This is a genomic window from Acinetobacter sp. 1000160 (assembly GCF_000588715.1).
Lineage (GTDB): Bacteria > Pseudomonadota > Gammaproteobacteria > Pseudomonadales > Moraxellaceae > Acinetobacter > Acinetobacter courvalinii.
In genome coordinates this window covers 57,672-115,342 of sequence record NZ_JFWP02000005.1, presented here as the reverse complement: position 1 = coordinate 115,342, position 57,671 = coordinate 57,672, and the positions used below count along the sequence as shown (strand labels likewise).

The window sequence follows — 57,671 nt, the reverse complement described above, 5'->3', positions numbered from 1 at the left end:
CCACAGCAAATACGTGGATTGTGCAGGCACTTACACCAATCGAACATTTCAACACTATTTTAAATGCAGATTTTTCTGACGATGAAGTTGAAACTATGGGCGGTTTACTGCTGCAAGAAATTGGTTTAGTCAGCGATTTACAAGGTCAAACCATTGAACTTGGCGATTGGCAATTTACCATTATTGAAGCAGATGCACGCACTATTCATCTGATTCGAGCTGTCCGTCAATGAGAACCTATTTTGAGAAGCTGTTAAATTCGTCTCAACCACAAAAACAGCTCCCTTTTATTTTTCCACTGTTGATTGCACTCATTTCGGGTGCAATCTTTAGTTTGGCGCTCGCCCCTTACTATTTCTGGTGGCTGGCAATTTTATCGCCTGCATTACTGTATGCCGTATTGCGCCAGCGGACTCCCCGTCAGGCCTTTGCGCTCGGTTGGGCCTATGGCTTTGGTTTATGGTTTGTCGGCGCATTCTGGCTCTATACCTCCATCCATATCTATGGCGATACCAATGCCTTTTTAAGCGTGTTGATGATTGCCTTTATGGCGGCAGCAATGGGCTTGTTTACAGCCTTTCAAACCTGGCTGTATCGTCGCTTTTTCCCCGAAACACCGCTTACATTTGCACCACTATGGGTGCTGTTTGAGTGGGCCAAGACCTGGGTGTTCACTGGCTTCCCGTGGTTATTCGCTGGTTATGCCTTTACTGAACGTCTATTAGATGGTTATGCACCACTGTTTGGTGTGTATGCAGTTTCTTTCGTGGTGATTGTACTGGCCTGTGCCCTGGTGGAGATCTTAAATCGTCGCTGGTTTTGGGCGGTGCCTTCCGCAGTTCTAGTTTTAGGTGCATGGGGTGCTGGATTGATTCAGTTCGTGCAACCCAAAGCCGCTAAGCCCCTGAGTGTGTCTTTAATTCAGGGCAATATTCCTCAAGACCTGAAATGGTTGACTGAATATCAGATCAAGACGTTAGAAATTTATGCCAACCTGACCCGCGCTGAATGGGGCCGTGACCTGATTGTCTGGCCAGAATCCTCCATTCCAATGTTCCAGACCGATATTCCGGAATTTCTGGATGCGATGGCTGCTCAAGCCAAGAAAACAGACAGCGCCTGGGTAACGGGCATCCCCTATTGGGATATGGCCAAGTCACAGCAGGTCGGTGAGCCGTTGTATTACAACAGTATTATGGCCTCAGGCAGCGATTCGCATGGTCTGTATAAAAAGCAGCGTCTGGTACCGTTTGGCGAATATATTCCACTATCTGGCATGCTGAAATGGGTTCTGCCTGCAATGCAGAACGATGTCAGCATGAGCGGTTTTACTCGTGGTGAAGCCAATCAGAAGCCCTTAGCCGTTAAAGGCCATGCACTGGCAGCCGCCATTTGCTATGAGGTGGCTTATCCCAACCTGACCCGCCGTAATGCATCGGATAGTGACTTTCTCATCACGGTATCGAATGATGCCTGGTTTACAGGCACTGCTGGGCCTTGGCAACATTTACAAATGGTACAAATGCGTGCCAAAGAAAATGGCCGCTGGTTTATTCGTGCCACCAATACCGGTGTGACAGCATTTATCGACCAGAATGGTCATATTGTAAAACAGGCACCAATGGATGAGGAAGCTGTGCTTCGAGGTGAACTGCCTGCCATGCAGGGACAAACCTTGTATAACCGCTTAAGTGATTATCCAATCCTGATTTTCTCAGTACTGTTATTGATCATTGGCTGGATTTACCGTCCACGTAAAGTCGATATTTCGTTCAAATCGCGTCGATAATCACAACAACTTTGTGCCCAGAGGAACCTCAAACTCTGGGACGCAAAGTGCCACCTCTCCTGCCGCATTATGAAAACCTGTGACCAGACATTCTGATTGAATCGGACCAATCTGTTTCTTCGGAAAGTTCACCACAGCCACCACCAGTTTTCCAATCAAGTCTTCAGGCTGATAAAGTTTGGTAATTTGTGCACTGGATTTCCGGACGCCTAATTCTTCACCAAAATCGACCTGTAAGATATAGGCGGGGTTTCGTGCCTGTTTAAATACCTCAGCCTGTATAATCCGGCCGACCCGTAATTCTACTTTAGTAAAATCATTCCATTCAATTTGTTGCATCTAGTTATTCTCTGCGGTTTTCCAAGTTATATGGAATATAGAGGATCTCTATTTTTAAATAAAGATGCTTATTTTTTACCCACCATTTTAACCCTGCCTATTTAATGAATTTTACTCTTTATAAAGCCGTATAGGTTTAGGTCAATTAATGTGCCAAGATCTCTTCAACAATGCTTAGAACTATTTAATCAGGCATTGGCGTTGGTCGCTTTAGAAAGTAAAAAATACCAAATTTCAAAAAGTCTTCTTTTGGTTTTTAACAGATTCCAAATTATTATGCCGTAGTTGTTTTAGCTTTGTTTCTATCGGTCAGCATAACCTTGAGGGTGTCGCGCATGAGTACGATACATCGCATGGGATTAGAATAATTTTTGCTGATATCTGGTTTTCTGTCTAGGGAATTTTCTTGCTGATTGCTTTTCCTGTTCTGCTGCTGGTCTTGCCCATCCTACGCAAAATTAGCTTTCTGTTTGTTTAGGCTGGCTAAATTCAGACAATAAAAAACGTAGATTTAAAATCTACGTTTTTAACGCTTCAGTTTCAAATGATTTAAAAGCTGATCGAGAATTGCAGGCTTAAATAGGCCACCAGACTGGATAAAAATAGCATCGGAATATAACGATAAGCCTTAAATAAAAATTGCTCATATTTAGAAATCAGGTCAGCCCGATGCCAGAGCGTGGTTTTTAAAGCACTTAAAAAGCACAGCACCAACCACGCACTGAACATGCTTAATGCAAAGAAACCAATCATAATCTGGCTACTGCCCTCAGTGGCTTGCCATAAGGTCAACGCACCTTCACTCATTGGCAATAACGCTAAAATGAGCAATACAGATTTAAGCATTGCCCAATGAAACTGATTCAGTTCATCCAACATAAAAAATGCTTTCATCTGATTTCTCACACTTGTGTTCAAAGGTCTGATTTATTATGCAAAGCTTTGATCTAAAGAAACAGCCTATTTTGCTGCATAATTTCTTTTTCTTGTAACTATTAAATATGGGAATAATTCTTATTATAACTCTCACATATTCAATATTTTATTCTATTTTTATTTTTCAACAACTTATAAATTAATTATTAATTAAGAAACATTATCACTTCACTCTCGATTTAATAACTCAAAAGTGAAGTGATCTTTTTATCTAACGATTAAGGCTGATAATAAATATCGGCATCGTTGCCTTCGCCACCTTCTTTACCATCCGCACCAAACGAATATAAATCAAATGGACGACCTTCACGACCTGGAATCACATACTGTAAATCATTTTCCCAGCTATCTTTTGGATAACCACCTTTTACATAACCACCGGGTAACCAGTTTTTCGCTGTGGCTGGCTGGTTCACCAACGCATCTAAACCGCCATCTTGCATGGATGGGTAACGGCCATTATCTAACTTATATTGATCCAGTGCACCCGCAACACCTTTTAAGGTAATGCTGGTGGTATCCACTTTAGCCTTTTCACCACGCCCCATCACGTTCGGAACGATCAGTGCAGCGAGAACACCTAAAATTACAATAACAACCATCACTTCAATGAGGGTAAATCCTGAGCGAGGGTTAACAAAGTGGAACTTTGTCCGAGCGCAAGACGAAGAGCTATGCTCTGAGTCACACGATTCCGCAAGACGAGAAACTGTGCTTTGAGTGCAAGGATTCAAGCTTTGTTCAACATTGTGCTTATTCATTGAATTATTCATATTCATCTCTTTCATGTCACTCATCAGATCATATTGTTCATATTAATAATTGGCAACATTACCGCAATCACAATCACCAATACAATTGCTGCCATAAAAATCAGCATCAAGGGTTCAAGCAAGGCTAGTAACGTAGAAATAAAGGTGGTCACCTCACGGTCCTGCATGGTCGATGCACGATCCAACATACGATCCAGTTCACCAGAAGCTTCTCCACTTCGGATCATTTGTACCATCATCGGCGGGAAATAACCGCAACGTTCCAGTTGTGTTGCCAAATTCCCTCCTTCTGTTACACGTTCCATCGCCACTTCAATGGCATCACGAATGACCCAGTTATTACTAACTTCGGCGCCAATGCGTAATGCTTCCACCAAAGGCACGCCTGAGCGGGTTAAAATGGATAAGGTACTGGCAAAACGTGCCGCATTTATACCACGCGAAAGTTTACCAAATAGTGGCAATCTGAGCGTTAATCGGTCAAATGCATAATGTCCTGCATTGGTTCTTAAGAATCGGGTAAATAAAATAATGAATACGACAGCAAGAATGAGCATACCGATCCAGGTATGCCGGATAAAGGCACTGGCCTTCATCAAGGCAACCGTAATCCAAGGCAAAGCTTCTTTACTTTGTTCAAAGGTCTTGACGATTTCAGGCACCACATAGGTCATCAAGCCCATCACAATGCCGAAAGACATCAACATCAGTACGATCGGATAAATCATCGCACCCTGAACTTTCTTCTGCATGGCAAAACGGTTTTCAGTGTAATCCGATAACTGATCCAGAATCAGATCCAGGTGGCCTGAACGTTCGCCTGCCGCCACTGTTGCAATATATAGTTCGGGAAAGCGTCCTGACTGCTGCATCGCTTTTGCCAGTGAATGCCCTTCCAGAACTTTGGAACGGACCGCAATCAGTAGATTGCGGACATGCGCTTTTTCACTTTGTTTACTGACGGCACGCAGGGCTTCTTCCAGCGGAATCCCAGCCGCGACCAATACCGAGAGTTGACGTGTCATCAATGCCAGATCATAGGCACTAAAGCTTTTTTTAAACCACGAACGCTGTTGCTGTTTGTCTTTTTGCTCGACTGCATCGACCGCGATCGGCGTCCAGGCTTTATCGCGTAACTGTTGGCGAATCTGGCGTGCGGAATCCCCTTCCAGCACACCTTTTTGTTGCTTTCCAGAGGCATCAAGAGCAGTAAATTGATAAGCAGGCATGGTTCTGTTCTAATTGTCCCAAAATAGTCGTTGTTAAGTGCATCCGTGTATGGCCTGAGGAACGTGGTTCCACATGAAATTCATCGACATAACGCATAGCACTTTAGCATAATTCTATGAGATGCCGTCATGCCTTATTTAAGTTGTTTTAAGCGATCATACAACTTAAAAGGCTGAAAATATCAACATACACTTTATATGAATGAAGCCGATATGCCGACCCAAAATTCTAGCACTGTTGTTTACCGTATTCGCGTTGCCATACCAGTGTATCTGTATGATACCTTTGATTATACGGTGAGCGCAGCGCAATACGCTCAGGCACAGGTTGGCGCGCGTGTTGCGATTTCATTTGGGCGGCAAAATCTGGTCGGGATCATCACTGAAAAAGTCAATCCGGACGAAGTCTTTACCGGTCAGTTCAAACTTAAAGCCATTACGGAATTACTCGATCAGGAAGCGATTTTAGACCAACAAGTTTTAACTTTGTTGACATGGTCCGCCCAATATTATCAATTTCCGATTGGCGAGGTCATGCAAAGTGCCTTACCGACCTTACTCAGACAAGGTCGTGCCTTAGATATCCTGTTTCATCTATGGAAAATCACACCCCATGATGACCCAGCCTCATTATTAAAACGTTCGCAAAAACAATATGACGCCTATCAGGTGTTAAAACTGCATCCGCATGGCACCACTGAAAATGTCTTAAACCTGAGCGGGGTGGAAACCTCAACCCTGAAAGCGCTGGAAAAGAAAGGCCTGGTTGAGTGCTGTCTGGAGCCGCATGATTTTACCCCGACACCGGTGCAACTGGCGCAAGTTCCGTTAACACCGAATGAAGGCCAGAAAAAAGCCATTCAACAGATTCTCAAGGCACAACATCATTATCAGGCTTTTTTACTCGATGGTTTGACGGGCAGCGGCAAAACTGAAGTTTATCTGCAAGTGATGCATGAGGTATTAAAACAAGGCAAACAAGTACTGGTGCTGGTACCGGAAATTGGCCTCACCCCGCAAACCGTTTCACGTTTTAAGTCACGCTTTCATTGTGATATTGCTTTACTGCATTCAGGGCTGAATGACTCAAAACGGTTACAGGCATGGCAACATGCACAAACTGGCAAAGCCTCGATCATAATTGGGACACGCTCTGCAATTTATACTCCATTGCCCAATCTGGGGCTGATCATTCTGGATGAAGAACATGACCTCTCGTATAAACAGCAAGAAGGCTTCCGTTATCATACCCGTGACGTTGCCTTATATCGCGGACATTTGCAGAACTGTCCGGTGATACTTGGCTCTGCGACGCCAAGTATCGATAGTTATCATCTGGTTGAATCTGGAAAGCTGGAACTGCTTGAACTGAATCAACGTGCAGGTGTGGCGGTTTTACCGAAAATGCATGTGGTGGATTTAAAGATTGCAAAAAAGCAGCATGGTCTCAGCCAGACCTTGATTCAGCAAATCAAGCAGACCTTAGAGCGCAAAGAACAAGTCCTGATCTTTTTAAACCGACGCGGTTATGCGCCGATCCTGATGTGTGAAAGCTGCGGCTGGCAAGCCAACTGTCCTCATTGTGATGCGCACTTTACCCTGCATTCACAGCCTTACCACTATTTGCATTGTCATCATTGCGGAACCATCAACCGTTTGCCAGATCATTGTCCTGCATGCCAGAAACAGAGTTTAAAAACCATAGGGGCAGGAACGGCAAAGCTTGAGGAACATTTACAGGAACTGTTCCCGCACAATGAAGTGATACGGGTTGACCGCGACAGTACCAGCCGGGTCGGTAGCTGGCAGAAAATTTATGACCGGATCCAGCAAAACAAACCAAGTATCTTGCTGGGCACGCAAATGCTGGCGAAAGGCCATCATTTCCCGCATGTGACGCTGGTTGCGATTCTGGATATTGATGCGGGCCTGCTCAGTGTCGATCCGCGCGCGCCTGAACGGACTGCACAATTGATTGTGCAGGTGGCCGGGCGTGCTGGACGTGGTGAGCATAAAGGCAGTGTCTATTTACAAAGCTTACGCCCTGATCATCCAATGCTAACCACGCTGATTGAGCATGATTATCGTACCGTTGCCAAACAAATGCTGGCTGATCGCAAAATTGCCATGCTGCCGCCTTATCGTTATACAGTTCTGGTTCGGGTGGAATCGAAAGATCGCGACTATAGCCAACACTTTCTGGCCGAGATTGCCCAGCAACTTAGAACAATGGCTGGCGATCTGGTCGATATCTGGGGCCCAATCCCTGCACCGATGGAGCGTAAAGCAGGCCGTTATCGTGCGCACATGGTGATTTTATCTACCGATCGGGCAAAACTGCACTTTTATTTGCGTCAATGGTGGCAACAAGTGGTACATTTACCACGACAGCATCAACTCAGGCTTTCCATTGATGTTGATCCACAAGAGTTTAGTTAAGCTAGTTTAGGCGCACCTTATCAAAGCCCCATCACGGATGGGTCTTTTTAAGCTTTACTCATTTGGGTTCGTCTAAACAGAATAGAAAAATTGAGGCATTCGATGTCCTTACTGCTCCCCATTATTTTTTTACTGGCTGCGACTTTAATTTTTGTGCCCTTGGCCAAGCGCTACATGGGCACAACAGTTTTAGGTTATCTCATCACAGGGCTTGTACTCGGTACACATGTTTCTGGGCTGATTGCAGATCCTCAACTGATCCAGTCACTACTTAATCTAGGCATGATGGCGGTCATGCTGTTTCTAGGTCTAAGCTTTCGACCTGTACAACTGTGGCTGGAACGTAAAACTATCCTTAAAAGTACGGGACTACAACTTGCAGTCACCATCCCGCTTTTAGCCGGTGCAGCTTTCCTGCTGTTTCACCAGTTGCAGAGCAGTCTCATTCTTGGCTTTGCACTGGCACTCTCCGCAGTGACTTTAGTGCAGCAACTGTTACAGAACAAACAGCAACTGCATAACCCGTTGGGGCAAGCCTGTTTAGCCACACTGCAATTTCAGATTTTTATTACCGTGATTCTGATTGCGCTGTTTCCTTTGCTGGAAGATACTGCATCGACAAGACACGGGATTGCTTATTTTGCAGCAATCATTGCCACGATTTCAGGTCTGTTTCTCGCCAGTTGCTATCTGGTGCGTCCAGCCTTCCGCTTTTTAGCACAAAAAAACAGTATTCAACTCATCCCTGTGCTGAGTGCCCTGATCATTGTCTCGGTCATTCTGATTATGGATATTTTGAATATTCATGTCTTGATTGGTGCATTTTTGGCAGGCTTATTACTGGCAGAAACCGAATTTAAAGCTGAAGTTGAACGTATTCTTGAACCTTTTAAAGATGCGGCCATCGGGTTATTTTTTCTGGCGATGGGTTTAGGCCTTTCATTAGAACCTTTAATTCAAACTCCTTTACTGATCCTGGGTTCAATCTTTGGGCTGATCCTGATCAAGTCTGGTGTGATTGCAGCTATCCATTATTACCAGCAACGTCATGCCCGACTCAGTATCCTGTTTGCCATCACCTTGGCGCAAAGTGGTGAACTGAGCTTTATCTTGCTCAAACTGGCAGAAAGTGAAAATTTACTCGGCAAGGCCTTATTACAGCCTACCTTACTGATCGTCTTCGGCTCGATGTTATTGACGCCGCTGCTGTACTGGCTATTTGATACAGAAATTTTGCCACGGTTGCAGAAAAAAGTACTTGTTGCACCTGAAGATGTGCCGCAACATCCGATTCTGATTGTCGGTTTTGGACGCTTTGGGCAAGTGGTTGCTCGTGCTTTACATGCACAGGGCAAACACTTCAGCGTGATTGACAGCAACCAGCCGGATGCTGATTTTATTGAACAATATGGACACCGGTTTTTTGATGCTGATGTGACCCAGGTTGAGAACTTACGTGCTGCCGGAATCGAATATTGCAAACTCCTGATCCTCGCCATTGATGATGTTGAAGACAGTATGAATCTGGCACGTTATCTGCGCTTGAATCATCCGGACCTGACCCTGTTTGTGCGGGCACGCGACCGTCATCATGCGCATTTACTCAATGCTTTAGGCATTCAATATATCTGGCGTGAAACCTATGCCGCTTCACTGGAGATGGCCCAGCAGGCGTTGCTTGAAACGGGCCTATCAAATCTTGATGCACAAACCCAGATAGAGCGTTTTAAGCAACAGGATGAACTGCTGCTGATCCAGCAACACTGGGTACAGGAACAGCAAGAGGTTATTGAACATTATCCGAGTGCGATTGCAGAACTTGAGTATTTATTTGAAAACACAAAAACTTTGCAGACTGATCGCACGCGCAGTGATCAAAACACACAAAGTGATGCAAATTCACTCAATGAAACATCTTGAGTTTTAGCAAACTGACACCATTATTGACTGCATACATGCACCTTTTTATAAAGCCCTCAGTGCTTTTCAAAGCAGCGCATTGCTTTGTTTTCCCTGTGCGGGATACTGGAGAAAAATATGTCTGATTTACGCCAACGCTTTTTTATTGAGGACTGCCCTGTTCGCGGTGAAGTGGTGCATCTGGAAGAAGCATTACAAACCATTTTGGCGCAACGCGAATATATGCCTGCAGTACAAAGCCTGTTGGGCGAAATGTTAAGTGCGACTGCATTACTTGCCAGCACACTGAAAATCCGTGGTCGTATTAGCTTACAGATTCAGGCAAGCGGTACCTTTAAATGGGCCATGGCTGAATGTAACCATTTGGGTGAAGTCCGTGCCTTGGCTGATTATGAAGAAGATCCAAGATTTGTCGAAGGTCATGATAGCCGTACGGTACTGGCAGCCTTAACCAATCCGGTGCTGTTCATTAATATTGAACCTGAACACGGCGAACGCTATCAAGGGATCGTACCGCTTGATCAACCGACCTTGGCCGGCTGTTTGACACAATATTACGATTTATCGGCGCAGATTCCGACGCATATTGTCTTGGCGACCAACAGCAAACGTTCAGGCGGCTTATTGATTCAGCTACTTCCGCGTAATGATGAAGAAGAGCAAAAACTGGTCGACGAAGACCTATGGCCTCGTCTGACCATGCTCACCGAAACCTTGAAACCGGAAGAACTGACCGACCTGTCAGCCAATGAAATCCTTTATCGTTTATATAACGAAGAAGAAGTGCGTTTACCTGAAGTTGAGCAGTTAAAGTTTGGTTGTACCTGTTCAAAAGAGCGCTGTGCCAATGCCCTGATTCAGATTGGTGTAGATGCAGTGCATGAAACTTTAGAAGCACAAAATCCGATCCAGATGGATTGCCAGTTCTGTAATACACGCTATGAATTTACGGCAGAAGAAGCCTTGGCTTTATTCGGTGAACATTTAAGTTAATTCATTCAATCTTGAAAATAAAAAAAGACGGGCTTCCGTCTTTTTTTATTTTGTATTAAGGTCTACCCGATAAAACAATGTTCAAATCTCCTTATAATATCGACCTTATGATTAATCTATGAATTACTTCGAATATGTACTGTTTATTGTGAGTGTGGTGGTGCTGATCGCCACGCCGGGGCCTGTCATGATTCTGGTGGCCAGTGCCGGACTCAAAGGCGGTTATAAAAAAGCGCTACAGACCATCTTTGGAACCAACTTTGCCTCTTTAATCCTGATTTTTATCTCAGTGCTGATTCTCAAAGGCTTTCTCAGCATTGATGAAAACTACCTGAAAGCCATTCGGGTACTAGGTTGCCTTTATATTGCCTATCTCGGTTATAGCATTATTAAAGAAGTCATTCAGGCGCCGCATCCTACTGCGATTCAAACCGTAGCGGCACAAAATGGCGGTTTTAACAAAGGCTTTCTGGTCGGCATCTCCAATCCCAAAGATATTATTTTCTTCTCGGCATTTTTCCCACAGTTTATTTCAATTTCACCCAATATCAATTTTAGTCTCAGTCTGTTGACGGTAACCTGGATTATTCTGGATTTCCTGACCTTATCTTTGGTGTATCTATTCTTCCGTCGCTTATCGCAAAGCAGTATTTATCCAAAAATTCTCGGTTTATGCGGTGCCTTGCTGGTCTTGATTGCGCTCTATGGTCTCATCGAAACCTTTATCTAAACGTTCAACCAAGCCAAATAAAATTATTTACACGCTGTTTTCTAATTCAAACAGAACAAGTCTTATACAATCGAATCCATTGAAATCTCTTGGATTCGTTTCATAATGAAAGAAACACAACATTATTATATTTAAAGATCATGGCAAAAAATTATTATGAAGAGCTAGGTGTTTCTAGAGATGCCTCAGCAGATGAAATCAAAAAAGCCTATCGAAAACTGGCGCGTAAATATCATCCTGACATTAGTAAAGAAGCGGATGCGGAAGCCAAAATGCAGGCGATCAATGTCGCCTATGACACCTTGAGCGATAGCAGCAAAAAAGCTGAATATGATCAAATGCTGGATCATCCACAAGGTTTTTCCAACTTTGGTCAAGCTAACCAAAGCGGTTTCGATGGTGCGCAGTTCTATCGCCAGAGTTCAGGAGATGGGGCAGATTTTAGTGGCTTTGAAGACCTGTTTGGTCGTTTCGGCTCAGGCTTCGGCGGCGGGCAACAACGTTCTCAACGCCAACAGCGTAGCTATCGTGGTGAAGATCAACATGCCAGTATTCAGGTCGATCTAGAGATTGCCTATCACGGATCAACCCAGCAAATCACGCTACAAATTCCGACTTATAACGTCTATGGTGAGCCTGAGGTTCAACGTAAAACCTTGGAAGTTAAAATTCCAAAAGGCATGAAGGAAGGTCAGCAAATCCGTCTCAATGGTCAAGGCCAGAGTGGGATCAATGGCGGTGCAAATGGCGATCTTTATATCGAAATTCAGTATAAGGATACTGACCGGATTCGGGTCGAAGGCGCTGACGTCTATCAAACCATTGATGTCAGTCCTTGGGAAGCAGGTTTGGGACAAGGTATTGAGGTCAATACCCCTGCGGGACAACTCAAGGTCAACTTGCCGAAAAACGCCAAGAACGGGCAGCAATTACGTTTAAAAGAGAAAGGCATTCCCAACAAGACTGCGGGACATCTGTACCTGATTATCAATATTGTTTTACCGCCAGCGCACAGTGAGCAAGAGCAACAGGCTTATCAACAATTTGCCGATGCCTTTGCTGCATTCAAACCTCGTGCCTCATAAGGAGTAAGATCATGACAACGATTCAATACAAAGAAATTCAATATGACGGTCACTGCCAAGTTGAAATCATTGATGAACAATTGGCACTTGATCTTGAACACTTTGCCGAAGCATGTGGTCAAAGTACCGACTGGGTCCTCAAGCTGATCGATTATGATATTTTGCAGATCTCTGTCGACCCACAAAGCTATCAGTTTATTGGTGAAGATGTCAGCCGTGCCAGACGTGCCTATCGTCTGCAACGTGACTTTGATGCAAGTCTGTCAGCTGTAGCCGTGATGCTGGACTTAATCGATGAAGTTCAGCAACTACGTAAACAGCTCAAACATTTTCATTAAAGGATTTAGTATGACCAAGTTCAAACTATTTTAACTTGGTCATTTTCTCCACTTCTTTCAGTGTTTGCTTAATCGGTTCGTAGTCCAGAAACCATAGCAAATTCAGATTACGCTGCTTATGTTGCTGTGCCAGCAAATCAATCACACTCCGTTCACCGCGTCCAACTAGATGCTGACGATAGAAATAATACAGCAGCAATACCGTACTCATCAGCATTACCCCCAGCATGATCCAGAACCCGACCGGCGATTTCAGCCCGGGAATAAACTCGAAGTTCATCCCGTATATACCCGTTAACAAGGTCAATGGCGCAAAAATGGCGGTGATAATCGCCAAGATACGCATGTTTTCATTGGTCTGGTTGGCAATCGCAGAAAAATGCAAATCGATAGCTGACTGAATCGCATTACGCAAGCGTAAGCTATGTTTCTGTACCCGCTCGACATGGCTCATCAGATCATTCAAACGTACCAGCAAGATATCTTGTGCCTTATGTTTATGCTCACCCACGACATGATGATAATTATCCACCAGCTCATCTCTAAACTCCTGCAAGGTTTCAATCTGTTCCTCACATAAATTTTCGATTTGCTGGAATGCCATGTCTTCATGAAATAACTGATGCCATTGCTTAAAACGACGATTGCCCTGTAACAATTGCTGTTGCCAATATTCCACCCGACGGGTGAGCGGAGTCCGTAGATTCAGATAACCATCAATCATGCTATTCAGTAAACGCAAGCAAAGATCTGCGGGTGTGGCAGGTAATTTACGCGGTTTATTCTGCTCGGCGATCGGACGTCCCATAATGGTTTGAATACGCTGAATATAGCTCTCCACTGCCTGATTGCCCTGCTCCCTAACACTGACCAAAATCGTAGGAGTCAGGATAAAACTCATCGGTGTGGTGGCAAGTCCAAATACGCTCTCATGGGATTCCAGCACATTCTCGCTTTCAAGAATCTGGTCATCTGGGCTAATGAGTTTACGGAACACCAGCAGGTCATATTCTTCTACCGTATCAAAAGCACAAGGATGCTCGATATTGAGCAAGTCGCGCATATGAAATTCGTTCAAGACCAATCCGGTATACTGACCAATATCGCTTTGCCAGGTCTCGGTATGATTGACCAGATCCTGCCTTAAACTATCGACCCACAAAAATTCCAGCGCATGTTCTGCTTGTTGTTCTGTACTAATAAAAATTGTATTTTCGCTATTATGACGATAAAAATAATAAAGCTGCATAGGACAAGATGAATTTGGATAGCTATTGAAATGCTGCCATGAAGCGTCATAAAAAGCTATCGCTATTCAAACCACCGCGTTGCCATGCCATAAAAAAAGCCTCACGAGGAGGCTTTTTGAACAGATCAAAGATTATGCATCTTCTTTAACGATCCCGTGCTTTAACGCCAGATCAAGTTGTTCCTTATCTAATGCTTTATCCCATTTCGCAACCACGATCGTTGCACATGCATTTCCGACCAGGTTGGTTAATGCACGACATTCAGACATGAAACGGTCAATCCCTAGAATCAGTGCCATCCCTGCGACTGGAATTGCAGGTACTACTGAAAGTGTCGCTGCCAAGGTAATAAAGCCTGCACCAGTGATCCCTGCTGCACCTTTAGAGCTCAACATCGCCACCAATAGAATGGTGATCTGCTGAGTCAGCGTCAATTCGATATTACAGGCCTGCGCGATAAACAAGGCTGCCAAGGTCATGTAAATATTGGTGCCATCCAGATTGAAGGAATAGCCTGTTGGAATCACCAGACCGACCACCGATTTCTCACAGCCTGCCTTTTCCATTTTCGCCATCAATGAAGGTAATGCGGCTTCAGAAGAACTGGTCCCGAGTACCAACCAGAGTTCATCTTTAATATAACGGATCAGATCAATAATCGAGAAACCGTTATAGCGTGCAACAGCGCCCAGAATGACGATCACAAACAGTAATGCGGTAATATAGAAGGTCGCGATCAGCAACATCAGATTACCAATCGAACTAATGCCGTACGCACCAATGGTAAAGGCCATGGCACCAAATGCACCAATTGGCGCGAACTTCATCAACATTCCCACCAAGGTAAACACAGGATTGGTCAGTTGTTGAAGAAAGTCTGTGACTGGACGACCTAAATCACCTGATTTTGCCAAAGCCAAACCAAATAATACGGCAACAAATAGCACTTGAAGAATCTGTCCTGATACGAATGGGCTGACCAAGGTATCCGGAATAATATTCATTAAGAAGCCGGTGATTGAAGACTCATGTGCTTTGGCTGCATATTCGTCAACTTTGGTGCTGTGTAAGGTACTTGGATCAATATTTAAACCATGACCGGGTTCAATCACATTTCCGACAATCAGACCAACAATCAAAGCTAAGGTTGAAAAGGTCAGGAAGTAAATCATTGCCTTCCCGGTCACCCGTCCAACACTTCCAATGTTTTTCATGCCCGCGATCCCTGTGACAACGGTCAGGAAAATCACCGGGGCAATAATCATTTTCACCATTTTAATGAAGGCTTCGCCCAGCGGCTTCAAGCTTTCACCAAACTCCGGAAAGAAATGACCGAGTAGTATCCCCGCAACAATTGCGAAGATCACTTGTACATAGAGAATTTGATAGAACTTTGGTTTTTTGGGAGGTTGTTGGTCATCTTGACCTGCGGCTACATGATCGACAAGCATGTGCAATATTCCTTCATATTGAGATGAACAAATAGACTTCCGACTGTCTATCTAAAACCACATAAATACGGCAGGCACGGAAATTTGGGGGATTCTACGTTAGTTGTAGGGCTCACATTTAAAATATTAGACTAATGTCTAATATAAAAGCCACTTATGTTCATAATTTCTACAGCTTATGCCTAAAATGTTTAAAAATTATGTTCATAAGAATCATCCAGTTAATAAAAAAGCGCATTGTTTACACAATGCGCTTTTTGAGTCAAAAGACTACGCTAGCTTATGCTTGCTCGATATCTTTCATTGTCAACTTGATACGACCACGGTTGTCGACATCAGCAACCTGTACTTTCAATTCCTGACCTTCTTTCAATACGTCAGTCACGTTGGCAATACGCTCATTCGAGATTTGCGAAATGTGAAGCAAACCATCAGTACCTGGCATGATATTAACGAACGCACCAAATTCAACGATACGGATGACTTTACCGTCGTAGATCTTGCCTGGTTCAACTTCTGCAGTAAGTGCCTGGATTTTTGCAATCGCAGCACGCGCAGCAGCTTTAGTTTCACCAAATACGCGCACGGTACCATTGTCTTCGATATCAATCGCAGCTTTGGTTTCTTCTGTGATGGCACGAATCGTAGCACCACCTTTACCAATCACATCACGGATCTTGTCTGGATTGATGTTAATCACTTCAAATGTTGGCGCATTGGCACTGATTTCAGCACGCGCACGTGAAATGACTTTATTCATTTCATTGAGGATGTGCATACGGCCCGCAAATGCCTGGTTTAATGCAACTTCCATGATCTCTTCAGTGATACCTTCGATCTTGATATCCATTTGAAGTGCAGTAATACCGTTTGCAGAACCGGCAACTTTAAAGTCCATATCACCTAAGTGATCTTCATCACCCAAGATGTCAGAAAGAACTGCAAAACGCTCACCTTCTTTCACCAAGCCCATTGCAATACCTGCAACTGGTGCTTTAAGCGGAACACCTGCGTCCATAAGTGATAATGAAGCACCACATACAGAAGCCATTGAAGATGAACCGTTAGATTCAGTGATGTCAGAAACGATACGAATCACGTACGGGAAGCGGTCAGCTGCTGGAAGAACGGCTTGAACACCACGACGCGCTAAACGGCCATGACCGATTTCACGGCGCTTAGGACCAGACTCACGACCGGTTTCACCGACAGAATATGCTGGGAAGTTATAGTGCAACATGAAGTTGTCAGTTTTGGTACCCGCAAGGGTATCCACCATCAAAGCATCACGCGTGTTACCCAAAGTGGTTGTAACCAACGCCTGAGTTTCACCACGTGTAAATAATGCAGAACCGTGTGCACGGTCTAATACGCCTACTTGTACGTCGATACCACGAACAGTTTTGGTATCACGACCATCAATACGTGGCTTACCTGACAAGATGTTATCACGTACGGTACGGTATTTAAGGTCTTCAAATAATTCATTAACTTCGTCAGCAATACCCGTTTCGTCATTTTCAGGAACGAACTGAGCAACTGCTTCTGCATAAAGTGCATCAAGTGCCGCATAACGGTCTTGTTTGACTGCAATGGTATATGCTTCAGAAATCTTCGCTTCGAAAGCTGCTTTTAATTGCTCAAGAAGCACTTCGTTTTTGCTTGGAGCAACCCAAGTTGATTCAACTGCGCCCGCAGCAGCAGCAAATTCTTTAATCGCTTGAATTGCGATTTGCATTTCGTCATGACCGAACAGAACAGCACCGAGCATCTGGTCTTCTGAAAGCTCTTTCGCTTCAGACTCAACCATCAATACTGCAGATTCAGTACCCGCAACCACAAGGTCAAGGTCAGATTGTGCAAGTTGTTCAAAGTTCGGGTTAAGAACGTATTCACCGTTGATTAAACCAACACGCGCACCGCCGATTGGACCACGGAATGGGGTACCGGCAATTGACAATGCAGCAGAAGTACCGAGCATTGCAGCGATATCGGCATCCATGGTTTTGTCAGAAGAAACAACAGTTGCTGTAACTTGAATTTCGTTGAAGTAACCTTCCGGGAACAACGGACGGATTGGACGGTCGATCAGACGTGAAATCAACGTTTCAGCTTCTGAGGCACGGCCTTCACGCTTACCGTAACCACCCGGGATACGACCAGCAGCATATTGTTTTTCTTGGTAGTTAACAGTTAGCGGGAAAAAGTCTTGACCCGCTTTTGCTTTAGGTTGGGCAACCACTGCAACCAGAACAGTTACGCCACCCATGGTCACTAACACTGTATTGGCTTGACGTGCAACACGACCCGTTTCTAAAACAACTTGATGTTGACCGAATTGGAATTCTTTACGAATGATATTAAACATTGACATGTATTATATTTTCCTAGTTTTATTCTAGTGAGACCCCTAAGGTTTGGCATTCAGACCACCACTAGCGTGTGGATAAATGACAAAGCTTAGAAGCCATCGCACTAGATCAAAATTTTTAAATAAATTTAAACACAAAGAAGGAGCGAACAAGCGCCCCTTCTAAACTCACCTAACGGAAATTAGGTGAAACTCTCTTTTCAGCGATAAGGCATTGCAACATGCGAAATAGCGAAAACAAAGTAAAATCGAATTAACGACGTAAACCTAATGCGCCGATCAAAGCAACATAACGACCGTGATCTTTACCGTTTAAGTAGTCAAGTAATTTACGACGTTGGTTTACCATACGGATCAAACCACGACGGCTGTGATGGTCGTGTTTGTGTTCTTTAAAGTGACCTTGCAAATCGTTGATTTGCGCAGACAATAAAGCAACTTGTACTTCAGGTGAACCAGTGTCGTTTTCAGCACGAGCAAATTTAGCGATGATCTCTGCGCGATCTGCGTTAGTTAAAGCCATTCGATTTCTCCGAGATGCTTAAAAAATAAAATGATATTGATCAGTTGGAACCAACTGACTGCCGTGCATCACTACAGCAAGGCGCTATTTTAAGTGATCTATCGCTATATTGCAAAATTGTTTTATGTTCGCCGGCATTTCGGCAGCTGACAGCATTGTACAAAATAGGCACACTAGCCTTGCTCTGTTTAGATTGATAGATTGATGGCAGACAAAAAAGAAAATGAAAAATTGCGAGGGATGCGTGAAAATTTTATCGACCAATACCTGCTACGTGCCAGATGACCTTAATCAGGTAATTCGCAGCAAAGATGAAGTGTCAGCGGACTTGGGTGGCATGACCGAAAGACAGCTTCAAAAAATCTGGAACAGTGTTGAATCTTTATATAAAACGGGGAATTATCCACTCATCACCTTATGTTTACGCCGTCAGGGACAGATTCTACTTAATCGTAGCATTGGTTATGCGCAAGGCAACTCCGCTGAGGGCTTGGCAGCAGATGCCAAGATTGCCACACCCGATACGCCTGTCTGTCTGTTTTCTGCCTCGAAAATGGTGACGGCAATGTTAATTCATATGCTGGATGAGCGTGGCGAGCTGAATTTGCTTGACCCGATTAGCTATTACATTCCTGAATATGGCGTCAATGGCAAACGCCGCGCCACCATTTTCCATTTACTTTCCCATCGTGGCGGCATTCCACGTATTGATCAGGAAGTTACGCCAGAACTGCTATTTAACCAGCAAGACATCTTAAAGCTGCTGTATGCTGCAAAACCGGTTTCCCCTTCGGGTACCCACCTTGCCTATCATGCTGTCACTGCCGGTTATATTCTGGGTGAAATTGTTCAGCGGGTCACAGGGCAAAGTGTTCGTGAGTTCCTCGCCGAGCATATCGAAAAACCGATGGGGCTGGACTATTTCAACTACGGCCTAAAACCTGAATATCGTGACGATGTTGCCCTCAACTATGCCACCGGGATTCATCCGAGTCTGGGCACCGACTACTATCTTAATCACGTATTAGGCGGTGGTCTGCAACTGGCGGTGGATGTCACCAATGATCGTCGCTTTATGGACACCATTTGTCCTGCGGGCAACATCTATACCAGTGCTGAACAGGCGGGCCGTTTCTTTGAAATGCTGCTGAGTGGTGGTGAGTACCAAGGTAAACAGATCATGAGTGCCAAAACCGTATTCCGTTCCACCTTGCCGACTTCGGGAGTCAGTCTGGATCGAACCCTGCTAGCACCGATGCGCTATGCTCTGGGGCCAATGCTGGGTAGTAATCCAATCGGCTTATTTGGGCCAATGACAGGACAGGCCTTCGGTCATATCGGTTTCTCCAATATTTTATGTTGGGCGGACCCTGAACGTGACATTAGCGTATCGCTGCTCACCACCGGTAAATCAGTCGTAGGGACACATCTGCCTGCACTGGCAAAAACGCTATACCAGATCTCTAGCAATTGCCCGAAAATTCCGAAAAACCAGCGCCGTTCGCTATTTGCGACAGATCGTACTGAGGCGGATCTGGTCTAACCTGTAAAGTAAATTTATCCAAACAAAAAAGCCCAAGTTTCAACTTGGGCTTTTGCGCTGAGATTTTATTATTATCATTTTGCTTTGTTTTTATTATTAACTCTTCTTCTCCTTTCACATTCATACCCTCTGAATGTTTTATCCACATCATGTTCTTACTTATTCTCTGTTATCGCATGTGTGTTGTTTCTATACTGACTATTCTGTCAGAATCAATTATGGAGAAAAATAGCATTTTTCTTATCTCTGTGTAAGAAAAAACGTACAAGTCTGTATAACATTTAACTTAATAATAACAAAAAATTGTTCTACAACAGAATTCTCATTTCTTGTTTTTATCAGACTAAATTAAACCTGCATAAAGTGACAAAAACATGAATGTTCACGTTTTGAATCATAGGACGGCCAGATCTGAAGGTTGATAAATATGTCATGACTGAATAGCGAAAATAAAAAAGCCCTGTAGTCTCTCCCAAAACTACAAGGCTTAGCGGCTGTAAGTTTCCTCTCTTATCACTTACTTCACTGTAAGTTCGCTGTCATCACGACGTTATTATTATATTTTTGCGATTTACCTCGCATTCCATGCCAGGCTCTTTGTGGGTACATAATCTCAAAAAGCACTCATTTGCTCTAGCGACAATATCTCGAATCCTTGTAAGCTTTTACTTACAAACGCTTATATTTTGAAGTAAAAGTTCACAATATGAGCAAATTGATCTTTTGCACTAAACCACTACGGCGTACTGTACGGGTGGTAAGCGCCTGTAACAGAGCCTTTGGATCAGCCAGAATACTGACCACTTTTTTGGCCCGGGTTACTGCGGTATAGATCAATTCCTGACTCAGCAATTTCTCCGCACCGGCATCCAGTACAATCGCGGTATGGGTAAATTCGGAACCTTGCGATTTATGAATGGTCAAGGCAAAAGCAGTCTGCATGTTACGCGGTAAGCGATGCGCCGCGATCCATTTATTCAGGCTAGGAAAAAAGACTTCAAATTGTTGTGGCTGGGATCTGTGTTTAAAGCAAATCCCGATATCGCCATTGGAAATACCAAGCTGGTAATCATTATAGGTCATCATTACTGGACGCCCGATATACCAGTCCCCTACAGCAATCTGTCTGAGTTGCTGGTTTAGCCATTGTTCGGCATGACGATTTAACTGTTCAAGCCCCAATTGCCCGTGCCGGATCGCGGTTAAAATCCGATAATCATCAAAGCGCTGTATTACCTGTTGAATATATTGCTCGGGTTCGTCTGCCTTTATATACAGCTTTAGCGCATCTATATAGCCTTGAAAGCCATACATCAGTTTCTGCTGGGCGCTGCTAATATCCGTCTCATGCTGTTGCGGCAGATATTCAAGTTGAATCAGGTCAGACATGTCTTTAGACAAAGCAACGGGTTGCAAGGCGGTTGCGGCCACAATCTGGCGTTCCAGATTTTCCAATACTGCATCCATATCAGCCTGATGTTGCTGGGCCTGAATAAATCTTGCCAGTTGTCCAATCTTGGCCTCCCCGGAGAAACGGCGACTGGTTTGCAGTTGCACCCGATTCTCGGCCAATGCAGCGACTTGCTGTAAATCTGCCAAGACCGAACCCACATCCACCGAAGCCAGCTGATTGGCATCTCCCAATAAAATGAGACGGCAATGATCAGGCACGGCTTCAAACAAAGCAGTCGCCAGATTTAAATCCAGCATGGAGGCTTCATCGACCACAATCACATCATAGGGTAAAGGCTGTTTCTGGTTAAAACGTGGAATCTGCCGATTGCCCATGCCCAGTAATCGATGCAAGGTCTGGGTATTTTGATGACGTAATTCATCGCTAATCAGCCCCGATGCCAATAGTTTCGGATCATTAAACGAGTTCTGTAAGGCTTCCTGCATGCGTTGGGCAGCCTTCCCCGTAGGCGCCGCCATGGCAATACGAATATCAGGAATCATCTGGTTCAGGGCGGCAATAATACGTGCCAGAGTATAGGTTTTGCCTGTCCCAGGACCGCCGGTAATAATACTCAAACCTTGTTGCAACACCATTTTCAAGGCATTCTGCTGATGCTCATCACTGAGCAGGTCGTGATAATCCGCCGCCTGAAGGGTTTGAATCGTTTGTCGCTTTAATCGACAAATCTGTTCCGCGAGGCGTTGCTCTAGTTGCCAATATCGGTATAATGCCAAGCCCTGCTGATCATAGACGCACGGCGCCACCTGACTGGTAGCAGCCTCACTCGAAACGGCAAGGTCACCAAGCACTTCAAGCTGTAATGGATTGACTTCAATACAACTGTCGCCTTGCAAGCTGGCTTCAACCAGTTGCTGTAATATTTGCGCAGCCCCAACTGATTGGGCAGATTGAGAAAAGGTTGCCTGTGTCAGGTACTGACTCCACATATTTAACCAGGTGATTTGCTCAGACTGATCATCCACATGCTTTTCCACAGAGTTATCCTCAAACTTACCCACACGCTTGTCCACAAGGTTATAAACAGTCTTATCCACAAGTTAAGCTTTTGTTTAGTTTAAATTCACACATTTTATCTACACCATTTTTCCGGCTTTATCCTCAGAGAAATATCCAAGAATGGCGTCTAAACGCAAGATAAATTCGTCTTCAGGTTTCCAGTACAGACAACCCTGTTGTGCTTGCCCGTTCATGCCCCGTAAATACAAGTAAGATGCACCACCCAAATGCTGCTCAATGCTGTAATTCTGCAACTTCACTCCGAGATAGCGATGCAACGCCACCAGATATAAAGCCGCTTGTAGCCAGTAGCTGGAAAGCGACATACTTTCTGCGATTTGCTCATGTTGATAATCGGCTTGGGCCGTGCCTAAATAATTACTTTTATAATCGGCGATATGGTAGCGCTGACCGTCAAAGTAAACCAGATCGATGGAACCATTCAGATAGCGGGCAGACCGGGCCTCAAGCAGTTCGGGCATGTGGATGCCGTACTCTTCAAACAGTTGCTGTACACGCTGCATGGCCAGTACCCGATCCGACAATGCCAGATAGAAAGGACATTCCGACAGATATTGTCCCGCAAGCAGTTGCTTTAATTGAAAGCCCTGATTGAGGGGCGTCACCAGCACATCCTGCAACCAGCCAGCGATCCATTCATACAGTTGCTGTTCTGGCTGCGTCTGCTCCGGAAACTGCTGCTGATACTGTTCAAGCAATTCGACCCATAAACTTTGATAAGTATTTTTAAAACGGCGGCGAATTTCCTCAATCCACGTTTCCGGACGCTGAAAATCAATCTGCTCGAAGATTTCATGCAGAAAGTTGCCGGCCAGGGTACCTTTCGGAAAATACTGTTTAATCCAGGCGATCGGTTGAGAGCTCGCTAAGGCTTGGCTAGTGGCAAGATGCAGTTCATCTTCCGCCTGTTCAAAGTCAGCATCGATATTCGCCAAGCGATCAACACGATTGGCCTTATGCTTGAGATGCTGTGCCAGATAACTGAAACTGGTCTTGCCACGTGCGTAAAAGCGTTGCTCCGGTAAGGGCTGGGCAGCAAGCGGGAACTTCTGTTTGCCTTGCTGCTGGTAGGTGGCATAAGGCCGTTCCAGTACCAAAGCTTCATCTGCGCAGCAAGGATGCTGGAAAGCATCGCCTTGGTTCTTCCAGAATGCCAGTCCGGAAAACTTGTTTTTATCGCCTTTCTCAGGTTCAAATACCGCATAGACCCGATGGCTGGCACGGGTCAGCGCCACATACCATAAGCGGTTTTGCTCCGCCAGCGCGCGTTGCTGATGCTGATCCAGTTCAGCCTGCTGCAGAAAGTTTTTATCGGCGACAGCAACCACCCGTTGTGTGCGGACCTGTCCAGTTTCCGGATGCTGAATCTCGGCAGTGGAAAAATTTAAACTTTTCTGCATTTCCGAAAAGGCTTTATTGGCACCGAGCAGAAACACGATTTTATATTCCAGCCCCTTGGACTGGTGAATCGTCATCAACTGCACACCGGCTTCACTGGATAGCTTATGTTCGAGCTCCCATTCACGGTCACTGGGTGAATGTAGTTGCTTGAGATACCAGTGATACAGGTTCTGTATGCCTTGCACATGTTCGCTGTGCTGACTCAGAATATCGGTGAGATGGCGTAAATTGACCACCGCACGCTCATTGTCCTTGCTTTGCGTTGCCACCAGTTGCTGCCAGATACCAAACTGATTGAGACAACGTTGCCATGCCGCCAGAAAACCCTGATTGAGCCACATTTCCCGTATTTCATCCAGCTGCTGGATATATGCGCTCAAGCCTGCTGCACTCTGTTCCAGCGCCAATAGTCGGCTTAAGTCAAATCCGAATAAACGACTGAGTAAGGCACGTTTTAATTTGGCTTCATCATAAGGATGAAGAATGGCAGTTAACAATGCTCCGACATCTTGTGCTATGGCTGAATCAAACACACTGCGTTTGGAAGGACGATTGACACGAATGCCCAAACGCTCCAGTACGTATTGCACTTCATCCAGCTGGCGATGGCTACGGGAAAGGACCGCAATATCATCTTCGCAAATGGCTTTAGGATGTTCATCCTCCAAATATAATTCCGCGGCATGGGCCTGATTGAGCAGGGTCTGTATTTTCCAGGCCACTTGGGTCGCCTGCTCATTGCCATCCTGTAGCTGTAACCAGCGTAATGGTGCAGGATTGATCTGGTTATTTTCAATCAGGGCAGGATGTGGACGTGACCCTGCCTGAATCGGGTCATAAAGTACCTGCTCACCAAAGTCAGTCTGCCGCTGGAACAGGCTGTCCACCACCTCGACCAGCTCTTTTACTGAACGATGGTTATGAATCAGTTTATAGACGCAGCCCTGCTTCGCCATAATATCCTGATAGGCATTCAGGAAGGTCAGCATATCCCCACCACGGAAACCATAAATCGCCTGTTTACGATCCCCGACCATGATCATACAGCCCTTCTGATAGCGCTGCGGATGTCGCCAGATACTGGCCAGCATGTCATCCTGATCCTGATTGGTATCCTGAAACTCATCCACCAGAATCAGCGGATAACGGGCCTGTACAAATACCGCGAAATGTTGTCCCTGCTCGCCTTTTAAAGCTTCGGACAAGGTTTTAATTTGCTGGGAAAATGTGGTTTCACCCTTTTGCTGTAAAACCTGAGGCAACCTTTTTCTGACTTCAATACACAGATAGGCCTTTAGATACACCTGCAACTGCTCAAATTGCTGCTGTGTCTGTTGTAGGGCCTGACAGAGTGTCTGTAGCTGTACGATCGCAGGATGCTGGTAAAAACCGTCACTAATGTCTGCAGGACATTTCTTAAAGATTTTCTGGTTGTCGAGCTTGTCTAAAAACTTGAATACGGCATCGCGATCTGCCTCAAAATAAGCATCAAACACCTGTAGCGGTGATGCTTGTTTCAAGGCATTTAATAGGGCTGGACAATGCACGGTAAACAGCTTATTGAAGGCATGATTACGGAAAGAGCTGCCATTGATATGCGCATAATGCACACCGTCCAGATCGAAATAATCCGCAAGCGTCTCCAGCTGAATCTGTTCAGCTTGCTGTTGCCACTGCTGCAGTTGCGCCAGCTCAATCTCGGGCATGGCCGGCAACTTGAACTGAGCCGAACTAAAATTCAGGGAGCTTTCGACCATGGATACAAAATGATCCACACTTTTCAAACCACCTACACTATAAAGTGTATCAATCACCTGTTGCGGTTGAGCTTGAATCCACTCACGCAACACATCATGAATCAATTGACGGGTATAGCTTTTTGCATCATCGGTAATCTGCGCCGCTTCGATCTTGCCACTTTCAAAAGCAAACTCTCTGAGCAGCTTCTGGCTAAAGCTGTCCAGCGTCCCGACAAACAGTTCATCCAACTGGTCAATCACCAATTTCAAGCGTTCGCAGGCATAGGCAATACGCGGTGCAAAAGTCTGCAAAACCTGCTGTTTAAGCGGGTCTGACTCTTGTGCAGCCAAAACTTGGATATCCTGCTCCAGCACCGTCCGCAGTGGTTCCAGATACTGTTGCATCTCGACCAGACGTAAACGGATACGGCTTTTTAATTCGGCAGCAGCAGCACGGGTAAAGGTAGTGGCAATCACCTGATTCGGCAGATATTTTTCTAAGAAAATCCGTACCATTAAACTGGACAAGGTATAGGTTTTGCCTGTTCCCGCCGAAGCTTCAATCAGATGCAGGCCTTCGAACTGAATATCACGAATCGGTTGAAAAGACACAGGATAGCGCGCGTTCATGCCTTACTCCACTCGTAAAAATTCAAACACTGGCTGATACAGCCTATAGGAATAGTGATCACAAGCATATTGTAATAATGCTGCGGCATCCTGTTCCTGCAAAATAAACTGCCAGTCCCGATGTAACTTGCAGGCTTCATTCTGGCTCATGTCAAAGCCGGAAAAGTCGCCAGTATCATTCCAGTCTTTCAGTAGCTGCTTTTGACTGTCCTCGACTAAAATCTGTTTCGAATCCAGCTCAAACCATTCATGCTGTTTGCCTTTTTCCAGTGGCTTTAACATCAAGGCTGCAGGTAGCACCACAGGCTGTTGCTGGGCATGCTGCCACAGTTCCAGCCAGTCTTGCAGATAAGTGCGTGCTTGCTGAGAACTTAAGCCTTCACAAATCACGGTCTGATCACTAAACACCACAATACGGCGTTTTTCAGTGGCAGTCTCGTGATCCAGTACCGTCAGCCATAACAGGTATTCCAGCCAGACTTTGGCAAGACGCTTGGCTCGGGCACTGGAGGCATCCAGACTAATCCAGTCCTGACCGATCTGTTTCGGGGTGGTACACCCGATCTGTAAATGTTTGGATACACGCCAAACACGCTGGGTCGTTACAGTGGGCGCTGCGGCATGTTGCTGCAAGCGTTCCATTAGGCGCTGTTGTTCCAGACAGCTTTGCTGCCAGGCACTTTGCTGGACTTTGCCAACAGGTAACTGATGCTGTAATAGCTGAGGAGAAGGATTGTCCTCCTGCTGTTGCAGGAAATGGCGAATGGCATATTTCCCTAAACCATCCAGCAATAATGGCTCGCTTTGATCAACGAGTTCTGTTGCACTCAGGTTTTCTACACCCAAAGTTTTCAAGTACAAACGCGCAGGAAAAGTGACATCCTGAATCCATTGCTGGCCATCCAGAATCAGCATTTCATGATTCTCAACCGGATAAGCCGTATTGACCCAAGCTGCCCGGTCACCTTTGTCCTGTTGAATCTGTGCAGCAACCTTAAACCACTGATCCTGAAAACGCCTATGCCGCTGTTCTGCCATAAAACCTAATGGATCAAAGGGTTGTAAGCGATGAATATGGTACAAGGGATAAAGCTGTGTCGGAAGTTGCAAGGCTGCAAATTCCTTAGACAAATCCGCCACAATCCCAGAATCGCCCTTGTTTAAAGCTGGGCTGAGAGAAATCTCACCCAATGAAGACTCTCCCTCGGAGAGAGATTTAGAAAGGGGTGGCTTTATAATCAGTGCCAAATGCTCACGGAAATGCTGTAACACACTGGATGGCTCCCGCACTTCCCCATCACTCACATCAAAGCCATTATAGAACAGCCATAATTGTTCCTGTGCCAGCAACACCGCATCTAAAAAAGCACCCTGATCATCTTCCAGACGGGAACGGTCCCCCAATTGCTGACGTAAGGCATCCATCAGATCAAAGGGAATATGACTATCCCGATTTGGAAACTTTCCGGTATCCAGATTCAGCATTACAATCAGCCGATAAGGAATCGGACGAATCTGACCGATCTGGCTAAAGGTAATTTGTCCGGTAGGTTCAACCTGCGCTGACTGGCTTTCCAGCGTGCGTTGAATTTCTTCAATAATATAAGGCAAGGGCAAAGAAATCTGACGTAATTGGCTTTCCATCTCTTCATAATAACTGGCCAGCGTCAGCATACGCTCCTGCTTCTGGATAATCTCACGTACCGCCTTTAAAGCAACAATATCGGCCTGCTCAAATTCCTGAACATCTGCTTTCAGGCGTTTGAGCCAGGTGACTACCGGCAAGCGCTGACCCTGCTCATGCGCCACCAGCCAGTGACGTCGCAACGACAAATCCTGATAAATCTGAATCAGGATGCCAATCAGCTCAAAATCACTCGGCTGGACCAGTGCATAGCTTAAAGTTTGTTGCACCATTACATGAGCAGGTACGGCAATACCTAAAGCCAGACGGTCTAAAGCAAATTTAAAGCTATAACGGTAGTCCTGATCATCGGCACTTAAACTATGCTTGAGATGTTCTTCATCCAGACCGCGTTTAAAACCGGCTTCATTGAGTAAGCTCAAGATGCGTTGGGCCTGGTGATAATCTAGTCCATAGCGTTGCTGGGTTGCCGACAGGTTCAGCCAGTCCGCAAAATCATCTTGGGTCATTCGGGTTTGCGTCAGTTGCAAACGTCCCAAGACTGCCCGCCAGGCATTGAGTGCATCCAGCTGCGCCACACCCGCAATCTTAACCGGTAAAAACACATCATGATCATTGGGCACGGAAGGAAACACACTACGAATCAAAGGCTCAAGCTCGGTCAGATTCGGGGTCAGAACCAGAATATCACTTGGACGGCGCGGCGTCGTATCTGTTTGTGACAACCAATGTAGCAGTTGCTCCTTTAACACTTCGAGTTGTCTTAAGCTGGAATGACAGACATGAAACTGGATAGAATGATCTTCCGCCGCCAGCTCATATTGCTCAGTAACAGGTTCAGCCAGATAGAAAATATCCGACTGGATTTTGCCCAGTAGCGTCTCTGGGAAATAATCCTCAAAGGCATCAATCCATTTGCCTTCCTCACCGGTTGCCAGTTGTGATAACAGGGAGAAGTGATCGCGTGCCTGCTTGCCTAAACGGGTCAGTAAGGGATGGCGAGATTCACGATTCAAGGCATTAAACCCTAAACTGAAGCGCTCAAAGAAAGCAGCAATTTCCGCATCGGTTGCCTTGGGATGCTTGGCAATAAACCGCTCTTTAACCCCGAGATCATAACGTTGTTTCCATAGCGGATCGACGCTATCCGCCCAATATTCCTGTGACGGGTTATAGTGCAAAATCACCACGTCCAGATATTGACCTAAACGTCGTAAAAACTGCAGCTGGCTGGGTGGCAAATCCAGCACGGTAAAAACGATCACCTGATTCGGTAACTGTGCCAGCGCTTTTACCTGGGTCTGCGCATGCGCTAAGGTCTGCCAGAAATCAGCATCAATCCCCTGCATTTCGATAAAGTCATCATGGAAATAGTTTTGCCATAACCAGCGCTGCCATGCTTCCAGTTGCTCGGTCTGGTTTAAGCTAAAGGCTGAGGTCTGCTGATCCGTCTTGGCAATCAGCTGTTCAATATCCAGTGCTTTATTCTGCCCCCAAATGGAGAGCCAGTTACTTGAGCAACTGCATTCACTACGACAGCCTTTTTGACAATGACCACGATAAATCATGTAGTTATTAAACAGGTGCGACACCTGTTCCGCTACCCAATACAGCATGCTCTGCTTTTTTAACTGTTTTTCTGTGCCCTGCGGTAATTGGGCCGCACTGTCATAAATGCGCTGCACTATCGAATAAAGAGGATGATCTGTGGCGAGATCGAGCTGATCAGCACGGATAAAGGGCTGTAAGGCTTGATGAATACGCCATTTTAAAATTAATCTTGGAATATTGGCCTTACGCACCTGCTCTTTATTTTCAAGCACCTGCTGATAGGCATACCATTGGAAACCACGGATACGTTGATGAAACTGGTAATTGGCAGTCATGCCTTGCTGTTCCGCAATTTTCTGCGTCAGCCATTGTTGTTGTGCAGGACTCGGAACAATAAAATGCTGGGTTTTAAACACCTGAAAGGGGGAATCGCCGGGTTGGGTAATTGATGCCATCACACCTTGCAATAACACTTCAAGGCGTTGACTTTGAATAACATGAATACCCATGTATTAATATAACCTCATCAAAAAATGATCATTTTGTTGCACGAAACCGTCCATAATGCTCACTATACAACATTCAACTTCATATCATGAAGTCACGTTAAATACACAATCCAACAAAAAAATTGTTTTGAAATTCACCATTCAATCGTATTGAATGTACTATCAAGGGATAGACTTTAGGTATAACTTTATGAAAATTGAAAAAATTCCTGATTCGATTGACCCAAGCTTAAACTTGGAACAGATCCGTGATGAATGTTTAGAAATGGCTAAAAAGCGTGCATATTGGTCAGCAGGTGCAGCGATTGTACCGATTCCATTCTTTGATGTGGTGGTCGACCTGGGCATGCTGACCCAGATCATTCCGGATATTAATGCCCGCTTTGGTTTGGCACCCGAACATATCAGTGTGTATGACCCTCAAACCAAAAAAGTTCACTGGGATGAATTACGTAAACGCGGATTCGAGTTTTCAGGTTTTGTAGTGGCACGCACCGCGATGAAAAAGTCGTTTAATGGCTTTTTCACTAAAATTGCCACCAAACAGGTAACTAAATTTATTCCTTTGGGCGGCCAACTGGTCGCGGCCAGTCTGGGCTATTTCATGATGCGCAAAATCACTGAAGCACATGTGCAGGATTGCTATAACCTTGCCAAGCGGATTCAGCAGAAAAGCCGGACCACCATCGTAGCGTAAGTTCTATCGCAGCAGGTAGCGGTTCGCATACCTGCTGTTTGATGAATGAAATTAAGTGCTTCAAAATAGAATTAAAAAATATTCCGAATCCGGCTTATTAGCTTTTGTGTCTATTGCTCATCTGGATGCGCTGGGTTACATCAGGCCAACAGATCCATAAAAAAACACCACAATTACGTTAATATTCACTTAACTTTTTAAGCTTTCATAAAGATTGTATTTTTAATCTCCACATCTCGAAGATAATTAGATGATGGAGCGTCGTTGTGCAAACCAGCCAATCCCCCTCTCGTGTCCGTGCCATTTTTAATGTGACCAGCGGGAACTTCCTTGAACAATACGACTTCTTCCTGTTCGGTCTTTATGCCCAGGCCATCGGCGAGACATTCTTCCATTCCGACAGCAGTTATGCCGCACTGATGAAAACCTTTCTAGTGTTTGCGGTCAGCTTTCTGATGCGTCCGATTGGTGCACTGGTACTTGGTCCTTATGTCGACCGAATCGGCCGCCGTAAAGGCCTGATGGTGACCTTGAGCATTATGGCATTTGGCTCGTTAATCATTGCCTTTACCCCCAGCTATGCCAGTATCGGATTTGCAGCCACTGTCCTGATTTTTGCCGGACGCCTTGCGCAAGGTTTTTCGGCCGGAGTGGAACTTGGTGGGGTCTCGGTGTATCTGTCCGAAATTGCCGAGCCACATAACCGTGGTTTTATTACCAGCTGGCAATCTGCCAGTCAGCAAGTCGCGGTAATTTTTGCCGCCGTATTGGGTTATATCGTCAGTCTGGTCTTTACCAAGGCCCAGGTCGATGCATGGGCTTGGCGAATCCCCTTCTTTGTCGGCTGTGCCATCATTCCCTTTATTTTCTGGCTACGGAAGTCACTGGCTGAAACAGAAGCCTTTGCCTCACGTAAAGAGCATCCAAGTACCCGACAAATTCTAACTACCTTGGCGGCCAACTGGAAAATCGTGCTGGCTGGTGTGTGTATGGTTGCAACCACGACAACGATGTTCTATTTCATTACCGTCTATACCCCGACCTACGGTAAAGAGGTACTACATTTGACCCGTACCGAAAGCTTGATCGCCACCATTATGGTTGGACTGAGTAACTTTATTTTATTACCGATTGGTGGACATCTTTCCGATAAATTTGGTCGAAAACCCCTTTTAATCACAACCACCTTGTTGATCTTTATCAGTGCTTATCCTTTACTCAGCTGGCTCACCCAGACCATTAGCCTGTCGCATATGCTGATGGTGTTATTGTGGTTCTCATTGCTGTATAGCTTCTACAATGGTGCACTGGTGGTTTCACTGGCTGAAATGATGCCAAGTTCAGTCCGCATTGCGGGTTTCTCAGTGGCTTATAGCTTTGCCACCTCGATTTTTGGCGGGCTTACGCCCATGATCGCCACCTATCTGGTACAGAGCTCAGGCAATAAGAGCATGCCTGCTTTCTGGCTGATGTTTGCTGCGATCACCAGTTTAATCGCGACACTGATCGTATTCCGCCAACATCGCAGCTATAGCGCACAACTGGCAAATAACAATTAATTTAGATGAAGTGAGCCTGAAGGCGGATTAATCCGCCTTCAGTTGTTGCAAAATTGCTTTTAAAACCTGAATCCGTGCTGAATATTTATCATCGGTTGCAATCACATACCACGGTGCATAATCGGTATCGGTCCGTTCCAACATATCCGCCGCTGCCTTGAGATACTCATCCCATTTCTCACGGTTACGCCAGTCTTCTTCGGTGATCTTAAAGCGTTTATGCGGTGTCTGTTCACGTGCCTTGAAGCGGAGCGCCTGCTCCTCTTTACTAATCGCTAGCCAGATTTTGACGATCACGGTCTGGCTATCCACCAGATTTTCTTCAAAACGGTTAATTTCGTTATAGGCGCGCTGCCATTCTACTGTAGAGGCAAAACCTTCAATGCGTTCAACCAGTACCCGCCCATACCAGGTCCGGTCAAAAATGGTAATCTTGCCGCTATCATTTAATCTATTCCAGAAACGCCACAAATAAGGTCGGCGCAATTCATAACGTTCCGGCGCTGCAATGGTATGGATTTCATACTCTCTCGGATCGAGTTTTTTGACGATGCGTTTGATTGCTCCCCCCTTCCCTGCCGCATCCATACCTTCAAAGCAGATCACGACTTTACGTTCATCAAAACGTAGCTTGTCTGCCACTTTCTTGCTCAGTTTACGCAGTTCTGCTTTATAGTCCTGTTTTTCCAGGCTGGCTTGCGCTGGTTCCTGCAAGTGCTGGGGAATCTCGGCCTGTTGCCACTTCTGGCTCACTTTGGTCTGGTGTTCTGGCAACTCCTGCAAGGTTTGCAGAAGATACTGGGCAAAACTTTGATCGCGCAACTTTTCGTCTTCACCATCAATCACAAACCAGTCATCGGTAAAGCGCTGGCTCAAGCCCTGCAAGGTATCGTATTGTTTTTTATTGCGCCAATCCAGTCCGTGTAATTTATGCCAGCGCTGTTCCGAAGCATCGATCTGGTCTAAGCGTTTTTGCAGTGATTTCCAGGATAAATCAAACCAGACTTTGACAATATGGACATGATTATGCTGCAAATCATGCTCAAAAGCCCGCATTTGTTCAATATAGCCATCAAACAGTTGTTCATTCAGGGGCTTGGAGACATGCATCGCCGTAGTGAGCAAATCGCTATACCAGTTACCAAACATCACCACGATCTGCCCTTCAGCCGGGATAAAGCGGCTATAGGACTGCCAAAATGGCTGGTTATTGGTTAAAAACTGCGGTGCATCTGCCTTGACCCGTAAATAGCGTGGATCCAGCCATTCACGTAACTGTTTAACCGCCTCTCCTTTACCTGCCAGTTCAATGCCACTGACCAGAACCAGTACACTTTTGGCATTCTTTTTATCGCGGCTTTCTTTTAAGGCATATTGCGCCTCGATTAGGTCCAAAGAGAGTTCATCTTCATCACGCAATTCAAATGTCGGTTGTTGTTTACTCATGTGCTGCTCTAACTGGCTCATTATTAAAATTAAAATAGGTATTGTTCAAACTATAAATGTTCATGCAAAAACCCGTGTACAGTTTATGTTGACTGTCACGACACGCCCATACTGACCAATTATTAAGCATTTAAAGTTTATGCTGTCATGGTTCTCCGTTATGATGATGCCTATGATTTTATCGTTTTATTTTCTTTGAGTTCGAACATGTCAAAACTCGCTGCATTTGATCAACTTTTATTAGAATATCAATCTTTGAATTACCACCAGAATCCAGCGGTTGCGCAGCGATTGCATGAAGTACAGGCATGGATGAAAGCACGGATTGCCGAGACACATGCCGAGTTCTTTGCCGAACCAAAAAACCAGCTTATGGCAGCGTACTTTTTAAATCGCTTATATGGCGGGCCAGACTTTGATGCCATGGCGCAACAAATCGAACGCCTGCTTAAATATGCCCATAAAGCCGAAAGCCTGCTGCCTGAAAATGCGATTAAAACAGGTACTAAATCAGTGAGCTTAGCGGTACTTGCAACACGACTGGACGAACAGGTGGCTCAGCAATTGCTGGAAGATTATCCGCTCGAAACCCCTTTGACCGATGAAATCATGCGCCAGACCCTGATTAAACTGGATCAGGGCGAGGCACGCTATGAGCAACTGCAGCTTCTGGATGAATTAGGCGTGACACTGGATAAATATATGCGTTCAACCATGATGTATGCGGCCTTTAAAATGTGCAAAGGCATCGCGCATAAATACCAGTTTGATGGCATGTATGAGTTTATTCAGGAAGGTTTCGCTGCGATGAAACCGATGAAATCTGCGGCAAGCTTTATCAAAACCTTTAGCGAAAAAGAGCGGGAAATTATTGATAAAGTTCATGCAGGACATCCGAATCCATTTCGTGACTAGGATAAGTCTGCTTCTATTTCAGCCAGCCTAGCTATGGCTGAAATAGAAAAATGAGTCTTTTCAAATCTTAAGAAAAATTAAAACCCTTTTGAGAAAGTGACTTTCTGTATATTATTCATATCAATTACATGCGAAACCCTGTAAAAAGATACAAAATCTGTCATCATGCTTGCTGATTCGTGCCGCTAGAGCGAAAGTTTAGGAGAAAACAATGTCTAACGAAAACCAACAGCCTACCCCAGAAGTTGAGCAAAACCCAAGTTCAGACAAAGTCAGCCCTTTCTTAAACACGCCACTGCCACAAGGCACCCCACAAGGTCAGCAACAGTCTTTACAATCAGATGCTGCACCGACCTCAACAGCTTCAATCCCAAAATATAATTTGCCGCGTGGTGCCAATACCGGCAACGTTGGTGCAACTACACACTTTGGTTATCAAACCGTGAGTAGTGATGACAAGGCACAAAAAGTTGCCGAAGTGTTCCATTCCGTTGCCAGCAAATACGACATCATGAATGACTTGATGTCATTTGGTATTCACCGTCTCTGGAAACGCTTTGCGATTAACATGTCAGGCGTTCGTCGTGGTCAACATGTACTGGATATTGCCGGTGGTACAGGCGACTTAGCCAAAGTATTTAGCCGTGAAGTTGGGCCGCAAGGTCATGTGGTTTTATCAGACATCAACGAATCGATGCTCAATGTCGGCCGTGACCGTCTGATTGATGCCGGCTGTACCAACGTTGATTTCGTACTGGCCAATGCTGAAACTTTAGAGCCATTTGCAGACAACAGTTTTGATTTGGTCACCATCAGCTTTGGTCTGCGTAATGTGACTGATAAAGATGCTGCGTTACAAGCGATGTATCGCGTGCTTAAGCCAGGCGGCCGCCTATTGATTCTTGAGTTTTCTAAGCCCGTGTTTGAGCCATTCTCAAAACTGTATGACCTGTATTCATTTACAGCATTGCCGATCATGGGCAAACTGGTGGCCAATGACTCGGAAAGCTACAAATATCTGGCTGAATCAATTCGTATGCACCCGGACCAGCGTACCCTGAAAGGAATGATGGAAAATGCCGGATTCCAAAGCTGTGACTACCACAACTTAACCGGTGGTATTGTTGCGGTTCATCGTGGATTCAAACTTTAAGGTTTAAGATATGTGGTCGATTTTAGCACTCGGTGCAGTCGAACGTATCATTCATCATGTGATTGATCTGGATGCGATTACCCGCATGCAGCTCAATCAGCTACAAGGTCAATTATTACGTGTTGTGATTGATAGTCCACAACTCTCGGTTGATGTGTTTTTTGATGAGAATAGAGTTCGTCTCGAACCGACCGTGACGGGACAAAGTCAAAGCCCTTCTATTTTTGAGCAACGTCCTTTTGATCCTCAACAGACCCTCAAGGATGCCACTGCAACCTTACATGTTGAAAATACCGTTGAGCTGGTTAAATTACTGCTTAGCGACATGGATCAGATTGGCAATATTCCATTGCACGGTGATTATCACCTGTTGCAGGATATTCAGAGGATTATGCAGCAGGCCGAGCCTGATCTGGCAGCGCATTTATCGCCGTGGATCGGCCCACAACTGGCACATGAGCTGGGTAAAGTGCAACTTGCACCGAAACAGTTAAAACGCTCCCTGCAAAGCCATTTATTTTTTGTTGAAGATGCCTTAAAAGAAGACAGCGGTTTATTTGCCCCACGTTGGCAAATGGATGATCTCAACCGAGAGACCCGCCAACTCAATCAGGAAATTGATCGTCTGCAAGCCAAGCTTCAACAGCTCAATACTCAAGTTAATCCACCAAAGCAACCCACATAAGACTAGGTAAGACTTTATATGATTCCGCATGTTAAACGGTTACATGAACTCTGGCGTATCGCAGCACACTATCGCCTTGATACCCTGTTCCCTGCGGAAGAATTACCGGTTAAAGCACGTCATGCCTTAAATATCATTAAGATGCATCCTGCGGCCTGGTCGAGTCGTGAGAAAAAGAATCCGCTTAAACTGAAAGAAGCACTTGAAGACATGGGGCCGCTGGCGATTAAGCTGGGACAGCTGTTGTCCACACGCCGCGACCTGATTCCACCAGAAGTCTTATCGCAGTTGGTGTTATTACAAGATCAGGTTAAGCCCTATGACACGCAACTGGCAAAACAGCGAATTCAGGAATCACTAAAAGCGGATGTCACCACCCTGTTCTCCCGCTTTGATGAACAGCCGCTTGCTGCCGCTTCGATTGCACAGGTGCATACAGCGGCGTTGCATGATGGTCGCGAAGTGGTAGTGAAAGTTACGCGCCCGGATATTCGCAGTCAGATTCTGCAAGATTTTGAAATTCTGGCCTGGTTAGGCGACTGGCTGGAAAACCGTCTGGAAGCAGCCCGTGCCTTACATTTGTCTGAAATCATTCAAGATTATCGCCAGATTATTTTAAATGAACTGGACCTGAGCCTGGAAGCCGACAATACCCGTCGTATGCGTCACTACTTTACCGGTTCAAGCATGATGTACGTGCCTGAAGTCTATATGGACAGTAAAGATGTGATGGTAGCGGAACGGATTACCGGCGTGCCGATCTCGGACATCGCGACCTTTGACCGTTTAGGCATGGATCGCGCCGATCTGGCAGAAAAAGGCCTGACCATTTTCTTCACCCAGGTGTTCCGCGACAACTTCTTCCATGCGGATATGCATCCGGGCAATGTCTTTGTCGAGACCATTAACCCAAGCAATCCACGCTTTATTGCGCTGGACTGTGCCATCATGGGTGAGCTGTCCAAGCATGACCAGATGACTGTTGCACGTATGTTGCTGGCCGTGATGAACAGCAACTTTATGCAACTGATCCAGATCGTGCATCAGGCCGGCTGGATTCCGCCAGGCACCGATCAGGATGCCTTATCGCGTGAAATGCGCCGTACGGTCGGGCCAATGGTTTCAAAGCCGATGGACCAGCTGGATTTCGCCGGGATTCTGATTCAGGTCATGGATATTGCACGTCGTTTCCATCTGGAAATTCCACCGCAACTCATGCTCTTGCTCAAGACACTGGTGCATGTTGAAGGTCTGGGAACAGATCTTTACCCGCAACTGGATATCTGGAAACTGGCCAAACCGATTCTAACCGAATGGGTCAAGGCCAATATGAATCCGGTCAAGAACATGAAAGAACTGGGCCAGCAAATTCCAGATCTGCTATTGGGCGCACAAGATATTCCAAGCCTGCTGATCGACAGTCTGAATGGTTTAAAAAATCAGTCGGCGTGGCATGACAAACAACTGCGTGAAATCCAGCAAATGCGTTTGCAAATGCAGCATCAGCAAAGACGTAGCTGGATGTTTGGCAGCAGCATGCTGATTTTACTGACGATTGCGATTATTACACCGTGGTTTATTTCCATTGTTCTGATTGTGCTGAGTAGTCTGATTGCCCTGTGGCGCATCATGAAATAAGGTTCAGATCCCTTGCTTAGACAAGGGATTTTTTATGCCTCAGGATTCATTTTTCAAACTGACCGGGATCAGTTAAGATCATGATGAAATGATCTGATAACAGTCTGAAAAGAATAAATAATGAAATTACCTCATTTTGCTATTATTGGTGCAGGCACAGCTGGCTTGGCAAGCGCCATTCTGCTGGCACGCGAAGGCCATCACGTCACCCTATTCGAGCAAGTTGAGACGCTTTCGCCAGTTGGTGCAGGCTTACTTTTACAACCCGCAGGTTTAGCCGTCTTTGAGCATTTAGGGGTACTGGAGCATGCACTTCAATTAGGTGCCAGAGTGACTGGCTTAGAAGGCCAGCTTGCAGATAAACGACTGTTGGTAAATAGTCATTATCATCAAGCGGGCAACAATCTGTATGGACTCGGCATTCATCGCGCAACTTTATGTCACGTCCTCACCCAAAAGCTGGCTGAATACTCTAGTCATGTCACTTGGCGGATGAGTCATTCAATCGAGTCGATTCAGGAAAGTACCCATGCAGTTCGGCTATTCGGTACGCATCAGCAACAAAAATTTGATGAACATTTTGATGCCGTCCTGATTGCCAATGGTGCCCGTAGCCAGTTACGCCCCAAAGCATGGGTTCAAGTGGATCAGGCATATCCGTGGGGTGCGGCGTGGAGCATCGTGCCAGAATGCCCAAACTTAAATCCTGAAATTTTGCATCAATTCTATGACCGTTCCCAAATCATGATGGGCGTGCTGCCCACAGGTGCCATCCCGTCTGCTCCACAACAACGATTGTCCAGTGTGTTCTGGAGTCTGCCGACCGCGCAACTGGGCGCTTTTCTCAAAGACAAGTCGGCGAAACAGCAATGGTTAAAGCAAGTCGGCAATCGTTGGCCTGAGGTTGGAGACTGGCTCAAACAGCTTTTGGCAAATCAGCAGCAACCACCCCAATGGCTATCCGCTCAATACCGGGATGTGGTGATGTCACAATTTGGACAAGGGCGAATCGGCGTGATCGGTGACGCTGCCCATGCCATGAGTCCACAACTGGGACAAGGTGCCAATATGGCTTTACTGGATGCATGGACATTTTCTCAATCCTTACAGGCTGCAACCCCTCATCAGCAAACTGACTGGCCCATGCTCTGGCAACACTACCATCAACATCGTCGTTCTTCGACCCGGTTCTATCAGTTTCTCAGCCGATTATTAACGCCATTGTATCAATCCGATCATTGGTGGGCAGGTGGCATACGCGACCTGACTTTCCCTTGGCTGTATCAAATCCCCTATTTTCGTAAAGAAATGGCCATCACCATTTCAGGCCTAAAAACAGGACTGTTTCAACAACTGGATTATCAGCAAGTTGCACATTATGCTGGATCAAACCATGCATTGAAAAATACCAATGCATCTGTCCTTGAATATGAATGAGCACAGTGAAATATGAAAATTAGTCATTTAGACCATCTGGTTCTGACCGTTGCCGATATTGAGACAACGTGTAAGTTCTATCAATCAGCCCTGAGTTTTGAAGTTATTGTTTTCGGTGACAACCGCAAGGCGCTACAATTTGGTCATCAAAAAATTAACCTGCATCAAGCAGGCAAAGCGTTTGAGCCTAAAGCACTTCACCCAACGTCAGGTTCAGCCGATTTATGTTTTATTGCGGAAACGCCACTCAATGAAGTGATTGCACATCTTCAGGCCCAGCACATTGAAATCATTGAAGGTCCTGTGCAAAGAACAGGGGCAAAGGGAAAAATCCTTTCGATTTATTTCCGTGATCCAGATCAGAATCTGATTGAAATATCGAACGATCAACAATTTTAGGTTATTGATAATCTATTGGGATATTTTGCAATTGTGCATTAATATCCCAATGATTCGGCTTATTCTTTAGTTCCCACCAATTTGCACCTGAATTTAGCCATTTTGTACGCTGAACTTTTACTGATTCTTTTGTGCAATCCTCATAACCAAACTCTGTGCCACAGCAAGCACAAATAATAAAGTTAGGTGTACTCCCGTCCTCTCCCCATGGGGCTTCAGATTGGATAAGTCCACACACTCGACAAGCTAAATTTTCATTATTCTTCAATGCTAAATACCTCTAAATTTAATTCACATCCTATTCATACAAGTTGAAAAAGTATTTAATTTAAATAAATGAGTTAACTACTATTTATAACGTTATAAACTTCTTTCTATTAATCTAATACAAAAATTACTTAACTTATTTTTTCCCCCGCAAGCATAGCCACCCCCAGCCACAAACGCTACACTAGCTGCTTTCCACCCAATGGATTTTCACTCATGTCAAACTGGTTAGATGAAGTTAAATTTGATTCCAATGGTCTTGTTCCTGCCATTGCACAACATCATCAAACAGGTCGAGTGTTAATGGTTGCGTGGATGAATCGTGAGGCATTACAACTGACTGCTGAAAAAAATCAGGCGGTGTATTACTCGCGTTCACGTCAAAAACTCTGGCACAAAGGCGAAGAATCCGGGCACTTTCAAACCGTGCATGAAATTCGTCTCGATTGCGATGCCGATGTCATCATTCTACAAATTGAACAGCATGGTGGCATTGCCTGTCACACCGGCCGTGAATCGTGCTTCTATCGCAAACTCACTCCACAAGGCTGGGAAATCGTAGATGCCCAACTCAAAGACCCGACGGCGATTTATGGCGCATCGGCAAAAGTTGAAGCGCATGATCAGGTGCAAAATGAACAGGTGGATGTGCTTGCTTATCTCGGCCGCCTCATGCAGGAGCGTAAGCACGCCAAAGCCGACAACTCTTATGTGGCTAGCCTGTACAAAAAAGGCATCAATAAAATTTTAGAAAAAGTCGGTGAGGAAAGTGTCGAAAGCATTATCGCTGCCAAAGATTATGCCGTGCTTGCCTCACTGGAAAATAAACACGATCTGGTTTATGAAGTCGCCGATCTCTGGTTCCACAGTATTGTGATGCTGGGTTATTTCGACCTTGATCCGCAAGTGGTACTGGATGAGCTGGCACGTCGCCAAGGTTTGTCTGGTTTAGTTGAAAAAGCGAATCGTAGTCAAGAAGCGTAAATAGAGCCTGTGTCAAATATAGAAAAACCAAAAGCCACCTATGAGCAAGCGATTGCCATAGACAATGCCCGTTTAGGCCAGTCTTTTAAAGTGATTGCGTATGCTGGCACAGGTAAAACCACCACTTTGCAAATGATCAGTGATGCCATGCCTGAACGGCGTGGTATGTATCTGGCCTTTAACAAGGCGATTGCTTCAGAAGCACAGAATAAATTTCATGGCAACGTAAACTGCCGCACCTTCCACTCACTGGCATTTCGCAGTGTTCCACGTGGAGTCACCGACAAGTTACGTCTACCCCGTCTCAGCCCGAGTTTTATTGCCAAAGAATATCGTCTGGAGCCCATTACATTACGTCGCCTGATGGGCGGACGTTATGAAAAATATGTCCTGATGCCCAGCCGTCTGGCCAGTCTGGTGGCCAATGCGGTCAGCTATTTTTGTTCGACCAGTTCCCAATACCCGGCCCCACGTCATATTCAGGCACCGAGCTGGTTACATCTGGATGACATTGAAGCTTTACAGCAACACCTCTACCCTGCGGTAGAACGTCGCTGGCTGGAATCGATTGATCCCAATCATCAGGCGGGCATTGGGCATGATATTTACCTGAAACTATGGGCCTTATCGGAACCGAATATTCCTGCAGACTATGTACTGTTTGATGAAGCACAGGATGCAGATCCATTGATGCTGGGCATTTTGCTCCGTCAAAAAAGTACTCAGGTGATTTATGTCGGTGATGCCCATCAGCAAATCTATGCATGGCGTGGAGCAATCAATGCCATGCAGCAAATGCCCTTACCGGAAAGTCGTCTCACTACTTCTTTCCGTTTTGGTGACGCGATTGCCGATGTGGCCAATAGCTTGCTGGGCGCATTGAATGAAACCGTGCCCTTACTCGGCAATCCCAATGTTAAATCGAGTGTCGTCAACAAGCCACACACCAAAATGCGGGATGCGATCCTGTGCCGGACCAATGCCCGTGCCATGGAGTTACTGCTTTCGGGTCTAGTGCATGGAGATAAAGTCAGCCTGCAAGCCGATCATCAAAAACTCAGCCGCTTTGTCGATGCTGCCAGTTTGCTGAAACAAGGTAAACGCATCACCGACGTGCCTGAACTGGCCTGGTTTAACTCATGGCATGATGTGCATGAGTATTGTGAAACCAATGATGGCAGTGATATCAAGCCTTTAGTCAAACTGGTTGACGATCATGGTACCGATCCACTAAAAAGGGCACTGGCAAAAATCACGCCGATTGAGCAGGCAGATTATGTCATCTCGACGGCCCATAAAGCCAAAGGACTGGAGTGGAACCGTGTTCATATCGAAGATGACTACCAGTTTAAAATAAATGGAATGGAACATAAAATTACAGATGAAGAGTTAAGACTACTTTACGTGGCCTGCACGCGTGCTAAAGTAAGTTTAAATATTCATCATTTATACGACTTAATACAACAATTAAAACAGCGAGCGCCCGCAAGTCTTCGTCAGTCCGCAGGTTAAAGCGCTCATGATTGAGGTCAGCTTATGCAACTTGAATCGGTTCTTTTTAAACATATCGGCATGTTTCGGGATCTGAAACTCGATTTCTATCCTGAACAGCAGCCCATCACCCTGATTTTGGGTGATCAGGCCACCGGTAAAAGCACCATTTTAAAAAATATCTACCAAAGCCTGACCTGGTTTTCTGCACGTTATAAAGATATACGTACTGCAGGGGTGGTAATTGCCGATCAGGATATCCTGTTAAATAGACTTCAAGCCAAAATCCAGATGCATGTGCGCATGAGCAGTGAGCTGAATGCAGCCTTACCGGAAAGTAGCACCGCCCAGACCGCCGATACCCAGACCTGCATGTGGAAGTTGTATAAAACCTTTAATGCCCAAGGTGTTGGCATCAGTCAGGTGGAAACCCAGCAACTCGACCAGCTGGTTACGCTGTATCAGAAAACCAATCAGCAGGACCCGCTCCTCGGCTTACCACTGATTGCCTACTATCCGGCTGAACGCTTTGTACAAGATATTAATTTACAAAGTAAAAATACACCGGGGACTTTGCAGGAAATTGCTGCCTATGATCTGACAGCAATTCCTTACACCACTTTTGCGCGTTTTTTTGAATGGTTACGTGAAATCAGTGATGTAGAGAATGCGCATTCGGCTCACATAGTCCGGCGTTTAATGGGCAATGATTTTAATCAGCAAAACCAGTCAGAAATTTTGCAAGAATTGCAGCAGGAACTGCTCAATCATCCCAAACAGCTGTCTGCACCGAATTTGTATGCCTTGAAAAGCAGTCTGCAAACCGTTTTTCCCGAACTGAATGATATTTACATTCAATACGTTCCTAAACTGCAGCTAATGGTGCGCTATCAGGAACAGACCTTGCCCTTCCAACTGCTGTCTGCTTCCATGAAAGCATGGATTGCACTGGTGGGCGATATTAGCCGACGATTGTGTTTATTGAATCAGCATTGTTTTAATCCCTGTCTGGAAGGTGAAGGCATTTTGCTGATTGACCAGATTGATCACCAGCTCGACCAGCAAATGTGTGCTGAAATTCTGGCCCGCCTACATCAGGCATTCCCTCGCCTGCAAATTATCAGCACAGGCAACCGTGATGCCTTACTTGAGCATGCAGCGCAATATCAATGCCTGAAACTGGATCAGAAAGGCATTTATGAAATTGATCTGGAAGCCTCTCAACAGCAGCTTTCCGACCTGTATCAAGAGCTGGCACAAACACAAGAGATGAGTTCAATCGAACAGCAAAATGTCCTGCAGGCTGATCCTTTATCGAACAGAGTCGATGAGTTATTTCATCAGATTCAGGCTCTGAATGAACAGGAAAAGAGCGATTTAATTCACTTGCTCAAGATCGATGACACCCCGCAGGAGAGCCCGCTTTAATCGATTGCCCACACTGGAAAAGGCTGTGCTTTAAAACAAAAAGTGTTGTTATTTTCATGTAATAACATCAGATTTTTATTGATGTTTTATAGTAAAATAAATCTCATTTTTTATTTTCAAGTTGTGCAATACAACTTGCTGCCTCCGTTAACTTGATTGGGCTTCAAGATTTAAAGTTTTTGGTATTCTCTTTGAGTGCCTGTAAGTCTTGAAAAAAATTCACCCTTAGGTCTCGACCTAAATCATCGACATGGATACCAGTGTGCTACCGATTATTATCCTATTACCGCTCATACTCGGCACCACCCTTGTCTCACAATTGCAACGTATTTCACGGGGCGTGACGGCACTTGGGGCGATTGGCATCAGCCTTAGCTGTTTTATTTTACTTCTTACTCAGGCAGAAACGGTTCTTCAGGGCAATACCCTGCAACAAAGCTGGGACTGGCTTCCGCAGCTTGGGATCAATCTTAGTTTTCGCCTGGATGCATTAGGTTTATTGTTTGGTCTGCTGATTAGCGGTATCGGCACACTCATTTATATTTATGCCTATTATTATCTCAGCCCGAAAAACTCGCTCAGTAAACTCTATCAATTATTAATGCTGTTTATGGCAGCCATGCTGGGGATTTCGCTCTCCAACAACCTGATCCTGTTACTGGTGTTTTGGGAGTTAACCAGTATTTCCTCTTTCCTGCTGGTCGGCTACTGGAGTCAGTATGACGCGGCCCAGCGTGGTGCCCGTATGGCACTTACCATTACAGGAATGGGTGGTTTGGCAATGCTGGGGGGCTTTGTCTTACTGGGTCAGATCACCGGAACTTATCAGATCGACCAACTGGTGCTGATGAAAGATACCATTCAGCAACATGAGCTTTTTGTTCCGACCTTACTGTTAATTTTACTTGGGGCTTTCACCAAAAGTGCGCAGTTCCCGTTTCACTTCTGGTTACCCAATGCCATGGCGGCACCTACGCCTGTTTCGGCTTATCTGCATTCGGCAACGATGGTCAAGGCAGGGATTTTCCTGCTGGCCCGTTTAGCGCCTATTTTTATCGGTGCTGCGCTATACCACAACATCGTGACCTTTGTCGGTTTATTCACCTTGTGTATGGCCGCAGGTTTTGCGATTTTCAAAGAAGACCTGAAAGGACTTCTGGCCTATTCAACTATCAGCCATTTAGGTTTGATTGTCTGCCTGCTCGGTATCGGTTCACCGCTTGCTGTTGCAGCGGCAGTATTCCATATCATCAACCATGCCACTTTTAAAGCGGCATTGTTCATGATTGCAGGGATTATCGACCATGAAACCGGTACCCGTGACTTGCGTAAGCTTAGCGGTGTCTGGCAACTACTTCCATTCACTGCAACCTTGACCATGATCACGGCGGCATCTATGGCAGGCGTGCCCCTCACCAATGGTTTCATCTCCAAAGAGATGTTCTTTACCGAGTTACTGGCGAATCTATCTGGTCCAGTCATGGTGATCTCGGCGATTATTGCGACCTTAGCCGGTATTTTTGCAGTGAGTTATTCGATTCGACTGGTTCACGGTGTGTTCTTTGATGGCCCGCTGGGTAAACAGGTTCCAAATAAAGATGCGCATGAACCACCATTAGGCATGCGCTTACCTGCAATCATCCTTGCGACTTTGTGTATCTTGGTCGGCATCCTCCCTGCCCTGCTTGCAGGAACCCTAGTGAATAGCGTGACGCGTGCCAGTCTGGCTCAACCTGAATTTGAAGGTGCGCATCTGGCGATCTGGCATGGAGTGAATGCACCGTTGCTAATGAGTGTGATTGCCTTGATTGGCGGAGCATTGTTCTATTTCGCACTGGCCAAAGACGGACGCATTCGCAAGATTGATCTTGATCCGCATCTGGGTAAATTTCAGGGCCGAGTCCTGTTCGATCTGTTCCTGAAACATTTACTGCTCAGCAGTCGCCGCATGAAGCAGACCACCGAAAATGGTTCTCTGCAAAGCTATCTGCTCTGGATTGTCCTGTTTAGTATTGTCATGGTGGCACTACCGCTGTTGAATCAGGGGCTGACCACAGGGACACGAGAACTGACCCATGCGCCATGGGTGGCGATCGTGTTATGGCTCACGTTGTTCTCTGGTTGCTGGATGATGCTGTGGTTCCATCATGAACGAATCAAGGCAGTACTGATCAGTGGTGCGGTTGGTTTAGTGGTGACCATGGTGTTCGTGACCCTGTCTGCACCTGACCTGGCATTAACCCAAATTACGGTAGACGTTGTTACGACGGTTTTACTGCTCATGAGCTTGTCATTACTGCCACAACTAACACCATACGAATCGAGTCGTTCACGCCGCTGGAGAGATGCAACACTGGCCATTGTAGGTGGTTTGGGTATTGGCTGGATTACATGGCTGTTACTGACCCGTGACCACAATTCAATTTCGTGGTTCTTCATGCAACAGGCGATTCCACTTGGCGGTGGATCCAATGTGGTGAACGTGATTCTGGTAGATTTCCGTGGCTTCGATACCTTCGGTGAAATCACGGTGTTGGGTATCGCGGCCATCGGTGCGCTGTGCTTGATGGATGGCATGCGTGCGCATGGCACTACCATGACCCAAGGTCTGACTTATCGCTTCAACCCTTCGCCACTGATGCTACGTATTACCGCGTCATGGATCTTGCCACTGGCGCTTGTCGTCAGTGTGTATATTTTCATGCGCGGTCACAATCTGCCGGGTGGGGGCTTCATCGCGGGCTTGATTACTTCAATGGCCTTGGTGATCCAATACATCGTGCTGGGACAGGACCAGACCGAACAGATGATCAAAGCCAAATCAGGCCGTCTGTATGAGTTATGGATTGGTTCAGGCTTAACCATTGCAGGTTTAACCGGTATTGCAGCCTGGTTCTGGGCACGTCCATTCCTGACCAGTGCGCATATTTATGTAGAAGCACCGTTACTCGGAAAAATGCATCTTGCATCTGCAGTTGCCTTTGATACAGGGGTTTATATTACCGTTGTAGGGGCCACCATGTTATTGATCTCGGTCTTGGGGGACTCACGTCACTCCAGTATGTCAGGCCCAATCCCAAGTGGAGATAAAGAAAATGGTTAGTATTGAATTTTTACTCGCTTCAGGGATTGGTTTACTGACCGCAACAGGTATTTATTTGATTCTGCGTGCCAGAACCTTTCCTGTTGTGCTTGGCCTTGCCATGATCGGTTATGCAGTCAACCTGTTCCTGTTCGCAATGGGGCGCTTGCAAATCAATGCCCCTGCTGTCTTGACCCAAGCCACTAAAGTCACTGATCCATTGCCGCAGGCACTGGTCTTGACCGCCATTGTCATTGGCTTTGCAACCACAGCATTTATTGTGCAACTTGCCTTACGTAGCCGCTATGAATCAGGTACTGATCATGTCGACTCCAAAGAAGAACCCACCTTGACTTATGACCCACGTGAGGATGAGCCATAATGTTTGATTTTTATAATTTCTGGCACGCTCATGCTCCGATTATCAGTATCTTAATTCCGGCTTTTACCAGTTTTATATTGATCTTACTCGGCAACCCGGGTTCAGGCTCGTTAAAACAAGATTGGCGCCAGCCCTGGCGTCGCGGCATCAGTCTGGGCTCAGCAATTCTGGGGCTCATCACCGCGGTGAGCTATCTGGGGATGGCCAGCACAGGACAGATCACGGTATATCAACTCAGCGAATGGTCTGCACCTTTTGGCATTGTACTGGTACTGGACCAACTTTCTGCCTTTATGCTGGTGCTAACTTATGTGCTTGCGGTACCGGTGATCTGGTTTGCAAGTGATAACTGGGACACGCGTGGACGCTATTTCCATACCATGGTGCATTTCCTGCTGATGGGAATCGCGGGCGCTTTCCTCACTGGCGACTTGTTTAACTTATTCGTATTCTTTGAAATCCTGTTGATGGCGTCTTATGTGCTGCTGTTACATGGTCAGGGCCGTCCACGGTTTCAACTGGGAATTCACTACGTCACCATTAACCTGCTCGCCTCTGCCCTGTTCCTAATCGGCTTAGGCATGATCTATGGCAGTGTGGGTAGCCTGAATATGGCCGATGTCGGGCGTCTGGTTCCGACTCTGGATGGTGATCAGCATAAACTTGCAATTGCAGGCGGTTTTTTACTGTTTGTGGTCTTTGGTATTAAAGCTGCCATGCTGCCTGTCGGCTTCTGGTTGCCAAAAACCTATGCGGTTGCCAGCACCCCTGTTGCTGCACTGTTCACTATCATGACCAAAGTCGGTATATATGCGATCTTACGGGTCAACGGGACCGTGTTTGATGATGTCATGGCCCAGAGTATTCTCAAGAACTGCCTGCTGATTATTGGCTTGATTACTTCATTGTATGGGGGGGTCGGTGCAATTGGCGCAGAACGCTTACGTCGTTTTGTCGGCTTTATGGTGTTATCGTCAATCGGTACCCTGCTGATCGCGATTGCCATGTTCAATACTGAAGCATGGGCAGCGGCACTGTATTATCTGGTACACAGTACCTTGATCGGGGCAGCATTCTATCTGTTCTGTGGCTGGATCACCTCACAACGGGGAGCTTTCAAGGACCATCTGAAAGTTGCACCTAAAATCAAGCAGGAAAAAGCCGCCGCCTTTAGCTTTTTCATCATTGCATTAATGCTGGCAGGTTTACCACCGTTCAGTGGTTTCCTCGGTAAAGTTTTTATTTTACAAGCCACTGCGGAAACGCCATATCAAGGCTGGATCATTGCAGTGATCCTGATCGTCAGCTTGCTCAGCATTATCGCGCTGACACGAGTGGGTTTTATTCTGTTCTGGCGTGCAACACCACCGGAACAAGACCAGAAAGAAGCTGCTTATGCTGAATATCAGGCTTTGCCTGAAGTTGCACCCAAACGCAATGACAAGGCCATCTATATTCTACTGGCCAGCTTGATGGCCTATGTGGTCTTTGCTGCGCCTATCCAAAGCTATACCACAGCCACGGCACAGCAAATCCAGAACCATGCCCTGTATAACCAGACCATCCTGAAAAATGATGCGCAGGGTCGTCCGATCAGTGTCCAGCCTTATGATCCGAGTTATTTACCTGAAACCAAATATGGTGGTGAAGTCGAAGATCATAATGCCCTGTTGATTCCGGATATTATTTCCAAGCCAACCCTGCAAGGTGAGCATATTTCTGAATACAAGCAGCGTCAAATCGCTGGGCAGGTTTTGGAAGCACCGACCATTCCGAATAGCACGCAGTTAAAACCAATGGAGGAACACTGATGCAAAAATTATCTTTGCTTGACCGTTGGTTTCCGCATCCCTTTGTGTCTGTGCTGATTTTTGTGAGCTGGCTGATGCTGGCTCACAGTTTGGATGTAACCGATCTTTTAATTGCGGTGATTCTGGCTATCGGGATTGCGCGTCTGGTCAGTCCCTTTATTGACAGAACTCCACATATTCAGTGGATGCCTGCCATTAAACTGTTTTTTGTGGTGCTTTGGGATATCGTGATCTCTAATTTCCGCGTTGCTAAAATGGTACTTGGCCCTATGGATCAACTGCATCCGAAATGGTATCGCGTTCCTCTGGAAACCGAACACGAGCAGGTCAACACCTTGCTGGCCATGATCATTACTACCACGCCCGGTACGGTTTCCGCTGGTATTGATCAGGAGCGTGGCGATATTCTGGTGCATGCGCTCAGTACCGATAATGCCGAGCTTGATATTCAGGACATTAAAAAGCGTTATGAAATGCCTTTAATCGAAATCTTTGACGTGAAGATTGCAGCAGAAGGAGCAACCAAATGACTATTCTCCCTTATGCATTGGGTATTGGCTTAATTGCAATTACCATCTCGATGTTTATGTGCCTGATCCGTCTGATTGCAGGTCCTTCGGTCATTGATCGACTGCTGGCCCTGGATACCCTGTTCCTGAATGCCACCTGTTTAATCGTCGTGTTGGGCATTTATTGGGTAAGCACCAATCTATTTGAAGGTGCGCTTCTGGTGGCAATGCTGGGCTTTGTTTCGACCGCTGCCCTCGCCCGCTATTTCACTACTGGTCACGTGATTGATTAAGGAGCGTTATCATGCAACTGATTATTGAGATTATTATTTCATTCTTCGTGGTGTTTGGCGCCTTCTTTATGCTGGTCGGTTCGATCGGCATGATCCGCCTGCCAGACTTGTTTATGCGTCTCCATGCACCGACTAAATCTAGTACCTTAGGGCTTGGTAGCTTCCTGATTGCGGCAATGATTTTCTGGGCAACACAAGGCCGTTTTGGTTTTGCCGAGCTTTTGATTACCCTGTTTGCCTTTATCACTGCACCCGTATCCGCCAATTTGATGGCTCAGGCAGCCATCCACTTACGCTTACGCTCAACCAGTGGTGAGGTACCAGAAGCCTTAAATCGTCCGCTTCCTTGGCAACGCTACCGTCGCCATCCATTGAAGAAAGATTAAGTCCTTTTTATTCTGAGCATAAAAAAAGCCACCCGAAGGTGGCTTTTTTTATATCTATTTACTTCTGTTCATCTTGCTCTTGTTCAGGCAGATCTTTAACCGCTTCAGCAATCAGACCAAACATATAGTTACCATAGGCATTGGTCTTGTCGTAATGGAAACGCAATCTTGGCGTAATCCGTGTCTTGATACGACGACTCAACTCATGACGCAGGAAACCCGATGCTTTATTCAAGACATCCAAGGTTTCTTTATTTGCAGCTTCACTTTGGTCATCGCCCAGTTCACGGCCCATTACAGTGACATATACTTCAGCATATCCCATATCTGCACTGACTTTCACGGCTGAGATGGTCACCAGACCACCCAGACGTGGATCTTTAAGCTCCTGACGGATCAGCTCGGACAACTCACGTTGTACCGAATCCGCCATGCGCTTTAAGCGTTGGCTACCCGCCATTAAAGACTCCGTTTAATCAATTGAACATCATACACTTCGATCTTGTCTTGTGCCTTGATGTCTTTATAGCCTTTGACTGCAAGACCACATTCCATACCAGCACGAACTTCTTCAACCACTTCTTTATAGCGACGAAGAGATTCAAGCTCGCCCTGGAACACAACCACGTCATCACGTAATACGCGAATTGGCTTGTTACGGTGTAACACACCCTCAAGAACCATACAGCCTGCTGCTGCACCAAACTTACTTGAGTGGAACACTTCACGCACTTCAGCAACACCCAAGATTGTCTCACGATGTTCAGGTGCAAGCTTACCGCTCATTGCAGCTTTCACATCATCAATCAATTGATAGATGATGCTGTAGTAACGAATATCGATACCATCTTGGTCAGCTTTTTGACGTGCTGTATTGTCGGCACGTACGTTGAAGCCTAACAATACTGCTTCTGAAGATTCAGCCAAAGTAACGTCTGATTCGGTGATTGCACCTACGCCAGAACCGATTACACGGACTTTCACTTCATCAGTTGCAAGCTCATCAAGTGCAACATGCAATGCTTCCAAAGTACCGCGTACGTCAGTTTTGAGTACCACGTTAACGGTTGGAACATCTTTCTTGCCCATTGACGCCATGATGTTTTCAAGACGCATCGAGCTTGCACGCTCAAGACGTTTTTGACGTTCACGGTCTGCACGAGCATCAGCAACTTCACGTGCTTTCTTCTCGTCATTGACCACAAGAACTTCATCACCCGCCATTGGCGCTTCTGGTAAACCTAAGATTTCTACAGGAATTGATGGACCTGCAGACGTGATACGTTGACCATTTTCGTCTGACATGGCACGTACACGACCATACGATGAACCGGCCAATACCAGGTCACCAATGTTCAATGTACCGTTTTGTACCAGAATCGAGGTGACTGCACCACGGCCTTTATCAACACGTGCTTCAATTACAACACCTTGTGCCGCGCCTTCAGCAGAAGCTTTAAGCTCCATCAATTCAGATTGGATCAGGATCAGGTCAAGTAAACCATCGATACCTTCACCAGAATGTGCAGATACTTTCGCGATTGGAACATCACCGCCCCACTCTTCAGGTACGATACCTTTGGTGGTCAATTCGTTTAATACGCGATCTGGATCAGCTGATTCTTTATCCATTTTGTTGATTGCAACAATGATTGGCGTACCCGCAGCACGCGCATGGTCAATCGCTTCAGCTGTTTGTGGCATGACACCATCATCAGCAGCAACAACAAGGACCACGATATCAGTTGCTTTCGCACCACGTGCACGCATAGAAGTAAACGCTGCGTGTCCCGGTGTATCTAGGAAAGTAATAATGCCTTTCTCAGTTTCAACATGGTAAGCACCAATGTGCTGAGTAATACCCCCCGCTTCGCCCGCTGCCACTTTAGAGCGACGGATACGATCCAGTAATGAGGTTTTACCATGGTCAACGTGACCCATGATCGTCACCACTGGAGGACGAGTGGTTTGCTCACCACGTGCTTCTTCAGCTGCAACCAGTAAGTTATCTTCTGCTTGTGTATCAGAAACTAATACTGGGTTGTGACCCAATTCTTCAACCACAAGTACCGCAGTATCTTGATCAATCGCCTGGTTCTGAGTCACAAGCTCGCCCATTTTCATAAGGGTCTTGATGACTTCACGAACTTTAACAGCCATTTTCTGTGCAAGATCAGCAACAATGATTTTCTCACCGATCTCGACATCATAAACCTGTTTCTTCACAGGCTTTTCAAAACCATGCTTGTTGGCTTGGCTGGTTTTCAAACCGCGCTTGTGATGGCTCTTGCTGAAGCTTTGCTCAGACTGAGCATCGCCACCACGACCGCCTTTCTTACCACCACGTGTATTTGCAGTCGCGCCACCGCGTTTGATTTCACGGTCTTCCTTGTTGAAGGAATCTTCATAGGCCTGACCAACAAGACCGGCAGCTAAAGGTGAATCATCAATTACACGAATGGTTGCAGTGGCATCATCATTTGAATATTTTGATGCCATCTGACGCATTTGCTCAAGCGTACGTTGCTGTGCTTCTTCAGCAGCTTTACGACGTACTGCTTCTTCAGTTGCTTTCAACTGAGCAGTTTGCTCTTCACGTGCTTTTTTCTGTTCTGGTGTTTCAGTCGGGCGAACCACTGGCGCTTTAATCACCTTGTCGCTATTACGCTTTTTCACCACAACCGCTGCTTTCGCAGTGTTTTGACCTGAACTATCAGAAGTATGCGCTGCACGCATGGCTTCTAATGTTGCATTGGCTTTTTGTTCAGCGCTATGACGAGCTTTTTGATCTGCTTCATCACGTACTTTTTGTTCAGCACGGACTTTCGCATCTGCTTCTACACGCGCTTTTGCTTCAGCTGCAAGTAACTCTGGATTTGGCTTGGCAAAAACCTGTTTCTTGCGAACTTCAACATTAATGCTTTTTGCTTTACCAGAAGTACTGGTAACTTTAGCAGTACTCGTTGTTTTACGTTTCAACGCAATCTTTCCTGTGTTACCACTTTCCTGACCATGTACTTTTTTCAAGTGATTGACCAAAGTATCTTGCTGTTCAGTGGTAATAATGTCATCTGCTTTACGCTGTGGTAAGCCTGCTTCGCGAACCTGTTCCAGGAGTTTCTCTACAGGACGTTCTACGCTGAGTGCTAACTCTTGAATCGACTTGTCCGTCATCTATTATCTCCTAGTTAAACCATGATTCACGTGCTTTCATGATTAATTGACCCGCTTTGTCATGACCTAAACCTTCGATATCAGAAATATCGTCAGTTGCCTGGTCTGCCAAATCATCAACAGTAACCACACCACGCGCCGCCAATGCATATGCAATCTCGGTTGTCATACCTTCCATACCGAGAAGTTCTGCACTTGGCTCTTGAATATTTTCTTGCTGTTTCAATGCATCCGTCAAAGCAGCTTCTTTCGCACGACTCTGTAGCAATTCAACCAAATCAGCTTCAAGCTCGATTTCATCAAATGTTTCAGCCGGAACGTAAGCAATCTCTTCTAATGAAGTGAAGCCCATTTCAACCAATGCCATTGCCAGGTCTTCTTCAATATCAAGACGTGTAATAAACATGTCTAAATATTGCTGTGCTTCATTTTGCTGACGAGCACGATACTCTTCTTCTAACATCATGTCGAGTTTATAACCCGTCAATTCCGATGCTAAACGAACATTTTGCCCTTGCGAACCAATGGCACGTGCTAACTGATCATTGGTTGCGAAGATGATGTCCGCACTACGTGCATCTTCATCAAGGACAATACCTGATACATCAGCTGGCTCTAACGCACTGGCGATATATTGTGCCGGATCATCAGACCACACCACCACATCAATACGCTCACCGTTCAACTCTTGCTGTACCGCCTGGATACGTGTACCACGCATACCAATACATGCACCTACAGGGTCAATACGATGGTCATTGGTTTTCACTGCAATTTTAGCACGAACACCCGGTTGACGCGCTGCTGCTTTAATTTCGATGATTTCTTCAGAAATTTCTGGAATTTCTTTCTTCATCAAGGCAATCAGCATTTCAGGACGTGCACGAGACAATAATAATTGTGCACCACGGCCTTCACGGTTGACGTTGTACAAAATCGCATTGATACGCTGTTTAGGGCGTAAAATTTCTTTATGAATGGTTTCTTCACGCGCCAAGTAAGCTTCAGCGTTGTCACCCAGATCAATGATAAAGCCATCTTTGGTTTGCTTTTTCACTTCACCGTAAATCAACTCGCCGACTTTCGATTCATATGCATCCGCAACCAATGCGCGCTCTGCTTCACGAATCTTCTGTACGATTACTTGCTTAGCGATTTGCGCAGCAATACGGCCAAACTCGATTGATTCAACTTCAAGTTCACGCACATCACCGATTGACCATTTCGCAGGGTCTACATCAGAAATTGCGTCCTGGCATGCTGGCATTTCATGATCTTCATCCGCAACCACCGTCCATTGACGGAAAGTACGGTAATCACCAGTTTTACGATCAATCTCAACACGGAGTTGAGCTTCTTCAGAATGTGTGCCTTCGTAAAACTTTTTCTTCGTTGCCGCAACAAGTGCTTGCTCTAACGCTTGGAAGATCGCTTCACGACTAACACCTTTTTCATTACTAACCGTTTCTGCAACGGTAAGAATTTCGCGGCCCATAAGTCACCTACCGATTTCTTATAAAATTAAGTTAATATTAGTCTTGATAGATTAAATTTGCTTTATCAATATTATTACTATCAATTTCAAGCACATGATTACCTTCAACTTCGACCTGAATGATTTCATTTTCCAAGTCTACAGAAAGTAATTTCGCCTGAAATTTGCGACGGTTCTCGACAGCAGCAATTAATCGTAAAGCCACTTGTTGCCCGATATAGGCAGGTAATTGATTAAGTTGGAAAAATGGACGATCCCAACCTGGTGATGACACTTCTAAAGCATACTCACCGGAAATTGGATCATGGACATCAAGCATTGCACCCACTTGTTGTGTTACCAGAACACAATCCTGAACGCCAATACCACGCCCGAGTTCAACTTCACCATCTTCATTGAGGACAGGTTCAGCACTCTCATCTACCGCTTTATCGATATAAATACGTAGTAAAGAACGCTTACCTTGTGGCAGGAATTCAATCCCCCACAGATCTACACCACACGCAGCTACAGCTGGCGCAATAAGATCATGCAATGCTTGTGATTTATTTGATAATTTCATGTACTCTCGTCGCTCTTATACGAGCCAATCAATCTTAACCGTATAGTGAAGCACGACTATTTGACCAATTGATGTCGAACAACTACACGATAGCTAAACAACCAATAAAAAAGGGCGTAAATCGCCCCTATGTTACACAGAAAAGCTTAGCCCACTGTGCAAAAAGGCCCACCTTATTGTGAGCCTCTTTTTAGAAACTTGGTAGCGGGAGCTGGATTTGAACCAACGACCTTCGGGTTATGAGCCCGACGAGCTACCAGACTGCTCCATCCCGCATCAACGTGCAAAAATTATATACAAATATGAAAAAAAGTCAATCTAAGTTTTCTTCATATCCGTCTGATTAAGTTGCACCTTAATCAAATGGTAGCGGGAGCTGGATTTGAACCAACGACCTTCGGGTTATGAGCCCGACGAGCTACCAGACTGCTCCATCCCGCATCAACGTGCAAAAATTATATACAAATATGAAAAAAAGTCAATCTAAGTTTTCTTCATATCCGTCTGATTAAGTTGCACCTTAATCAAATGGTAGCGGGAGCTGGATTTGAACCAACGACCTTCGGGTTATGAGCCCGACGAGCTACCAGACTGCTCCATCCCGCATCAACACAAACACTGCATACACCGAACTTAACTGGTTATTAAGTTTGGTGCGGAAGGGGGGACTTGAACCCCCACGCCCGAAAGCACTACCACCTCAAGGTAGCGTGTCTACCAATTCCACCACCACCGCAGTTTGTGGGACGCATTCTATTCCTTTCAATACAAAAAGGAAAGTCCTAAATCGACTTATTCAGCCGTTTTAGGTGCATTTGATGAAGTTTCAGGCGATGTTGCTGGCGCAGATGTCGTCGTTTGAACAGATTTCAAACTATAGGCATCTGTAGTTTGTTTCTTGGCAAACACAGCGAGTGTCAAACTGGTGACAAAAAACAGCGCTGTAAAAATCGCAGTCATACGAGTTAAAAAGTTGCCTGCGCCTGACGCACCAAATACGGTTGCAGCACCGCCACCACCAAAGGATGCGCCTGCTTCTGCACCTTTACCTTGTTGTACCAGAACCAAAGCAATAATCAAAATTGCTAGAATGATGTGGACAACGAGTATAAAACTATACATCTCTATTCCTCGTTATTTGCTTTGCGCAAATGCTTTTGCGATTTGGTAAAAAGATTGTGCATTTAAAGACGCACCGCCTACCAAAGCACCATTAATATCTGGACATGCCGCCAATTCAACCGCATTTTCAGCCTTCACACTACCACCGTACAAGATCGCAGTCGTGGCGCCAAATGCCGTAATCTGCTTTAAGCCTTCACGGATTTTTGCATGCATCGCCTGAGCATCTGCGGGTGACGCGGTTTTACCCGTCCCGATAGCCCAGATCGGTTCATACGCTACCACAATATTTTGCCATTGTTCAGCTTTTACCACCGCTGCAATGTCACAAATCTGTTGTAATACCACCTGCTCTGCTGCACCCTGCTCACGCTGTTCCAGAGTTTCACCGACACAATAAATCACGTTTAAACCTGCACTCAAGGCATTTTGCAGCTTGGCTTTTAATATTTCGACATTGTCACCGAATAACTCACGGCGCTCAGAATGTCCAATCAATACATATTCAATCTGGCTGTCTTTTAACAGTTCCGCACTGACTTCACCTGTGTAGGCACCCGTGCCAGCTACACGTGAAAGATCTTGAGCCACGGTATATACGGCTCTGGCTGCATCTTTTAACTGAGCCTGAACCCCAGTCAAGGCAATGCTGGTTGGTGCGACACCAATATGGCATTGCTCAGCAGCAATATTGTCCTGCTGTAATAACTGCTTAAATTCTTCTATTAGTTGGAAAGCATTCGCATGCATTGGATTCATCTTCCAATTGCCAACAACCCAAGGGGTAATGGTCGAATTCGACATCCTTCGCCCGCCTACTGTTAATTTTCAAAAATGCTGCATATTTTACACGGATTTTTATAAAATTCAGTTTTTTTCTATTGTTTAGATCTAAATCAATTTAAAATTTATCTTCACCTCAGCCTGATTACTGTTTATACGCTAGTCGCTTGTTATATTTATTTAAAAACAACAGGCTGGTGGTGGGCAAAAGTATCGGATCAATTTAGAAATGAACGTATTAGATAAAATTAATTTGTAAAAAAACTCGATCAGTTCAAAGTTTAACGATGAACCA

At 45.6% G+C, this 57,671-nt stretch carries 45 protein-coding genes and 4 tRNA genes (1 of these 49 only partly in view); 26 read left to right on the top strand and 23 right to left on the bottom strand.

The features are described from left to right. On the top strand, positions 1-233 hold the 3' portion of the coding sequence (locus tag J699_RS06745; RefSeq protein WP_004774169.1) for an HlyC/CorC family transporter. The gene continues 607 nt to the left of window position 1, outside the view; only the last 233 of its 840 coding nucleotides appear in the window; its start codon lies beyond the left edge, outside the window; the stop codon is at positions 231-233. Continuing rightward, a complete protein-coding gene (gene lnt / locus J699_RS06750; protein ID WP_032870633.1) occupies positions 230-1,789 on the top strand; it encodes an apolipoprotein N-acyltransferase in 1,560 nt (519 codons plus the stop codon). The genes J699_RS06745 and lnt overlap by 4 nt, the downstream gene beginning before the upstream one ends. Here the strand turns inward: lnt and J699_RS06755 are convergent, their stop codons facing one another. From J699_RS06755 to gspF, 4 genes are all read right to left on the bottom strand, one after another. Beyond that, the gene (locus J699_RS06755) at positions 1,790-2,128 is read right to left on the bottom strand and encodes a tRNA-binding protein (RefSeq protein ID WP_032870630.1); all 339 of its coding nucleotides are present in this window, start codon (positions 2,126-2,128) and stop codon (positions 1,790-1,792) included. Between the two features lie 549 nt (positions 2,129-2,677). Continuing rightward, positions 2,678-3,022 carry a hypothetical protein gene (locus J699_RS06760; protein ID WP_032870628.1) on the bottom strand — a complete coding sequence of 115 codons (345 nt, stop codon included), beginning with the start codon at positions 3,020-3,022 and terminating at the stop codon, positions 2,678-2,680. A 260-nt stretch (positions 3,023-3,282) separates the two neighbouring features. Then, on the bottom strand, positions 3,283-3,861 hold the full coding sequence (gspG, locus tag J699_RS06765) for a type II secretion system major pseudopilin GspG (RefSeq protein WP_079281826.1): 579 nt from the start codon (positions 3,859-3,861) through the stop codon (positions 3,283-3,285). Then, positions 3,861-5,066 carry a type II secretion system inner membrane protein GspF gene (gene gspF, locus J699_RS06770; protein WP_032870626.1) on the bottom strand — a complete coding sequence of 402 codons (1,206 nt, stop codon included), beginning with the start codon at positions 5,064-5,066 and terminating at the stop codon, positions 3,861-3,863. The genes gspG and gspF overlap by 1 nt, the downstream gene beginning before the upstream one ends. A 213-nt stretch (positions 5,067-5,279) precedes the next feature. On the opposite strand from gspF, the gene J699_RS06775 reads away from it, so the two are divergent. From J699_RS06775 to J699_RS06800, 6 genes are all read left to right on the top strand, one after another. Beyond that, on the top strand, positions 5,280-7,505 hold the full coding sequence (locus J699_RS06775; protein ID WP_228131950.1) for a primosomal protein N': 2,226 nt from the start codon (positions 5,280-5,282) through the stop codon (positions 7,503-7,505). Positions 7,506-7,607: 102 nt separating this feature from the next. Beyond that, positions 7,608-9,425: a cation:proton antiporter gene (locus J699_RS06780; protein WP_032870620.1), complete on the top strand. Its 1,818-nt coding sequence runs from the start codon at positions 7,608-7,610 to the stop codon at positions 9,423-9,425. 117 nt (positions 9,426-9,542) lie between these two features. Then, positions 9,543-10,418 carry an Hsp33 family molecular chaperone HslO gene (gene hslO / locus J699_RS06785; protein WP_005280808.1) on the top strand — a complete coding sequence of 292 codons (876 nt, stop codon included), beginning with the start codon at positions 9,543-9,545 and terminating at the stop codon, positions 10,416-10,418. Positions 10,419-10,536: 118 nt separating this feature from the next. Continuing rightward, positions 10,537-11,148: a LysE family translocator gene (locus J699_RS06790; RefSeq protein WP_032870617.1), complete on the top strand. Its 612-nt coding sequence runs from the start codon at positions 10,537-10,539 to the stop codon at positions 11,146-11,148. 140 nt (positions 11,149-11,288) lie between these two features. Continuing rightward, positions 11,289-12,233: a DnaJ C-terminal domain-containing protein gene (locus tag J699_RS06795; RefSeq protein ID WP_032870615.1), complete on the top strand. Its 945-nt coding sequence runs from the start codon at positions 11,289-11,291 to the stop codon at positions 12,231-12,233. An 11-nt stretch (positions 12,234-12,244) separates the two neighbouring features. Beyond that, complete coding sequence (locus J699_RS06800) at positions 12,245-12,571, top strand: chaperone modulator CbpM (RefSeq protein WP_005226501.1); 327 nt, start codon at positions 12,245-12,247, stop codon at positions 12,569-12,571. 25 nt (positions 12,572-12,596) lie between these two features. Here J699_RS06800 and J699_RS06805 read toward each other — a convergent pair whose 3' ends face one another. The 4 genes from J699_RS06805 to rpsO form a co-directional block, all read right to left on the bottom strand. Continuing rightward, positions 12,597-13,820 (bottom strand): magnesium transporter CorA family protein, encoded by a 1,224-nt coding sequence (locus J699_RS06805; protein ID WP_032882857.1) that lies wholly within the window; start codon positions 13,818-13,820, stop codon positions 12,597-12,599. 132 nt (positions 13,821-13,952) lie between these two features. Beyond that, entirely contained in the window at positions 13,953-15,272 is a 1,320-nt protein-coding gene (locus J699_RS06810; RefSeq protein WP_005226497.1) for a dicarboxylate/amino acid:cation symporter, read from the bottom strand. Positions 15,273-15,552: 280 nt separating this feature from the next. Continuing rightward, complete coding sequence (pnp, locus tag J699_RS06815; protein ID WP_171062215.1) at positions 15,553-17,640, bottom strand: polyribonucleotide nucleotidyltransferase; 2,088 nt, start codon at positions 17,638-17,640, stop codon at positions 15,553-15,555. Between the two features lie 256 nt (positions 17,641-17,896). Beyond that, positions 17,897-18,166 carry a 30S ribosomal protein S15 gene (gene rpsO / locus J699_RS06820; RefSeq protein ID WP_004774141.1) on the bottom strand — a complete coding sequence of 90 codons (270 nt, stop codon included), beginning with the start codon at positions 18,164-18,166 and terminating at the stop codon, positions 17,897-17,899. A gap of 244 nt (positions 18,167-18,410) precedes the next feature. Between rpsO and J699_RS06825 the strand changes: the two genes are divergently transcribed. After that, on the top strand, positions 18,411-19,709 hold the full coding sequence (locus tag J699_RS06825) for a serine hydrolase domain-containing protein (RefSeq protein WP_005226495.1): 1,299 nt from the start codon (positions 18,411-18,413) through the stop codon (positions 19,707-19,709). A gap of 699 nt (positions 19,710-20,408) precedes the next feature. Here J699_RS06825 and recD read toward each other — a convergent pair. The 3 genes from recD to J699_RS06840 form a co-directional block, all read right to left on the bottom strand. Then, entirely contained in the window at positions 20,409-22,112 is a 1,704-nt protein-coding gene (recD, locus tag J699_RS06830; protein ID WP_416202141.1) for an exodeoxyribonuclease V subunit alpha, read from the bottom strand. Positions 22,113-22,259: 147 nt separating this feature from the next. After that, positions 22,260-25,973 (bottom strand): UvrD-helicase domain-containing protein, encoded by a 3,714-nt coding sequence (locus J699_RS06835; protein ID WP_032870607.1) that lies wholly within the window; start codon positions 25,971-25,973, stop codon positions 22,260-22,262. 3 nt (positions 25,974-25,976) lie between these two features. Next, complete coding sequence (locus tag J699_RS06840; RefSeq protein WP_032870605.1) at positions 25,977-29,678, bottom strand: exodeoxyribonuclease V subunit gamma; 3,702 nt, start codon at positions 29,676-29,678, stop codon at positions 25,977-25,979. A gap of 190 nt (positions 29,679-29,868) precedes the next feature. Between J699_RS06840 and J699_RS06845 the strand changes: the two genes are divergently transcribed. After that, the gene (locus J699_RS06845) at positions 29,869-30,375 is read left to right on the top strand and encodes a hypothetical protein (RefSeq protein WP_005226490.1); all 507 of its coding nucleotides are present in this window, start codon (positions 29,869-29,871) and stop codon (positions 30,373-30,375) included. Positions 30,376-30,641: 266 nt separating this feature from the next. Beyond that, a complete protein-coding gene (locus tag J699_RS06850; protein WP_032870602.1) occupies positions 30,642-31,934 on the top strand; it encodes an MFS transporter in 1,293 nt (430 codons plus the stop codon). Between the two features lie 27 nt (positions 31,935-31,961). Here the strand turns inward: J699_RS06850 and J699_RS06855 are convergent, their stop codons facing one another. Beyond that, complete coding sequence (locus J699_RS06855; RefSeq protein ID WP_032870785.1) at positions 31,962-33,380, bottom strand: phosphate--AMP phosphotransferase; 1,419 nt, start codon at positions 33,378-33,380, stop codon at positions 31,962-31,964. A 207-nt stretch (positions 33,381-33,587) separates the two neighbouring features. Between J699_RS06855 and J699_RS06860 the strand changes: the two genes are divergently transcribed. From J699_RS06860 to J699_RS06885, 6 genes are all read left to right on the top strand, one after another. Beyond that, positions 33,588-34,295, top strand: a complete 708-nt coding sequence (locus tag J699_RS06860) for an FFLEELY motif protein (RefSeq protein WP_188382619.1) — start codon at positions 33,588-33,590, stop codon at positions 34,293-34,295. 211 nt (positions 34,296-34,506) lie between these two features. Then, positions 34,507-35,448 (top strand): bifunctional demethylmenaquinone methyltransferase/2-methoxy-6-polyprenyl-1,4-benzoquinol methylase UbiE, encoded by a 942-nt coding sequence (ubiE, locus tag J699_RS06865; protein WP_032870600.1) that lies wholly within the window; start codon positions 34,507-34,509, stop codon positions 35,446-35,448. A 10-nt stretch (positions 35,449-35,458) separates the two neighbouring features. Then, positions 35,459-36,133 carry a ubiquinone biosynthesis accessory factor UbiJ gene (locus tag J699_RS06870; RefSeq protein ID WP_032870597.1) on the top strand — a complete coding sequence of 225 codons (675 nt, stop codon included), beginning with the start codon at positions 35,459-35,461 and terminating at the stop codon, positions 36,131-36,133. Positions 36,134-36,151: 18 nt separating this feature from the next. Next, entirely contained in the window at positions 36,152-37,771 is a 1,620-nt protein-coding gene (locus J699_RS06875) for an ABC1 kinase family protein (RefSeq protein WP_005226478.1), read from the top strand. 120 nt (positions 37,772-37,891) lie between these two features. Beyond that, the gene (locus tag J699_RS06880; RefSeq protein ID WP_032870595.1) at positions 37,892-39,208 is read left to right on the top strand and encodes an FAD-dependent oxidoreductase; all 1,317 of its coding nucleotides are present in this window, start codon (positions 37,892-37,894) and stop codon (positions 39,206-39,208) included. Between the two features lie 12 nt (positions 39,209-39,220). Further along, the gene (locus tag J699_RS06885) at positions 39,221-39,607 is read left to right on the top strand and encodes a VOC family protein (protein WP_032870593.1); all 387 of its coding nucleotides are present in this window, start codon (positions 39,221-39,223) and stop codon (positions 39,605-39,607) included. Between the two features lies 1 nt (position 39,608). On the opposite strand, the gene J699_RS0218765 is transcribed toward J699_RS06885, so the two are convergent. Further along, positions 39,609-39,875, bottom strand: a complete 267-nt coding sequence (locus tag J699_RS0218765) for a hypothetical protein (protein ID WP_032870590.1) — start codon at positions 39,873-39,875, stop codon at positions 39,609-39,611. A 215-nt stretch (positions 39,876-40,090) separates the two neighbouring features. Here J699_RS0218765 and hisIE point away from each other — a divergent pair, with 215 nt between their 5' ends. From hisIE to J699_RS06930, 9 genes are all read left to right on the top strand, one after another. Further along, positions 40,091-40,858, top strand: coding sequence for a bifunctional phosphoribosyl-AMP cyclohydrolase/phosphoribosyl-ATP diphosphatase HisIE (hisIE, locus tag J699_RS06890; RefSeq protein ID WP_032870588.1), 768 nt, complete (start codon positions 40,091-40,093; stop codon positions 40,856-40,858). A gap of 9 nt (positions 40,859-40,867) precedes the next feature. Next, on the top strand, positions 40,868-42,370 hold the full coding sequence (locus tag J699_RS06895) for a UvrD-helicase domain-containing protein (protein WP_005226465.1): 1,503 nt from the start codon (positions 40,868-40,870) through the stop codon (positions 42,368-42,370). A gap of 24 nt (positions 42,371-42,394) precedes the next feature. Continuing rightward, positions 42,395-43,777 (top strand): ATP-binding protein, encoded by a 1,383-nt coding sequence (locus tag J699_RS06900; RefSeq protein WP_032870586.1) that lies wholly within the window; start codon positions 42,395-42,397, stop codon positions 43,775-43,777. A gap of 250 nt (positions 43,778-44,027) precedes the next feature. Continuing rightward, positions 44,028-46,880 (top strand): monovalent cation/H+ antiporter subunit A, encoded by a 2,853-nt coding sequence (locus J699_RS06905; RefSeq protein ID WP_032870583.1) that lies wholly within the window; start codon positions 44,028-44,030, stop codon positions 46,878-46,880. Continuing rightward, positions 46,873-47,241 (top strand): Na+/H+ antiporter subunit C, encoded by a 369-nt coding sequence (locus tag J699_RS06910; protein ID WP_004774108.1) that lies wholly within the window; start codon positions 46,873-46,875, stop codon positions 47,239-47,241. The genes J699_RS06905 and J699_RS06910 overlap by 8 nt, the downstream gene beginning before the upstream one ends. Continuing rightward, complete coding sequence (locus J699_RS06915) at positions 47,241-49,052, top strand: monovalent cation/H+ antiporter subunit D (RefSeq protein ID WP_032882856.1); 1,812 nt, start codon at positions 47,241-47,243, stop codon at positions 49,050-49,052. Before J699_RS06910 ends, J699_RS06915 begins: the two co-directional genes overlap by 1 nt. Next, a complete protein-coding gene (locus J699_RS06920; protein ID WP_005280861.1) occupies positions 49,052-49,582 on the top strand; it encodes a Na+/H+ antiporter subunit E in 531 nt (176 codons plus the stop codon). Before J699_RS06915 ends, J699_RS06920 begins: the two co-directional genes overlap by 1 nt. Continuing rightward, positions 49,579-49,854, top strand: coding sequence for a monovalent cation/H+ antiporter subunit F (locus tag J699_RS06925; protein WP_005226455.1), 276 nt, complete (start codon positions 49,579-49,581; stop codon positions 49,852-49,854). Before J699_RS06920 ends, J699_RS06925 begins: the two co-directional genes overlap by 4 nt. 11 nt (positions 49,855-49,865) lie before the next feature. Continuing rightward, positions 49,866-50,240 (top strand): Na+/H+ antiporter subunit G, encoded by a 375-nt coding sequence (locus tag J699_RS06930; protein WP_005226454.1) that lies wholly within the window; start codon positions 49,866-49,868, stop codon positions 50,238-50,240. Between the two features lie 58 nt (positions 50,241-50,298). On the opposite strand, the gene J699_RS06935 is transcribed toward J699_RS06930, so the two are convergent. The 10 genes from J699_RS06935 to tpiA all read right to left on the bottom strand — a co-directional run bounded on the left by J699_RS06935 (position 50,299) and on the right by tpiA (position 57,397). Continuing rightward, positions 50,299-50,700 carry a ribosome-binding factor A gene (locus J699_RS06935; protein ID WP_004774100.1) on the bottom strand — a complete coding sequence of 134 codons (402 nt, stop codon included), beginning with the start codon at positions 50,698-50,700 and terminating at the stop codon, positions 50,299-50,301. Then, positions 50,700-53,414, bottom strand: coding sequence for a translation initiation factor IF-2 (gene infB, locus J699_RS06940; protein ID WP_005226452.1), 2,715 nt, complete (start codon positions 53,412-53,414; stop codon positions 50,700-50,702). Before infB ends, J699_RS06935 begins: the two co-directional genes overlap by 1 nt. A 10-nt stretch (positions 53,415-53,424) precedes the next feature. Next, positions 53,425-54,909: a transcription termination factor NusA gene (gene nusA, locus J699_RS06945; RefSeq protein ID WP_004774096.1), complete on the bottom strand. Its 1,485-nt coding sequence runs from the start codon at positions 54,907-54,909 to the stop codon at positions 53,425-53,427. A gap of 37 nt (positions 54,910-54,946) precedes the next feature. Further along, a complete protein-coding gene (rimP, locus tag J699_RS06950) occupies positions 54,947-55,471 on the bottom strand; it encodes a ribosome maturation factor RimP (protein ID WP_005226450.1) in 525 nt (174 codons plus the stop codon). 199 nt (positions 55,472-55,670) lie between these two features. Further along, a tRNA-Met gene (locus J699_RS06955) sits at positions 55,671-55,747 on the bottom strand. Between the two features lie 88 nt (positions 55,748-55,835). After that, positions 55,836-55,912: transfer RNA gene (locus tag J699_RS06960), tRNA-Met, on the bottom strand. An 88-nt stretch (positions 55,913-56,000) separates the two neighbouring features. Then, positions 56,001-56,077, bottom strand: a tRNA-Met gene (locus tag J699_RS06965). Positions 56,078-56,122: 45 nt separating this feature from the next. Beyond that, positions 56,123-56,207, bottom strand: a tRNA-Leu gene (locus J699_RS06970). Between the two features lie 56 nt (positions 56,208-56,263). Further along, positions 56,264-56,593, bottom strand: coding sequence for a preprotein translocase subunit SecG (secG, locus tag J699_RS06975; RefSeq protein WP_032870579.1), 330 nt, complete (start codon positions 56,591-56,593; stop codon positions 56,264-56,266). Between the two features lie 12 nt (positions 56,594-56,605). Beyond that, positions 56,606-57,397 carry a triose-phosphate isomerase gene (gene tpiA / locus J699_RS06980; RefSeq protein WP_032870578.1) on the bottom strand — a complete coding sequence of 264 codons (792 nt, stop codon included), beginning with the start codon at positions 57,395-57,397 and terminating at the stop codon, positions 56,606-56,608. Positions 57,398-57,671: the final 274 nt, after the last annotated feature.

Coding starts and splice junctions, on each gene's coding strand:
- gspF (WP_032870626.1), bottom strand. CDS start 5,066: ATGCCTGCTTATCAATTTACTGCTCTTGATGCCTCTGGAAAGCAACAA.
- J699_RS06860 (WP_188382619.1), top strand. CDS start 33,588: ATGTCAAAACTCGCTGCATTTGATCAACTTTTATTAGAATATCAATCT.
- J699_RS06935 (WP_004774100.1), bottom strand. CDS start 50,700: ATGGCGGGTAGCCAACGCTTAAAGCGCATGGCGGATTCGGTACAACGT.
- J699_RS06755 (WP_032870630.1), bottom strand. CDS start 2,128: ATGCAACAAATTGAATGGAATGATTTTACTAAAGTAGAATTACGGGTC.
- J699_RS06925 (WP_005226455.1), top strand. CDS start 49,579: ATGACTATTCTCCCTTATGCATTGGGTATTGGCTTAATTGCAATTACC.
- J699_RS06800 (WP_005226501.1), top strand. CDS start 12,245: ATGACAACGATTCAATACAAAGAAATTCAATATGACGGTCACTGCCAA.
- J699_RS06795 (WP_032870615.1), top strand. CDS start 11,289: ATGGCAAAAAATTATTATGAAGAGCTAGGTGTTTCTAGAGATGCCTCA.
- lnt (WP_032870633.1), top strand. CDS start 230: ATGAGAACCTATTTTGAGAAGCTGTTAAATTCGTCTCAACCACAAAAA.
- rimP (WP_005226450.1), bottom strand. CDS start 55,471: ATGAAATTATCAAATAAATCACAAGCATTGCATGATCTTATTGCGCCA.
- J699_RS06810 (WP_005226497.1), bottom strand. CDS start 15,272: ATGCTTGTCGATCATGTAGCCGCAGGTCAAGATGACCAACAACCTCCC.
- nusA (WP_004774096.1), bottom strand. CDS start 54,909: ATGGGCCGCGAAATTCTTACCGTTGCAGAAACGGTTAGTAATGAAAAA.
- J699_RS06845 (WP_005226490.1), top strand. CDS start 29,869: ATGAAAATTGAAAAAATTCCTGATTCGATTGACCCAAGCTTAAACTTG.
- J699_RS06840 (WP_032870605.1), bottom strand. CDS start 29,678: ATGGGTATTCATGTTATTCAAAGTCAACGCCTTGAAGTGTTATTGCAA.
- J699_RS06930 (WP_005226454.1), top strand. CDS start 49,866: ATGCAACTGATTATTGAGATTATTATTTCATTCTTCGTGGTGTTTGGC.
- secG (WP_032870579.1), bottom strand. CDS start 56,593: ATGTATAGTTTTATACTCGTTGTCCACATCATTCTAGCAATTTTGATT.
- J699_RS06775 (WP_228131950.1), top strand. CDS start 5,280: ATGCCGACCCAAAATTCTAGCACTGTTGTTTACCGTATTCGCGTTGCC.
- tpiA (WP_032870578.1), bottom strand. CDS start 57,397: ATGTCGAATTCGACCATTACCCCTTGGGTTGTTGGCAATTGGAAGATG.
- J699_RS06805 (WP_032882857.1), bottom strand. CDS start 13,820: ATGCAGCTTTATTATTTTTATCGTCATAATAGCGAAAATACAATTTTT.
- J699_RS06910 (WP_004774108.1), top strand. CDS start 46,873: ATGGTTAGTATTGAATTTTTACTCGCTTCAGGGATTGGTTTACTGACC.
- J699_RS06885 (WP_032870593.1), top strand. CDS start 39,221: ATGAAAATTAGTCATTTAGACCATCTGGTTCTGACCGTTGCCGATATT.
- J699_RS06790 (WP_032870617.1), top strand. CDS start 10,537: ATGAATTACTTCGAATATGTACTGTTTATTGTGAGTGTGGTGGTGCTG.
- J699_RS06835 (WP_032870607.1), bottom strand. CDS start 25,973: ATGAACGCGCGCTATCCTGTGTCTTTTCAACCGATTCGTGATATTCAG.
- hisIE (WP_032870588.1), top strand. CDS start 40,091: ATGTCAAACTGGTTAGATGAAGTTAAATTTGATTCCAATGGTCTTGTT.
- J699_RS06855 (WP_032870785.1), bottom strand. CDS start 33,380: ATGAGTAAACAACAACCGACATTTGAATTGCGTGATGAAGATGAACTC.
- J699_RS06875 (WP_005226478.1), top strand. CDS start 36,152: ATGATTCCGCATGTTAAACGGTTACATGAACTCTGGCGTATCGCAGCA.
- J699_RS06915 (WP_032882856.1), top strand. CDS start 47,241: ATGTTTGATTTTTATAATTTCTGGCACGCTCATGCTCCGATTATCAGT.
- J699_RS06880 (WP_032870595.1), top strand. CDS start 37,892: ATGAAATTACCTCATTTTGCTATTATTGGTGCAGGCACAGCTGGCTTG.
- pnp (WP_171062215.1), bottom strand. CDS start 17,640: ATGTTTAATATCATTCGTAAAGAATTCCAATTCGGTCAACATCAAGTT.
- J699_RS06900 (WP_032870586.1), top strand. CDS start 42,395: ATGCAACTTGAATCGGTTCTTTTTAAACATATCGGCATGTTTCGGGAT.
- ubiE (WP_032870600.1), top strand. CDS start 34,507: ATGTCTAACGAAAACCAACAGCCTACCCCAGAAGTTGAGCAAAACCCA.
- J699_RS06760 (WP_032870628.1), bottom strand. CDS start 3,022: ATGAAAGCATTTTTTATGTTGGATGAACTGAATCAGTTTCATTGGGCA.
- recD (WP_416202141.1), bottom strand. CDS start 22,112: ATGTGGAGTCAGTACCTGACACAGGCAACCTTTTCTCAATCTGCCCAA.
- J699_RS06905 (WP_032870583.1), top strand. CDS start 44,028: ATGGATACCAGTGTGCTACCGATTATTATCCTATTACCGCTCATACTC.
- J699_RS06780 (WP_032870620.1), top strand. CDS start 7,608: ATGTCCTTACTGCTCCCCATTATTTTTTTACTGGCTGCGACTTTAATT.
- rpsO (WP_004774141.1), bottom strand. CDS start 18,166: ATGGCTTTAACTAACGCAGATCGCGCAGAGATCATCGCTAAATTTGCT.
- infB (WP_005226452.1), bottom strand. CDS start 53,414: ATGACGGACAAGTCGATTCAAGAGTTAGCACTCAGCGTAGAACGTCCT.
- gspG (WP_079281826.1), bottom strand. CDS start 3,861: ATGAGTGACATGAAAGAGATGAATATGAATAATTCAATGAATAAGCAC.
- hslO (WP_005280808.1), top strand. CDS start 9,543: ATGTCTGATTTACGCCAACGCTTTTTTATTGAGGACTGCCCTGTTCGC.
- J699_RS06870 (WP_032870597.1), top strand. CDS start 35,459: ATGTGGTCGATTTTAGCACTCGGTGCAGTCGAACGTATCATTCATCAT.
- J699_RS06920 (WP_005280861.1), top strand. CDS start 49,052: ATGCAAAAATTATCTTTGCTTGACCGTTGGTTTCCGCATCCCTTTGTG.